This window comes from Pseudomonas shirazensis (assembly GCF_014268785.2).
In the GTDB taxonomy this organism is placed as follows: Bacteria; Pseudomonadota; Gammaproteobacteria; order Pseudomonadales; family Pseudomonadaceae; genus Aquipseudomonas; species Aquipseudomonas shirazensis.
The window spans coordinates 168,178-225,848 of record NZ_JABWRD020000002.1 but is presented as its reverse complement, the minus strand read 5'-3'; the positions used below and the strand labels follow the sequence as shown (position 1 = coordinate 225,848).

46 protein-coding genes and 1 pseudogene (1 of these 47 running past the window's edge) are annotated in these 57,671 nt (G+C 62.7%); 32 read left to right on the top strand and 15 right to left on the bottom strand.

The window, feature by feature from the left end:
- Positions 1-25 precede the first annotated feature (25 nt).
- Both HU736_RS12290 and gap read right to left on the bottom strand, forming a co-directional pair.
- Complete coding sequence (locus tag HU736_RS12290) at positions 26-538, bottom strand: RNA polymerase sigma factor (RefSeq protein ID WP_103436221.1); 513 nt, start codon at positions 536-538, stop codon at positions 26-28.
- A gap of 143 nt (positions 539-681) precedes the next feature.
- On the bottom strand, positions 682-1,683 hold the full coding sequence (gap, locus tag HU736_RS12285; protein WP_101316958.1) for a type I glyceraldehyde-3-phosphate dehydrogenase: 1,002 nt from the start codon (positions 1,681-1,683) through the stop codon (positions 682-684).
- Positions 1,684-1,964: 281 nt separating this feature from the next.
- Here gap and edd point away from each other — a divergent pair, with 281 nt between their 5' ends.
- The 11 genes from edd (at position 1,965) to HU736_RS12230 (ending at position 15,114) form a co-directional block, all read left to right on the top strand.
- Positions 1,965-3,791: a phosphogluconate dehydratase gene (gene edd, locus HU736_RS12280; RefSeq protein ID WP_103436222.1), complete on the top strand. Its 1,827-nt coding sequence runs from the start codon at positions 1,965-1,967 to the stop codon at positions 3,789-3,791.
- Positions 3,788-4,756, top strand: a complete 969-nt coding sequence (locus HU736_RS12275; protein ID WP_186697545.1) for a glucokinase — start codon at positions 3,788-3,790, stop codon at positions 4,754-4,756. Before edd ends, HU736_RS12275 begins: the two co-directional genes overlap by 4 nt.
- Before the next feature lie 73 nt (positions 4,757-4,829).
- Positions 4,830-5,555 (top strand): response regulator, encoded by a 726-nt coding sequence (locus HU736_RS12270; RefSeq protein ID WP_103436224.1) that lies wholly within the window; start codon positions 4,830-4,832, stop codon positions 5,553-5,555.
- A complete protein-coding gene (locus HU736_RS12265) occupies positions 5,536-6,990 on the top strand; it encodes an ATP-binding protein (protein ID WP_186697547.1) in 1,455 nt (484 codons plus the stop codon). The genes HU736_RS12270 and HU736_RS12265 overlap by 20 nt, the downstream gene beginning before the upstream one ends.
- 127 nt (positions 6,991-7,117) lie before the next feature.
- On the top strand, positions 7,118-8,347 hold the full coding sequence (locus HU736_RS12260) for a D-mannose isomerase (RefSeq protein ID WP_186697549.1): 1,230 nt from the start codon (positions 7,118-7,120) through the stop codon (positions 8,345-8,347).
- Positions 8,348-8,463: 116 nt separating this feature from the next.
- Positions 8,464-9,750 carry an ABC transporter substrate-binding protein gene (locus HU736_RS12255; RefSeq protein ID WP_186697551.1) on the top strand — a complete coding sequence of 429 codons (1,287 nt, stop codon included), beginning with the start codon at positions 8,464-8,466 and terminating at the stop codon, positions 9,748-9,750.
- Positions 9,751-9,830: 80 nt separating this feature from the next.
- On the top strand, positions 9,831-10,739 hold the full coding sequence (locus HU736_RS12250; RefSeq protein ID WP_101316973.1) for a carbohydrate ABC transporter permease: 909 nt from the start codon (positions 9,831-9,833) through the stop codon (positions 10,737-10,739).
- Positions 10,732-11,577: a carbohydrate ABC transporter permease gene (locus HU736_RS12245; RefSeq protein WP_186697553.1), complete on the top strand. Its 846-nt coding sequence runs from the start codon at positions 10,732-10,734 to the stop codon at positions 11,575-11,577. Before HU736_RS12250 ends, HU736_RS12245 begins: the two co-directional genes overlap by 8 nt.
- 3 nt (positions 11,578-11,580) lie before the next feature.
- Positions 11,581-12,735: an ABC transporter ATP-binding protein gene (locus HU736_RS12240; protein ID WP_103436229.1), complete on the top strand. Its 1,155-nt coding sequence runs from the start codon at positions 11,581-11,583 to the stop codon at positions 12,733-12,735.
- Positions 12,736-12,772: 37 nt separating this feature from the next.
- On the top strand, positions 12,773-14,113 hold the full coding sequence (locus tag HU736_RS12235; RefSeq protein ID WP_186697555.1) for a carbohydrate porin: 1,341 nt from the start codon (positions 12,773-12,775) through the stop codon (positions 14,111-14,113).
- A 146-nt stretch (positions 14,114-14,259) separates the two neighbouring features.
- Positions 14,260-15,114, top strand: coding sequence for a D-hexose-6-phosphate mutarotase (locus tag HU736_RS12230; RefSeq protein WP_186697557.1), 855 nt, complete (start codon positions 14,260-14,262; stop codon positions 15,112-15,114).
- On the opposite strand, the gene hexR is transcribed toward HU736_RS12230, so the two are convergent.
- Positions 15,107-15,970 (bottom strand): DNA-binding transcriptional regulator HexR, encoded by an 864-nt coding sequence (gene hexR, locus HU736_RS12225; RefSeq protein ID WP_178080816.1) that lies wholly within the window; start codon positions 15,968-15,970, stop codon positions 15,107-15,109. The genes HU736_RS12230 and hexR overlap by 8 nt on opposite strands.
- Before the next feature lie 211 nt (positions 15,971-16,181).
- Between hexR and zwf the strand changes: the two genes are divergently transcribed.
- Genes zwf through HU736_RS12210 form a run of 3 tightly spaced genes read left to right on the top strand, consistent with a single transcriptional unit; the run spans position 16,182 to position 19,043 of the window.
- Positions 16,182-17,651, top strand: coding sequence for a glucose-6-phosphate dehydrogenase (gene zwf, locus HU736_RS12220; RefSeq protein WP_101316985.1), 1,470 nt, complete (start codon positions 16,182-16,184; stop codon positions 17,649-17,651).
- Complete coding sequence (gene pgl / locus HU736_RS12215) at positions 17,638-18,351, top strand: 6-phosphogluconolactonase (RefSeq protein WP_186697559.1); 714 nt, start codon at positions 17,638-17,640, stop codon at positions 18,349-18,351. The genes zwf and pgl overlap by 14 nt, the downstream gene beginning before the upstream one ends.
- Positions 18,352-18,368: 17 nt before the next feature.
- Positions 18,369-19,043, top strand: a complete 675-nt coding sequence (locus tag HU736_RS12210; RefSeq protein ID WP_181088623.1) for a bifunctional 4-hydroxy-2-oxoglutarate aldolase/2-dehydro-3-deoxy-phosphogluconate aldolase — start codon at positions 18,369-18,371, stop codon at positions 19,041-19,043.
- 80 nt (positions 19,044-19,123) lie between these two features.
- On the opposite strand, the gene HU736_RS22210 is transcribed toward HU736_RS12210, so the two are convergent.
- The 5 genes and pseudogenes from HU736_RS22210 to xseA all read right to left on the bottom strand — a co-directional run bounded on the left by HU736_RS22210 (position 19,124) and on the right by xseA (position 25,914).
- On the bottom strand, positions 19,124-19,990 hold the full coding sequence (locus tag HU736_RS22210) for a methyl-accepting chemotaxis protein (protein ID WP_371411602.1): 867 nt from the start codon (positions 19,988-19,990) through the stop codon (positions 19,124-19,126).
- Positions 19,985-20,965: pseudogene (locus HU736_RS22205) on the bottom strand (nitrate- and nitrite sensing domain-containing protein); the annotation flags it as partial. The gene HU736_RS22210 and the pseudogene HU736_RS22205, both read right to left, overlap by 6 nt.
- A 570-nt stretch (positions 20,966-21,535) precedes the next feature.
- Positions 21,536-23,209: a 2-isopropylmalate synthase gene (gene leuA, locus HU736_RS12200; RefSeq protein WP_103436234.1), complete on the bottom strand. Its 1,674-nt coding sequence runs from the start codon at positions 23,207-23,209 to the stop codon at positions 21,536-21,538.
- A gap of 494 nt (positions 23,210-23,703) precedes the next feature.
- Entirely contained in the window at positions 23,704-24,531 is an 828-nt protein-coding gene (locus tag HU736_RS12195; RefSeq protein ID WP_186697564.1) for a M23 family metallopeptidase, read from the bottom strand.
- Positions 24,532-24,534: 3 nt separating this feature from the next.
- Positions 24,535-25,914, bottom strand: coding sequence for an exodeoxyribonuclease VII large subunit (gene xseA, locus HU736_RS12190; RefSeq protein WP_103438706.1), 1,380 nt, complete (start codon positions 25,912-25,914; stop codon positions 24,535-24,537).
- A gap of 99 nt (positions 25,915-26,013) precedes the next feature.
- Here xseA and HU736_RS12185 point away from each other — a divergent pair, with 99 nt between their 5' ends.
- The 6 genes from HU736_RS12185 (at position 26,014) to HU736_RS12160 (ending at position 31,499) form a co-directional block, all read left to right on the top strand.
- Positions 26,014-26,769 (top strand): sulfite exporter TauE/SafE family protein, encoded by a 756-nt coding sequence (locus HU736_RS12185; RefSeq protein ID WP_103436236.1) that lies wholly within the window; start codon positions 26,014-26,016, stop codon positions 26,767-26,769.
- A gap of 49 nt (positions 26,770-26,818) precedes the next feature.
- A complete protein-coding gene (locus HU736_RS12180) occupies positions 26,819-27,376 on the top strand; it encodes a sugar ABC transporter ATPase (RefSeq protein WP_186697566.1) in 558 nt (185 codons plus the stop codon).
- A gap of 86 nt (positions 27,377-27,462) precedes the next feature.
- Entirely contained in the window at positions 27,463-28,932 is a 1,470-nt protein-coding gene (gene guaB, locus HU736_RS12175; protein WP_186697569.1) for an IMP dehydrogenase, read from the top strand.
- Positions 28,933-29,010: 78 nt separating this feature from the next.
- Positions 29,011-30,588 (top strand): glutamine-hydrolyzing GMP synthase, encoded by a 1,578-nt coding sequence (gene guaA / locus HU736_RS12170; protein WP_103436237.1) that lies wholly within the window; start codon positions 29,011-29,013, stop codon positions 30,586-30,588.
- A 143-nt stretch (positions 30,589-30,731) separates the two neighbouring features.
- On the top strand, positions 30,732-30,899 hold the full coding sequence (locus HU736_RS12165; RefSeq protein ID WP_186697571.1) for a YhfG family protein: 168 nt from the start codon (positions 30,732-30,734) through the stop codon (positions 30,897-30,899).
- A gap of 3 nt (positions 30,900-30,902) precedes the next feature.
- Positions 30,903-31,499: a Fic/DOC family protein gene (locus tag HU736_RS12160; RefSeq protein ID WP_186697573.1), complete on the top strand. Its 597-nt coding sequence runs from the start codon at positions 30,903-30,905 to the stop codon at positions 31,497-31,499.
- 120 nt (positions 31,500-31,619) lie between these two features.
- Here the strand turns inward: HU736_RS12160 and HU736_RS12155 are convergent, their stop codons facing one another.
- Entirely contained in the window at positions 31,620-33,923 is a 2,304-nt protein-coding gene (locus HU736_RS12155) for an autotransporter family protein (protein WP_186697575.1), read from the bottom strand.
- A gap of 211 nt (positions 33,924-34,134) precedes the next feature.
- Entirely contained in the window at positions 34,135-35,043 is a 909-nt protein-coding gene (locus HU736_RS12150) for an alpha/beta hydrolase (RefSeq protein ID WP_225913061.1), read from the bottom strand.
- Between the two features lie 292 nt (positions 35,044-35,335).
- Here HU736_RS12150 and HU736_RS12145 point away from each other — a divergent pair, with 292 nt between their 5' ends.
- From HU736_RS12145 to tadA, 5 genes are all read left to right on the top strand, one after another.
- On the top strand, positions 35,336-36,976 hold the full coding sequence (locus tag HU736_RS12145) for a methyl-accepting chemotaxis protein (protein WP_186697577.1): 1,641 nt from the start codon (positions 35,336-35,338) through the stop codon (positions 36,974-36,976).
- Positions 36,977-37,101: 125 nt separating this feature from the next.
- Positions 37,102-37,581 carry a GNAT family N-acetyltransferase gene (locus HU736_RS12140; protein WP_103436242.1) on the top strand — a complete coding sequence of 160 codons (480 nt, stop codon included), beginning with the start codon at positions 37,102-37,104 and terminating at the stop codon, positions 37,579-37,581.
- Positions 37,582-37,714: 133 nt separating this feature from the next.
- Positions 37,715-39,766 carry a TonB-dependent receptor gene (locus HU736_RS12135; protein ID WP_186697578.1) on the top strand — a complete coding sequence of 684 codons (2,052 nt, stop codon included), beginning with the start codon at positions 37,715-37,717 and terminating at the stop codon, positions 39,764-39,766.
- A 139-nt stretch (positions 39,767-39,905) separates the two neighbouring features.
- Positions 39,906-41,288 (top strand): multicopper oxidase family protein, encoded by a 1,383-nt coding sequence (locus tag HU736_RS12130; protein WP_101317023.1) that lies wholly within the window; start codon positions 39,906-39,908, stop codon positions 41,286-41,288.
- A complete protein-coding gene (tadA, locus tag HU736_RS12125) occupies positions 41,288-41,773 on the top strand; it encodes a tRNA adenosine(34) deaminase TadA (RefSeq protein ID WP_101317025.1) in 486 nt (161 codons plus the stop codon). The genes HU736_RS12130 and tadA overlap by 1 nt, the downstream gene beginning before the upstream one ends.
- A gap of 5 nt (positions 41,774-41,778) precedes the next feature.
- On the opposite strand, the gene mltF is transcribed toward tadA, so the two are convergent.
- The gene (gene mltF / locus HU736_RS12120) at positions 41,779-43,236 is read right to left on the bottom strand and encodes a membrane-bound lytic murein transglycosylase MltF (protein WP_186697580.1); all 1,458 of its coding nucleotides are present in this window, start codon (positions 43,234-43,236) and stop codon (positions 41,779-41,781) included.
- Between the two features lie 242 nt (positions 43,237-43,478).
- Here mltF and purL point away from each other — a divergent pair, with 242 nt between their 5' ends.
- A complete protein-coding gene (purL, locus tag HU736_RS12115) occupies positions 43,479-47,378 on the top strand; it encodes a phosphoribosylformylglycinamidine synthase (RefSeq protein ID WP_103436247.1) in 3,900 nt (1,299 codons plus the stop codon).
- 3 nt (positions 47,379-47,381) lie between these two features.
- A complete protein-coding gene (cutA, locus tag HU736_RS12110) occupies positions 47,382-47,693 on the top strand; it encodes a divalent cation tolerance protein CutA (RefSeq protein ID WP_103436248.1) in 312 nt (103 codons plus the stop codon).
- Positions 47,694-47,890: 197 nt separating this feature from the next.
- Here the strand turns inward: cutA and tatC are convergent, their stop codons facing one another.
- The 3 genes from tatC to tatA are packed head-to-tail and all read right to left on the bottom strand — an operon-like array spanning position 47,891 to position 49,154.
- Positions 47,891-48,634 carry a twin-arginine translocase subunit TatC gene (gene tatC / locus HU736_RS12105; RefSeq protein ID WP_186697582.1) on the bottom strand — a complete coding sequence of 248 codons (744 nt, stop codon included), beginning with the start codon at positions 48,632-48,634 and terminating at the stop codon, positions 47,891-47,893.
- Positions 48,631-48,921, bottom strand: coding sequence for a Sec-independent protein translocase protein TatB (tatB, locus tag HU736_RS12100; protein WP_101317037.1), 291 nt, complete (start codon positions 48,919-48,921; stop codon positions 48,631-48,633). The genes tatC and tatB overlap by 4 nt, the downstream gene beginning before the upstream one ends.
- A complete protein-coding gene (gene tatA, locus HU736_RS22050; RefSeq protein ID WP_347402101.1) occupies positions 48,921-49,154 on the bottom strand; it encodes a twin-arginine translocase TatA/TatE family subunit in 234 nt (77 codons plus the stop codon). Before tatA ends, tatB begins: the two co-directional genes overlap by 1 nt.
- Positions 49,155-49,299: 145 nt before the next feature.
- On the opposite strand from tatA, the gene gspK reads away from it, so the two are divergent.
- Positions 49,300-50,262, top strand: coding sequence for a type II secretion system minor pseudopilin GspK (gspK, locus tag HU736_RS12090; protein WP_186697584.1), 963 nt, complete (start codon positions 49,300-49,302; stop codon positions 50,260-50,262).
- Positions 50,263-50,332: 70 nt separating this feature from the next.
- Here gspK and HU736_RS12085 read toward each other — a convergent pair whose 3' ends face one another.
- Entirely contained in the window at positions 50,333-52,378 is a 2,046-nt protein-coding gene (locus HU736_RS12085) for a PhoX family protein (RefSeq protein WP_186697586.1), read from the bottom strand.
- 224 nt (positions 52,379-52,602) lie between these two features.
- Here HU736_RS12085 and HU736_RS12080 point away from each other — a divergent pair, with 224 nt between their 5' ends.
- The 4 genes in view from HU736_RS12080 to HU736_RS12065 are tightly spaced (at most 4 nt apart) and all read left to right on the top strand, a layout consistent with a single transcriptional unit that may run on beyond the window.
- Entirely contained in the window at positions 52,603-54,243 is a 1,641-nt protein-coding gene (locus HU736_RS12080; RefSeq protein ID WP_186697588.1) for a bifunctional UDP-sugar hydrolase/5'-nucleotidase, read from the top strand.
- Positions 54,240-54,665: a pilus assembly protein PilZ gene (locus tag HU736_RS12075; RefSeq protein WP_101317047.1), complete on the top strand. Its 426-nt coding sequence runs from the start codon at positions 54,240-54,242 to the stop codon at positions 54,663-54,665. Before HU736_RS12080 ends, HU736_RS12075 begins: the two co-directional genes overlap by 4 nt.
- A gap of 4 nt (positions 54,666-54,669) precedes the next feature.
- Complete coding sequence (gspD, locus tag HU736_RS12070) at positions 54,670-56,628, top strand: type II secretion system secretin GspD (protein WP_186697590.1); 1,959 nt, start codon at positions 54,670-54,672, stop codon at positions 56,626-56,628.
- On the top strand, positions 56,628-57,671 hold the 5' portion of the coding sequence (locus HU736_RS12065) for a GspE/PulE family protein (protein WP_186697875.1). 405 nt of this gene lie beyond the right edge of the window; the window shows 1,044 of its 1,449 coding nt (coding positions 1-1,044); it begins with the start codon at positions 56,628-56,630; its stop codon lies beyond the right edge, outside the window. The genes gspD and HU736_RS12065 overlap by 1 nt, the downstream gene beginning before the upstream one ends.

Sequence of the window (57,671 nt, the reverse complement as noted above, 5' to 3'; positions counted from 1 at the left end):
CGATCCTGGCGGGCCAGCGGTCGGCTTACTTGAGCCGCTCGGCCACACCCATGCAGATGGCCATGATCAGTTTCAGTTCCTTTTGCACGGTGCTCGCCGAAACCTGCAACTGCTCGGCAATCTCCAGGTAGCTGGCGCCGTGCAGGCGGCTGAGGATGAAGATGCGCTGCTGGCGCGTGCTCAGTTGGCCAAGGCTGACACTTAGGTGCTTGAGCAACTGCTCGGCGTGGGCGGCGTCCTCGCTGCTGCTGGTGGGGGCGGCGACGTTGTGCAGGATCTGCTCGGGCACATCCTCGACCAGCGTGCGCGCTTGTACGCGGCGGGCGCGCAGGTGATCCAGGGCCAGGTTGCGGGCAGTCTGGAACACGAACGGCTCGAGGTGTTCGACCGGCCGTTCGCCCAGGGCGCGGGTTACCCGCAGGTAGGTTTCCTGGAGCAGGTCTTCAGCGGTACTGGGGTTGCCCACCATGCCTTGCAGCGTGCGCAGCAGGCTGAGGCGTTGGGTTAGGAAGACGATATTGAAGCGTGACTGACTCACGGGGCGACCTGGCCGATACGGAGGTTAATGATAATGCTTATCATCACCCATATTGGTCAAGCGTTAAAACTGATCCCTTGCGAGGCTTATGTCCGGCCCCAGCAGGCAGCGCAATGTCTGCGCTGCCTGCTGGGCGAGCCACCTTACTGCGCGTTGTGCAGCGCCAGGCAGTTGTCGAGCATGCGGTTGGAGAAGCCCCACTCGTTGTCATACCAGGCCAGCACCTTGAGCATGCGACCGTTACTGCGGGTGTGATTGGCATCGAAGATCGACGACAACGGGTTGTGGTTGAAGTCGCACGACACCAGCGGCAGGGCGTTGTAACCCAGTACCCGCGAGTGGCGGCTGGCTTCGAGGAACAGCTGGTTGACCTGCTCGGCGCTGGCTTCGCGCTTGAGATTGACGGTCAGATCCACCAGCGACACATTGATCACCGGCACGCGCACGGCCATGCCGGTCAGCTTGCCCGCCAGTTCTGGCAGCACCAGGCCGACCGCTTCGGCGGCGCCGGTCTTGCTCGGGATCATCGACTGGGTGGCTGAACGCGCCCGGTATGGGTCGCTGTGGTACACGTCGGTCAGGACCTGGTCGTTGGTGTAGGCGTGAATGGTAGTCATCAAACCCTGCTCGATGCCGAACTCGCGGTGCAGCACCTGGGCAATCGGCGCCAGGCAGTTGGTGGTGCAGGAGGCGCTGGAGATGATCTGGTGCGAGGCACGCAGCACATCATGGTTGACCCCGTAGACGATGGTGGCGTCAACGCCCTTGCCTGGCGCCGAAATGATTACCTTGCCGGCGCCGGCGCTCAAATGTGCTGCAGCCTTGGCGCGGTCGGTGAACAGCCCGGTGCATTCGAATACGACGTCGATGGCTTCGGCCTTCCACGGCAGCTCGGCCGGATTACGGATGGCGCTGACCGCGATGCGGTCGCCGTTGACGGTCAGGCTTTCATGATCGGCCTCGACCTGTGCATCGAAAATGCCGTGGACGCTGTCGTACTTGAGCAGGTGGGCGTTCATCGCGCTGTCGCCCAGATCGTTGATGGCGACGACCTGCAGGTCTTGCCGGTAGCCTTGGGTATACAGTGCGCGCAGGACGTTGCGCCCGATACGGCCGAATCCGTTGATGGCGATGCGTAGGGTCATGGTAATACCTCTGGCAGTCGGGTGAAGGCTGTGGCACAAGGTCTGTTGCCGTGGAGCACGCATTCACTGAAACGATTTTGTTATTGGAATTACAAGATTATGCGTTATGGGATAGAAAACAAGCCCTTTTGATGGCAGTATTTTGTGTAAACATACAACGAGTGGTCGGGCGAGCTGCTTCCACGGTGCACCAGGCAGGTTTCACTTGAGCCTAGGTCGCAATCGGGGGGAGGGGAAATCCCGCTTCAGATCACCCTTACCGTCAGCCTGGAGTTCAGTACATGCACCCGCGCATCCTAGAGGTCACCCAACGGCTGATCGAACGTAGCCGTCCTACCCGTGAACGTTATCTGCAACTGATTCGCGGTGCGGCCAGTGACGGCCCGATGCGCGCCAGCCTGCAGTGCGCCAACTTCGCCCACGGCGTGGCCGGCTGCGGTAGCGAAGACAAACACAGTCTGCGCATGATGAATGCCGCCAACGTGGCAATTGTTTCGGCTTATAACGACATGCTTTCGGCGCATCAGCCTTACCAGCATTTCCCCGAGCAGATCAAACAGGCGCTGCGCGAGATCGGCTCGGTCGGCCAGTTTGCCGGCGGTGTGCCGGCCATGTGCGATGGCGTCACCCAGGGTGAGCCGGGCATGGAGCTGGCCATCGCCAGCCGCGAAGTGATCGCGATGTCCACCGCCATTGCCCTGTCGCACAACATGTTCGACGCCGCCTTGATGCTCGGCATCTGCGACAAGATCGTCCCTGGCCTGATGATGGGCGCGTTGCGCTTCGGCCATCTGCCGACCATCTTCGTCCCTGGCGGACCAATGCCGTCGGGCATTTCCAACAAGCAAAAGGCCGATGTGCGCCAGCGCTATGCCGAAGGCAAGGCCAGCCGCGAAGAGCTGCTCGAGTCGGAAATGAACTCCTACCATAGCCCCGGCACCTGCACCTTCTACGGCACCGCCAACACCAACCAGCTGGTGATGGAAGTGATGGGCCTGCACCTGCCCGGCGCCTCGTTCGTCAATCCTTACACGCCGTTGCGTGATGCCCTCACCGCCGAAGCTGCGCAGCAGGTCACGCGCATGACCAAAGCCAGCGGCAGCTTCATGCCGCTGGGCGAAATCGTCGATGAAAAGGCCCTGGTCAACTCGATCGTCGCCCTGCATGCCACCGGCGGCTCGACCAACCACACCCTGCACATCCCGGCGATTGCCCAGGCTGCCGGCATCCAGTTGACCTGGCAGGACATGGCTGACCTGTCCGAGGTCGTGCCAACCCTGTCCAACGTCTACCCCAATGGCAAAGCCGACATCAACCACTTCCAGGCCGCCGGCGGCATGTCGTTCCTGATTCGCGAGCTGCTCGATGCCGGCCTGCTGCACGACGACGTCAACACCGTGGCCGGGCATGGCCTGCGCCGTTACACCCAGGAGCCGTTCCTGGAAGATGGCCGGCTGGTCTGGCGCGAAGGCCCGTTGCAAAGCCTGGACGAGAACATCCTGCGCCCGGCTTCGCGGCCATTCTCCAGCGAGGGCGGCCTACGGGTGATGGAAGGCAACCTCGGCCGCGGCGTGATGAAAGTCTCCGCCGTGGCGCCCGAGCACCGCGTGGTCGAAGCGCCGGCGCGAGTGTTCGAAGATCAGCAGGCATTGGCCGATGCGTTCAAGGCCGGTGAGCTGGAGTGCGATTTCGTCGCGGTGATGCGCTTCCAGGGCCCGCGCTGCAACGGCATGCCCGAGCTGCACAAGATGACGCCGTTTCTCGGCGTGCTGCAGGACCGCGGCTTCAAGGTCGCGCTGGTCACCGATGGGCGTATGTCTGGCGCCTCGGGCAAGATCCCGGCGGCGATCCACGTCTGCCCGGAAGCGTTCGACGGCGGCCCGCTGGCACGTGTGCGCGATGGTGATATGGTGCGCGTTGATGGTGTCGAAGGCACCTTGCGGGTGATGGTCTCGGCCGAAGAGCTGGCCAGCCGCGATCTGCCGCCTGCACCCCAGGGCAATGACCTGGGCTGCGGACGCGAACTGTTTGGTTTCATGCGCATGGCGTTCAGTTCAGCGGAACAGGGCGCCAGCGCCTTTACCTCTGGCCTGGAGAATCTCAAGTGAATGAGTTGCTGGTTGGCGACATCGGTGGCACCAACGCACGTTTTGCCCTTTGGCGCGACAACCAGCTGCACGCCGTGCGGGTGTTGCCGACGGCTGACTACACCAGCCTGGAGCAGGCGATCCAGGCGTACCTGCAGGAGCAGGGCATCGCACGCGGTGAGCTCGCGGCGATATGCCTGGCGGTTGCCGGGCCGGTGGATGGCGATGAGTTCCAGTTCACCAACAACCACTGGCGGCTGAGCCGCCGGGCGTTCTGCGACATGCTTCAGGTCAAGCAGCTGCTGTTGCTCAACGACTTCTCGGCGATGGCGCTGGGCATGACCCGTTTGCTGCCAGGTGAATTCCAGGCGGTATGCGCCGGTGACGCCGACCCAGCCCGTCCGGCGCTGGTGATCGGCCCTGGCACCGGGCTGGGCGTCGGCAGCTTGTTGCACCTCAACCAGCAACAGTGGATGGCGGTGCCGGGCGAGGGCGGCCATGTCGACCTGCCCGTCGGTAACGCGCGTGAAGCGGCGATCCATCAGCAGATGCAGAGCCAGATTGGCCATGTCAGTGCCGAAACCGTGCTCAGCGGCGGCGGCCTGGTGCGCTTGTATCAGGCGATGTGCGCGCTGGATGGTGTTCAGCCAGTTCACCTGAGCCCAGCTGAAGTCACCGAGGCTGCGCTGGCTGGTGAGCCGCAGGCATTGGCCGTGATCGAACAGTTTTGCTGCTTCCTTGGCCGGGTTGCCGGCAACAACGTACTCACCCTCGGCGCGCGCGGCGGGGTGTATATCGTCGGTGGCGTGATCCCGCGGTTTGCCGAGCTGTTCCTGCGCAGCGGTTTTGCTGCCAGCTTTGCCGACAAGGGCTGCATGAGCGGCTATTTTGCCGGGATCCCGGTATGGTTGGTCACCGCTGAGTTTTCCGGCTTGCTGGGTGCCGGTGTGGCGCTGCAGCAGACGATGAGTTTGCCCCGCAACTGACCACCGCCCCAGGCAAGACGACCTCAATAACAGCGGGCAGCTAGACCCGCGTGCACCAGAGGAAGGTATTTTAGTGAGCACTGCCGCCCGATCGATCCTGATGGTCGATGACGACCATGACATCCGCGAACTCCTGCAGACCTACCTGAGCCGTTCGGGGTTTCAGGTGCGCGCCGAGGCCGATGGCCAGGGTTTTCGCCAGGCGCTGGACAGCACGACGTGTGACCTGGTGATTCTCGACGTGATGCTGCCCGACGAAGACGGCTTCAGCTTATGCCGTTGGGTGCGCCAGCACCCGCGCCAGTCGCGGGTGCCGATCATCATGCTCACCGCCAGTTCCGACGAGGCCGATCGGGTCATCGGCCTGGAGCTGGGCGCCGATGACTACCTCGGCAAACCGTTCAGCCCACGGGAGTTGCAAGCACGGATCAAGGCCTTGCTGCGCCGTGCTGAGTTTGGCCAGGTAGCGCCCGCCAGTGCCGTGCTGGCGTTTGACGAATGGCAGCTGGACACCGTCAGCCATCGACTGTTCCACCGCGACGGTGAAGAGGTGATTCTATCGGGCGCCGACTTCGCTTTGCTCAAACTGTTTCTCGACCACCCGCAGCAGATCCTCGACCGCGACACCATTGGCAATGCTACCCGTGGCCGCGAGCCGATGCCGCTCGACCGTATCGTCGACATGGCCGTCAGCCGCCTGCGTTCACGCCTGCGCGATACCGACAAACCGCCACGGCTGATCCGCACCGTGCGCGGCAGTGGCTACCTGCTGGCGGCACATGTCAACCGCAGCCACTGAGCGTCGCTGGCGCCTGCTGCCGCGCTCTCTGCTGGGGCGCATGCTGCTGTTGACCCTGCTGGTGGTATTGCTGGCGCAGGGCCTGTCGAGCTTGATCTGGGTGGCGCAGTTGCGCGCCAGCCAGTTGCAGGGCCTGCGCGCCAGCGCGCAGAGCCTGGCCCACTCGATGAGCGCCAGTGTCAGTTACTTCCGCTCGTTGCCGGTGGCCTATCGGCCAATGGTCCTCGACCAATTGCGCAGCATGGGCGGCACGCGCTTTTTCGTATCGCTCAACGACAAGCCGCTGGACATGGCCACGCTGCCGATCACTCCGCGCAAGCAGGCAGTCATCGACGTGTTCCAGCAAGTGCTGCACGAGCGCCTCGGCCAGCAGGTGGAAGTCTCGGTCGAGTTCGTCAGCCCCGATCAGCTGCGCATCTTCAACAGCGGCCTCAAGCTCGATGAGCTGCCGCGCTCGTGGGCGCATTATTCGCTGACCCTGGAACCGCTCAACCCGCCGGTGCTGGTCAACCAGATCCGCCTGGCCGAAGGTGAGTGGCTGTACATCGCCTCGCTGCTGCCGGAGCCCTACACCAGCCTTGAGGCCGAGCGCCTGCCGCGTCAGCAGATCGGCTTCATTGCCCTGACCACGGCCATGTTGCTGCTGTTCATCGGCCTGTTGGTGCACTGGCAAAGTCGACCGTTGAAGCGTCTGGCCCGCGCGGCCCGCGATCTGTCGCTGGGCGCCGAGGTGGTGCCGGTGACCGAGGGTGGCGGCAGCGAAGTGGTCGAGGTAGGTCGCGCCTTCAACAGTATGCGCGAGCGCATCAGCCGTTACCTGACCGAGCGCAGCCAGCTATTCAGCGCGATCTCGCACGACTTGCGCACGCCGATCACGCGCCTGCGCCTGCGCGTCGAGCTGCTTGAAGACGAACGCCTGCAAGCGCAGTTCAGCCGTGATTTGGACGAGTTGGAGCTGTTGGTCAAAGGCGCACTGCAGTGCGTCAAAGACACGGATATCCACGAGAACATCGAGCCGATCGATCTCAACCAGCTGCTGGAAATTCTCGCTGAACCGTACCTGCGTGACGGCCGTATCACTGTCGAGGGGCGGGCGTTGGCGCCGTATCCGGGCAAGGCCTTGGCCCTGCGCCGCTGCATCGGCAACCTGGTCGACAACGCGATCAAGTACGGCGAGCGCGCGCACCTGCGCATCATCGATGGCCCGGAGGGCTTTGTGCTGCAGGTCGATGACCACGGTCCGGGTGTGCCGCAGCAGCAAATGGAGCAGGTGTTCGAGCCGCATTTTCGTTTGGCCGGGCAGCAGCAAGGCTATGGCCTGGGCCTGGGCATCGCGCGCAATATTGCCCACAGTCATGGCGGTGAAGTCAGTTTGCTCAACCTGCGCGAGGGCGGCCTGCGGGTTACCCTGTGCCTGCCGCGCAGCGCCGAGTGAGCAACGCTTGGTCACCGGCCAGTGACACCAATGGCGGCCTTTGTGACCTATTGGCCGTAGCACTCTGGCTAGACTTGACCGCCACGACAGGCGCCGTGCCTGTTCTCGACAAGGATGCAGCAGGCCGATGAATGATGCTCAATCGCCGTTGATCGACGGGCCGCACAGTGCCTGGCTGGATGCCGAAGGGCAGCGTTTGCTGGTCTTCGCCAGAGCCTCACAGCTGGAACTCGGCTTCGGCAATCTCGACAGCTACGGCCACCTCGCCGCCGACGCAATTGCCGACACCATTACCACCGCGCGGATGACCCACAGCTTCGCCTTGGCTCATCTACAAGGCAGGCCCGGTTGTCTGGAGCTGGTTGAGCTCGGCGTCGCCGCCTTGGCCGGCACGCTGCGCGATGTCGAGCATGGCGGCTGGCACGCCAGCGCCGCTCCCGCTGGCGACAGCATCAAAGCCGCTTACCTGCACGCCTTCGTTGCCCTCGCTGCGAGTTCTGCGCAGGTGGCCGGCAGCGCTGCTGCGCCGGCCTTGCTGGCGCAAGCCATCGAGATCATCGAGGCGCATTTCTGGAGTGAAAGCGAGGGTGCCCTGCGCGAAAGCTTCAGTCGCGACTGGCAGCAGCAGGAGGCCTATCGCGGGGCCAACAGCAACATGCATGGCACCGAAGCGTTTTTGGCCCTTGCCGACGTGACTGGCGAGCCGATCTGGTTGCAGCGTGCGCTGCGCATCGTCGAGCGGGTGATCCACGGCCATGCGCGTGCCAATGGCTTCAGTGTGATCGAGCACTTCGACCTGCACTGGCAGCCGCTCACCGATTACAACAGCGACAACCGCGCCGATGGCTACCGACCCTACGGCGTTACTCCCGGCCACGGCTTCGAGTGGGCGCGGCTGCTGCTGCACCTTGAAGCTGCGCTGCAATTGGCCGATCTACCGACACCCGACTGGCTACTGGCCGACGCACGCGGCCTGTTTGCCAGCGCCTGTGAGCACGCCTGGCACACCGACGGCGCCCCCGGAATCGTCTACACCCTCGACTGGCAACAACGCCCGGTAGTACGCCAGCGCCTGCACTGGGTGCATGCCGAGGCCAGCGCCGCTGCCGCTGCGTTGTGGCAGCGCACGGGGGAGGCGCAATACCAGTGCTGGTACGGGCGTTTCTGGGCGTTCATCCAGGCCCATCTGATCGATAACGACGCCGGCAGCTGGCACCACGAACTGAGCCCGGACAACCTCCCCAGTGCGACGATATGGGCGGGCAAACCGGACCTCTATCACGCTTATCAGGCTGTGCTGTTGCCCACCCTGGCACTGGCGCCAAGCCTTGCCACGGGCCTCGCCCGGCGAATGTAACCAACTGATGACAATCGCGCAGCGCTTCGTTACCTGAGGGGCCTTGCCGGGTTATTACACTCCTGTGCAATGCAAGCGACAGTCTTGCCCTGCATAACAACAAGAAAGGTATTGCGATGAACTCCACTCTGCGTCTCGCCGCCGCGATTTCCCTCGCCTCCCTGCTGCCCCTGAGCGCGTCTGCCGCCGATGCCAAAGGCTCGGTCGAAGTGGTGCACTGGTGGACCTCTGGTGGTGAAAAGGCTGCTGTCGATGTACTCAAGGCTCAAATCGAAAAAGACGGCTTCATCTGGAAAGATGGCGCTGTTGCCGGGGGCGGCGGTGCCACCGCAATGACCGTACTGAAGAGCCGAGCCGTGGCCGGCAATCCGCCAGGCGTGGCCCAGATCAAGGGCCCGGACATCCAGGAGTGGGCCTCCACCGGCCTGCTCGACAGTGACGTGCTCAAGGACGTGGCCAAAGAGCAGAACTGGGACGGCCTGCTGGAGAAGAAAGTCGCCGACACCGTCAAGTACGAGGGCGACTATGTCGCTGTGCCGGTCAACATCCACCGCGTCAACTGGCTGTGGATCAACCCCGAAGTATTCAAGAAGGCCGGCATCGATAAGGCGCCGACCACCCTCGACGAGTTCTACGCCGCAGCCGAAAAACTCAAGGCAGCCGGCTTCATCCCGCTCGCCCACGGCGGCCAGCCATGGCAGGACAGCACCGTATTCGAAGCGGTGGTGCTGTCGGTAATGGGCGCCGACGGTTACAAGCAGGCGCTGGTTGATCTTGACCAAAAGGTGCTGACCGGACCGGGCATGGTCAAGGCGCTGACCGAACTCAAGCGCGTCGCTACCTACATGGACGCTGACGGCAAAGGCCAGGACTGGAACCTGGAAGCCGCCAAGGTCATCAACGGCAAGGCCGGCATGCAGGTCATGGGCGACTGGGTCAAGAGCGAGTGGACCCTGGCCAACAAGGTCGCCGGCAAGGATTACCAGTGCGTGCCGTTCCCGGGTACCGACAAGGCCTTCACCTACAACATCGACTCGCTGGTGGTGTTCAAGCAGAAGGACGTCGGCACTTCGGCTGGCCAGCAGGACATCGCCAAAGTGGTGATGAGCGAGGACTTCCAGAAGCTGTTCAGCACCAACAAGGGCTCGATCCCGGTCCGTAAGGACATGCTCGTCGAGATGGCCAAGCATGGCTTCGATGCCTGCGCGCAGACCTCGGCCAAGGACTTCCTTGCCGACGCCCAGACCGGCGGCCTGCAACCAAGCATGGCGCACAACATGGCGACCAACCTGGCAGTGCAGGGCGCGTTCTTCGATGTGGTCACCAACTACATCAACGACCCCAAGGCCGACCCGACCGATGCCGCGAAAAAGCTCGGCGCGGCGATCAAGTCCGCCCAGTAACGGCTGGTCCGGCGCAGCCGTCCTCGCGGCGGCTGCACGCCACCCTCAGTTAACGTTCTGTACTGACAGGTATCGCTGCCATGACTACTGCGACCGCGCAACTGCGGGCCTCACCCCTGGACGCCGTGCAGCGCTGGTTACCTAAACTGGTACTGGCGCCGACCATGGTCATCATCCTGGTGGGCTTCTACGGTTATATCCTGTGGACCTTTGTCCTCTCGTTCACCACCTCGACCTTTTTGCCCAATTACAAATGGGCAGGGCTGGCGCAATACGCACGCCTGCTCGACAACGACCGCTGGTGGGTGGCGAGCAAGAACCTGCTGGTGTTCGGCAGCCTGTTCATCGGCATCAGCCTGGTCATCGGAGTACTGCTGGCGATCCTGCTGGACCAGCGTATCCGCCGCGAAGGGTTTATCCGCACCATCTACCTGTACCCGATGGCGCTGTCGATGATCGTCACCGGCACGGCCTGGAAGTGGCTGCTCAACCCCGGTATGGGCCTGGACAAGCTGATGCGCGACTGGGGCTGGGAGGGCTTTCGCCTGGACTGGCTGATCGATCCCGACCGGGTCGTGTACTGCCTGGTGATCGCTGCCGTTTGGCAAGCTTCCGGCTTCATCATGGCGATGTTTCTGGCCGGCCTGCGCGGGGTCGATCAGTCGATCATCCGCGCTGCGCAGATCGACGGTGCGAGCTTGCCGCGGATCTATTGGCAGGTGGTTCTGCCCAGCCTGCGCCCGGTATTTTTCAGTGCGGTGATGATCCTCTCGCACATCGCCATCAAGAGCTTTGACCTGGTGGCGGCGATGACCGCTGGCGGCCCGGGTTACTCGTCCGACCTGCCGGCCATGTTCATGTATTCGTTCACCTTCAGCCGTGGCCAGATGGGCATGGGTTCGGCCAGCGCGATCCTCATGCTGGGCGCGATCCTGGCGATTCTGGTGCCTTACTTGTACTCGGAGCTGAGGAACAAACGCCATGACTAGCCGCCTCGACAAACCGGCCATCAGCCTCAGTCGGCTGGCCATTCATGCGGTATTACTGTTTGCCGTGCTGCTGTACCTGGTGCCGCTGGTGGTGATGCTGCTGACCAGCGTCAAGACCCCGGAAGACATCGGCAGCGGCAACCTGCTCAGCTGGCCGGCGGTGGTCACCAGCATCGGCTGGGCCAAGGCCTGGGCCACGGTCAGTGGCTATTTCTGGAACTCGATCATGATCACCGTACCGGCGGTGCTGATCTCTACCGCGCTCGGCGCACTCAATGGCTACGTCCTGGCGATGTGGCGTTTCCGTGGCTCGCAGGTGTTCTTCGGCCTGCTGCTGTTTGGCTGCTTCCTGCCGTTCCAGACCGTGCTGCTGCCAGCCTCGTTCACCCTCGGCAAGCTCGGCCTGGCCAACACCACGGCTGGCCTGGTGCTGGTGCATGTGGTGTATGGCCTGGCGTTCACCACGCTGTTTTTCCGCAACTACTACGTGACCATCCCCGATGCGTTGGTGAAGGCAGCGCGGCTGGATGGTGCCGGGTTTTTCACCATCTTCGGGCGGATCATTCTGCCGATGTCGACGCCGATCATCATGGTCTGCCTGATCTGGCAGTTCACCCAGATCTGGAACGATTTTCTGTTCGGCGTGGTGTTCTCCAGCGGCGACTCGCAACCGATCACCGTGGCCCTCAACAACCTGGTCAACACCAGCACCGGGGCCAAGGAATACAACGTCGACATGGCCGCGGCAATGATCGCCGGCCTGCCAACCCTGCTGGTCTATGTGGTCGCAGGCAAGTATTTCGTGCGTGGCCTGAGCGCCGGCGCAGTCAAGGGGTAAGTCATGGCCACACTCGAACTTCGCAACGTCAACAAGACCTACGGCACTGGTGTGCCAGACACACTCAAAGACATCCAGCTGGCGATCAAGGACGGTGAGTTTCTGATCCTGGTCGGCCCTTCCGGCTGCGGCAAGTCGACCTTGATGAACTGCATCGCTGGCCTGGAGAGCATCAGCGGCGGGGCGATCCTGATCGATGGCGACGACGTCAGCGGCATGAGCCCGAAGGATCGCGACATCGCCATGGTGTTCCAGTCGTATGCGCTGTACCCGACCATGAGCGTGCGCGACAACATCGCCTTCGGCCTGAAGATCCGCAAGCTGCCCCAGGCAGCCATCGACGAAGAAGTGGCGCGGGTAGCCAAGCTGCTGCAGATCGAACACCTGCTCACGCGCAAGCCGGGCCAGCTCTCCGGCGGCCAGCAGCAGCGCGTGGCGATGGGCCGGGCGCTGGCACGGCGGCCGAAGATCTACCTGTTCGACGAGCCGCTGTCCAACCTCGACGCCAAGCTGCGGGTCGAGATGCGCACCGAAATCAAGCTGATGCATCAACGGCTGAAAACCACCACGGTGTACGTCACCCATGACCAGATCGAGGCGATGACCCTGGGCGACAAAGTGGCGGTGATGAAGGACGGCATCATCCAGCAGTTCGGCACCCCGCAGCAGATCTACAACGACCCGGCCAACCAGTTTGTCGCCAGCTTCATCGGCTCGCCGCCGATGAACTTCGTGCCGGTGCGCCTGCGCGAGCAGGGCGGCCGTGTGCTGGCGCTGCTCGACAGTGGCCAGGCGCGCTGCGAGCTGGCGCTGGGCGCGGCCAGCCAAGGCTTCGATGGCCGTGAAGTGATTCTCGGCATTCGTCCCGAGCAGATCAGCCTCGGTGCAGGGGGGGGCGACGGCCTGTCGCTGTTGCGCGCCGAAGTCCAGATCACCGAGCCGACCGGGCCGGACCTGCTGGTCTTCGTCACCGTCAACCAGACCAAGCTGTGCTGCCGGCTGGCGCCGGATATCAGCTGCCAGGTCGGCGACACCCTCAACCTGCAGCTGGACCCGGCACGGGTGCTGCTGTTCGACGCGCAAACCGGTGAGCGCCTGCACCTGGCTCGCCACGCCGCACCCTTGCAAGATAACGTTGCCCACATCGCGGGCCGTTGATTGGACCCTTCATAACAAGAAAAGAGGACGCACAGGGATGGAACATCGCAATCGCATCAGCACGTTGGGTTCGCTGGCCTTGCTGGCCGTGGTCGGCAGCAGCGTACAGGCCGCCGAGGCCTTCTCCAGCGAATCGAAATGGATGAGTGGCGACTGGGGCGGCACCCGCACCGAGCTGCTCGACAAGGGCTACGACTTCACCCTCGACTACGTAGGTGAGGTCGCCGGCAACCTCAATGGCGGTTACAACGACGACAAGACTGCGCGCTACAGCGACCAGTTCGCCCTCGGCATGCACCTGGATCTGGAGAAGATCCTCGGCTGGCACGACACCGAGTTCAAGCTGGCGGTCACCGAGCGCAGCGGCCGCAACCTGTCCAACGACCGCATCAGCGACCCGCGCGCCGGTCAGTTCAGTTCGGTGCAGGAAGTCTGGGGCCGCGGCCAGACCTGGCGGCTGACCCAGATGTGGATCAAGCAGAAGTATTTCGATGGCGCGCTGGACGTCAAATTCGGCCGCTACGGCCCGGGCGAGGACTTCAACAGCTTCCCTTGCGACTTCCAGAACCTGGCGTTCTGCGGCTCGCAGGTGGGTAACTGGGTCGGCGGCATCTGGTACAACTGGCCCGTCAGCCAGTGGGCATTGCGGGTCAAGTACAACATCACCCCGGAAGTCTTCGTGCAGGTCGGTGCGTTCGAGCAGAACCCGTCCAACCTCGAAACCGGCAACGGCTTCAAGCTCAGCGGCAGTGGCACCAAAGGCGCGATCATTCCGGTCGAGGCGGTCTGGCAGCCCAAGGTCAATGGCCTGCCGGGTGAATACCGCCTGGGTTATTACTACAGCACGGCCTCGGCCGATGACGTCTACAAGGATGTCAACGGCAATGCCCAGGGCATCAGCGGCGCCGGCTTCAAGTCGCACTCGAGCAAGCACGGCTGGTGGGTGGTGGCCCAGCAGCAAGTCACCGCACATGCCGGTGACGTCAATCGTGGCCTGAGCCTGTTCGCCAACTTCACCGTGCACGACAAGGCCACCAACGTGGTCGACAACTACCAGCAAGTCGGCATGGTCTACAAAGGTGCTTTCGATTCACGGCCCAAGGATGACATCGGCTTCGGCATCGCCCGGATCCACGTCAACGATGACGTGAAAAAGCGCGCCGAGCAGCTCAACGCACAGAGCGGTATCAGTGATTACAACGACATGGGCTTTGTGCCGCTGCAGCGCACCGAGTACAACGCCGAGCTGTACTACGGCTTCCACGTCACCAACTGGCTGACCGTGCGGCCCAACCTGCAGTACATCAAAAGCCCAGGTGGGGTTGATGAAGTCGACAACGCGCTGGTCGCAGGGCTGAAGATTCAGTCGTCATTCTGAGGCTAAATGTTGTAAATTTACGCCATCGTAGCGACCGCACTGCGGTCGCTTGTCGCCCAGCCGTTGTCACGCAGGCTGTTTCAGCAGTGCGTGGCGACGCGTTTGGCCGGCAACCGCGGCCCTAATGACAACAAGAGTTACCAGCCATGCCCGAACATCCGCTCCACTGCTTGTTCACCCCGCAGCGGCCCAGGCCCGTCTTCGAGTGGGAGCGTCATCAACAGCGCGATGTCCTTATCATCGATCACCCGCACTGCCAGGCGGTGTTCAGCCGTCAGGGTGCGCAACTGCTGCACTTTCAGCCGAGCGGCGAACGGCCGTGGTTGTGGTGTGCCGGGCAATGGCCGCAAGTTGGCGCGATCCGCGGGGGAGTGCCGGTGTGCTGGCCCTGGTACGGGCGCCACCCCAGCGAAGACCTGTGGCCTACCCATGGCTGGGCCCGGCTACTGGACTGGAAGCTGCTGAGCAGCACATCCGACGATGACGGTGTGACCCTGGTGTGGCAGTTGCAGCTGTGTGAGTGGCAGGTCGACCTGCACGCGCGGCTCGGCAAGAACATGGAGCTCAAGCTCAGCACCGTGCATCAGGACAGCGAAACCTGCCAATTGAGTCATGCTCTGCTGGCTTACTGGCGTATTAGTGACGTTGCCAAGATAGCGCTGTCTGGGCTCGAAAACATTGAAGGTTATGACCAGCTGAGCCGGCAGAGCTGCCGGCAGAAGGGCGCCTTGAAGGTCGGTGGCGGCTGCCAGCGAGTGTATCCAGGCACCTCATCGGTGCAGTTGCACGACCCGACCTGGGACCGCGAGCTGTGTATCGATACCGGCGACAGCGACGACACCGTGGTCTGGCACCCCGGCAGCCGCCCGCTGATGGGCGTCAGTGGCCGCGAGAGTCAGCGCTTCGTCTGTGTCGAAGCCGCCAGCGGCAGCACCGCTGGCCTGAGCCTGGCGCCGGGCGAGCAGGCGCACCTGAGCCTGCAGGCGCACCGGCTCAATTGAGCTCGTCGTCCTCGATCGGGTAGCGGCTGGCGTTGAGGCTCTCCTTGATCTTGCGCAGGTGCGGCTGGAAGTCGACGCCGCGGCGCAGGGTCATGCCGGTGGCCAGGACGTCGAGCACGGTCAGTTGGATGATCCGGGAAGTCATCGGCATGTAGATGTCGGTGTCTTCCGGCAGCGGGATATGCAGGCTCATGCTGCAGGCATTGGCCAGCGGCGAGCCGGCGGCGGTCAGGCCGAGCACCGAGGCGCCGTTTTCGCGAGCTACGCGGGCAACCTCGACCAGCTCACGGGTGCGCCCGGTGTAGGAGATGATCACGAACAGGTCGCCGGTGTGTGCTACCGAGGCGAGCATGCGCTGCATCAGCACGTCGGCGTGGGCCGACACGGCCAGGTTGAAGCGGAAGAACTTGTGCTGGGCGTCCAGTGCCACCGGGGCCGATGCGCCGAGGCCGAAGAAGTGGATCTGGCGGGCCTGGATCATCATGTCGACGGCGCGGCTGACCTGCTGCGGGTCGAGCTGCTGGCAGGCGCTGTCGAGCGAGGCGATGGCGCTGCCGAAGATCTTCTGGGTGTAGGCGGCCGGATCATCATCAGCCTCGACCGCACGGCTGACGTAGGCGGCGCCGCTGGCCAGGCTCTGCGCCAGCTGCAGCTTGAGTTCCGGGTAGCCGCTGACGCCGAACGAGCGGCAGAAGCGGTTGACGGTCGGCTCGCTGACCTTGGCCGCCTGGGCCAGTGCGGCGATGCTGAAACGGGTGGCCTGTTGCGGGTTGAGCAGGATGACTTCGGCGACTTTGCGTTCGGCCTTGTTCAGCTCATCGAGGCGTCCCTGGATCTGTTCCAGGAGGTTGCGCACGCGGTCCATGGTATGTCCTTGGGTCGAGAAGACAGCCGGCTGGCGTTACAGCAGGCTTTTTGCAGGGTTGTCTATCGTACTGTCGGTAGGGGTTGATCTACCACTTGTCTGTAACACTTGTCGGCAATGTTGTGGTTTTTACTACATTACCTCTTGAAAAGTGCGGTTGAAAACGATATTCCTAGGTCAACTTTAGGAAAGAACCAACATCATGGCTGCGATCAGTGTTGAACCTTGCACCTTTGCCTTGTTTGGCGCCTTGGGCGACCTGGCACTGCGCAAGCTGTTCCCCGCGCTTTATCAGCTCGACCGTGCCGGCCTCCTGCACGCCGATTCGCGCTTGCTGGCGCTGGCCCGCGAGGCCGGTGACAGCCAGCAGCACCTGGCCAACATCGAAGCGCACTTGCGCCGGTTTGTGCCCGATGCCGATATCGAAGCGGCTACGCTTGGGCGCTTTCTGGCCCGGCTGAGCTACCTGCATCTGGATTTCCTCCAACCCGAGGGCTATCAGACCCTGGCTGAACAGGCCGCCCCTGGCGTGCCTCTGATCGCCTACTTTGCCACCCCGGCGGCGGTATACGGCGCGATTTGCGAGAACCTCGACAAGGCCGGCCTGGTCGAGCGCACCCGGGTGGTGCTGGAAAAGCCCATCGGGCACGATCTTGAGTCATCGCGGCGGGTCAACGACGCGGTGGCGCGGTTCTTCCCCGAGAGCCGGGTCTATCGCATCGACCACTACCTGGGCAAGGAGACGGTGCAGAACCTGATCGCCCTGCGCTTCGCCAACAGCCTGTTCGAGACTCAGTGGAACCAGAATTCGATCTCCCATGTGGAGATCACCGTGGCCGAAAAGGTCGGTATCGAAGGCCGTTGGGGCTACTTCGACAAGGCCGGCCAGCTGCGCGACATGATCCAGAACCACTTGCTGCAGCTGCTCTGCCTGATTGCCATGGACCCGCCCAGCGACCTCTCGGCCGACAGTATCCGCGACGAGAAGGTCAAGGTGCTCAAGGCTCTGGCGCCGATCACCGGCGAGGCCCTCAGCACCGCCGTGGTCCGCGGTCAGTACATCGCCGGTTACAGCGATGGCAAGCCAGTGCCGGGCTACCTCGAAGAAGACAATGCCAACGCCCAGAGCGACACCGAAACCTTCGTCGCCCTGCGTGCCGATATCCGCAACTGGCGCTGGTCGGGGGTGCCGTTCTACCTGCGCACCGGCAAGCGCATGCCCGGCAAGCTGTCGCAGATCGTCATCCACTTCAAGGAAACCCCGCATTATATCTTCGCTCCGGAACAGCGCTTGCAGATCGGCAACAAGCTGATCATCCGCCTGCAGCCGGATGAAGGTATTTCGCTGCGGGTGATGACCAAGGAGCAGGGCCTGGACAAGGGCATGCAACTGCGCAGCGGCCCGCTGCAACTGAATTTTTCCGATACCTGGCGCAGTGCGCGGATTCCGGATGCCTACGAGCGCTTGCTGCTGGAAGTGATGCGCGGCAACCAGAACCTGTTCGTGCGCAAGGACGAAATCGAATATGCCTGGAAGTGGTGTGATCAGCTGATCGCTGGCTGGAAAAACGCCGGCGACGCGCCCAAGCCTTATGCGGCCGGTTCATGGGGGCCGATGAGCTCGATTGCACTGATCACACGTGATGGGAGGTCATGGTATGGCGATATCTGAACTGCAACTGCCAAGCGTCGTCACGACGCACCAACTGGCTGATGCCAAGGCGTTGGCTGCACGCCTGGCGGCGGATGTCGCCGAGCGTCTGCGCCAAGCCATTGCCAACAAAGGCCGGGCTTGCCTGGTGTTGTCTGGCGGGCGTAGCCCGGTGCCGTTTCTCGAACAGCTGGCCAGCGCCGAGCTGGACTGGACCAAGGTCACCGTCAGCCTCGCCGACGAGCGCTGGGTGCCGGTCGAGCATGCCGACAGCAATGCTGGCCTGTTGGCCAGGCACCTGTTCAAAGGCCCGGCGGCCAAGGCCCGTTTCATCGGCCTGTATCAAAACGCCGGCAACCTTGAGGCCGCCGCCGAGCAGGCCGATCAAACCCTCGCCGAGTTGCCGCCGATCGACGTACTGGTGCTGGGCATGGGTGACGATGGCCATACCGCCTCGCTGTTCCCGGCCAGCCCGTTGTTGCGCCAGGGCCTGGCCAAGGTCGGCGAGCAGCGGGTGTTGCCGATGCTTGCGCCAAGCGTGCCGCATCAGCGCCTGAGCATGACCCGCGCCTTGCTGGCCAGCGCTGCCTTTACTGCTTTGTCTGTGCAGGGGGCCGGCAAGCTGGCGACCCTGCGCGCCGCGCTGGCGGGCGATGACCCCAGCGAAATGCCGATTCGCGCCTTTCTTCACGACCCCCTGAGCATCTACTGGTGCCCATGAGCCAAGGATCCACTGTCATGACCACCCTTGAACGCCCCCAGCCTTTGCTGTCGATGGCCGAAAAAACCGCGCGGATCGATGCGATCTGCGCCGCTGCACGGATCCTGCCGGTGATTACCATCGCCCGTGAGCAGGACATCCTGCCGCTGGCCGATGCTCTGGCCGCTGGCGGCATTCGCACGCTGGAAGTAACCCTGCGCTCGCAGCATGGCTTGAAGGCCATTGAAGTGCTGCGCGAGCAGCGCCCGGAACTGTGCATCGGCGCCGGCACTGTGCTCGATCGCGGCATGTTCAATGCTGTCCAGGCCGCAGGCGCACAGTTTGTGGTGACCCCGGGGATCACTGCCGACATTCTCGCTGCTGGTGTAGAGAGTGACATTCCGCTGTTGCCAGGCATCAGCACACCGTCGGAGATCATGCAGGGCTACGCCCTCGGTTACCGCCGCTTCAAACTGTTCCCGGCCGAAATCAGCGGTGGCGTGGCAGCGATCAAGGCCTTTGGCGGGCCGTTTGGCGATATCCGCTTCTGCCCAACCGGCGGCGTCAATCCAGGCAATGTGCGCAACTACATGGCGCTGAACAACGTGATGTGCGTGGGTGGCACCTGGATGCTCGATAGCAGCTGGATCAAGAACGGCGACTGGAACCGCATTACCGAATGCAGCGCCGAGGCGCTGGCATTGTTCGACTGATTGAATTCGTTGTGTGCTGCACGGCTTATGGGGCGCTTGGTCAGCGCCCCTTTTTTTGCCTTGGATAAAGCTGCTGGCAGTCAGGCCAGGCGGAAGCGGCTGACCAGTTGCTGCTGATGCTCGGCCAGGCGCGCCAGTTCCTGGCTGGTGACGGCGGTCTGCTGGGCGCCGGCGCTGACCTGGATAACCAGGTCGTTGATCTCGTTGACGTTGCGGCTGATGTCTTCCGAGACCGCACTCTGCTCTTCAGCGGCCGAGGCGATCTGGATAGTGCGGTCGTTGATGGTGGCTACGCCTTCGGCAATATTGCCGAGCAATTCGCCGGCCCGACCGATACGTTCGGCGCCTGACTGCGCCTTGCCCAGGGTCTCCAGCATCGAGGCGTTGGCGCGGTCCGAGCCTGCCTGCAGATTGCTGATCATCTGCTGGATATTGCCGGTCGACTCCTGAGTGCGCTGAGCCAGCGTGCGCACTTCCGAGGCGACGACAGCAAAGCCACGGCCATGGTCGCCGGCGCGGGCGGCCTCGATAGCGGCGTTGAGGGCGAGCAGGTTGGTTTGCTCGGCGATACCGCGAATCACGTCCAGCACCGAGGTGATGGCATCGCTCTCGTCCTTAAGCTCATCGATGATGGTGGCGGTCTGCTGGGCCTGGCTGGACAACTCGCGGATCAGCATGATGGTGGTTTCGATCTCCTCGCGGCCCACCACGGTGCTGCCATGGATCTGCTGGGAGAGGTTGGCTGCATCGCTGGTGCTCTGGGCCACGTCGCGTACGGTGGCGCTCATTTCATTGATCGCGGTGGCGACCAGTTCGGTGCTCTGGCGTTGCTGTTCGACGCTGCGGCTGGTTTGCAGGGTGACGGTCGACGACTCTTCGGCAGCCGTGGCCACCTGAGCAGTCGCGCTGCCGATCTCCTGGACGATCTCGGTGATCTCCTGGGCCATGCGGTTGAGGTTGGCGGCGATCTGGCCAAATTCGTCCTGGCTGCGATAGTGGGTGCGTGCGGTCAGATCGCGACCGGCCAGGGCATTCAGGGTAGCGTTGATGTCATGCACCGCCCGGCCCATGCTGCGGATGATCAGCGATGCCAGCAGAGCCACGCAGAGCAGCGCCAGCGCTGCACCGATAGCGGTCAGCCAGAGCGCGCGGGCGGCGCCGCTGCGGGCCTGCTCGGCAAGTTGGCCGACGGTCTGCGCCAGGCTGGTTTCGACGTCGCTCATTTGGTCGATGCGTTGGGTCGCCAGCTCGAACCAGGCTTCAGGCTTGGTATTCAGGGGCTGACCCAATGGCACGTCGAAACCGAGCTTGTGCAGTTTTGCCACTTCCAGCGCCGCTGGACTCTGAAGAACGTTCTGGTATTGGCTCAGTACACTGGCGGGTGCCTTGCGCATAAAGCCTTCGCTATAAGCGGTGAATTCACCCAGGTTACGACTAAAGCGCGATAACAGTGCCGCATCGAAGTGATCCTGATTGAATGCCAGGCCGAGGATAACGCGCTCACGGCCCGCGCGCTCCTTGAGTTCGATAAATTGATTGAGCGCGCTGAGTGCTTGCACCACTAATGTATCGGTGACGCGGTTTTCCAATGAATGGGTATAGCCGATCAGCTTTTGAATAAGTTCGGTATAACGCAGGCTCGATTGCGTGCTGTCGATGCTCAAACCGTCGACCTGGCCACGCAGCGCTGAAAGTTGCTCGAGGCTGCTTAGTGTCTGGCTCAACTCAGCGGATTTTTCCGGCAGGTTGCGCAGTGTTTCCAGTGCAGCGCTGCTGTCCTGGCGAAACTGACCAAGGCGATCGCCCATGTTCTTGCCCTGGCTACCGATGAACACACCGCTGGCGCCACGCTCGCGTTGCAGGCGGGTAACCAGCTGGCTGATCGACTGGGCGGTGCCGCTCGCGCTGACGGTGGCCTGCATGTCCCGCAGGGTGCGCAGGTTGTCGTTCAGAAACAGGCCGGCGAGTACTAGAAAGCCGAGCAGGGGGAACAGCAATATCAGCAGCAGTTTCTGGCGTAGCGGTGCGTTGGTCAACATTGGCTTTGGCCTCGATATCCTTGTGAGCAGAATTAACTATGGCGAGTGCCGAAGCTGTTGTTGTCATTGGTGGCACGCAGCCACTATGTTAAATGTTTAATCAAATAAAACGAAGGTAATAAGCGACGTATTTCGTCGGAGAATTTGCTGCCCAACGTTAGTGCAATAAACAAAGTGTTGAGCCATGTCAGTGCATGATCAATTAATTGCTACATAAAAAATAATTGGTTCGATCATCAAACTTTGCTTTCGCCATACGCGCATCCCTGTAGGAGCGGCCTTGTGTCGCGAAAGGCCCGCAAAGCGGGCCCGGCGATGTCCGGGGCGAAGCTGAAATGTTGGGGCGCTTCGCACCCCTTTCGCGACACAAGGCCGCTCCTACGGACGGCGCTGAACTGCTGGCCAAAAAAAACCGCATCCTAGGATGCGGTTTCTCTGTAACCCGACGGTGTTTTATGCCGCCTTGGCCTCTTCCTGACTCAGCGAACGGTTCAGGGCACTGAACAGCGCCTTGAAGCTTGCAGTAGTGATGTTTTCATCGATACCTACACCATGCACCGGGCGGCCACCGGCAACGCGCAGCTCGATGTAGGCGGCCGCCTTGGCATTGGTGCCGGCACCGATGGCGTGCTCGTTGTAGTCCATGATTTCCACCGCGACCGGGATGCAGGCAGCCAGCGCTTCCAGCGCGCCGTTGCCCTTGCCGTGCCAGTGCAGGTTGGTTTCGCCTTCACCGGCTACCTCCACTTCGACCTTGCTGCTGCCGTTCTCTTCCTGCAGGCGGTGGCTGACCAGCGCGTACGGGGCGTTGGCCTGGAGGTATTCCTTGTGCAGCAGCTTGTAGATCTGCTGGGCGGTCATTTCCAGGCCCAGGCGGTCGGTTTCACCCTGTACGACCTGGCTGAACTCGATCTGCATGCGGCGCGGCAGGCTGATGCCGTATTCCTGTTCAAGCAAGTAGGTGATGCCGCCTTTGCCCGACTGGCTGTTGACGCGGATCACCGCTTCGTAGCTGCGGCCGATGTCGGCCGGGTCGATCGGCAAGTACGGCACTTCCCACAGCTCGCCTTCCTGCTGCTTGCTGAAGCCTTTGCGAATAGCGTCCTGGTGCGAGCCGGAGAACGCAGTGTGAACCAGGTCGCCGACGTACGGGTGCCGCGGATGCACTGGCAGCTGGTTGCATTCCTCGACGACCTTGCGCACGCCGTCGATGTCGGAGAAGTCCAGCTGTGGGTCGATGCCCTGGGTGTAGAGGTTCAGCGCCAGGGTCACCAGGTCGACGTTGCCGGTGCGCTCGCCGTTGCCGAACAGGCAGCCTTCGGCGCGGTCGGCACCGGCCATCAGGCCCAGTTCGGTGGCAGCAATGCCAGTGCCACGGTCGTTGTGGCAGTGCAGGCTGATGATCACGCTGTCGCGGCGATTGACGTTGCGGCAGAACCACTCGATCTGGTCGGCGTAGATATTCGGCGTGGCCACTTCAACGGTAGCTGGCAGGTTGAAGATGATCTTGTGCTCAGGCGTCGGGTTCCACACCTCGGTCACGGCGTCGCAGACTTCCTTGGCGAACTCAAGCTCGGTGGCGCTGAAGGTCTCTGGCGAGTACTCGAATGTCCAGTGCGTCTCAGGCTGCTGCGCTGCGTATTTGACGAACAACTTGGCGGCATTCACGGCGATGTCCTTGACGCCTTGCTTGTCCTGGTTGAAGACAATGCGGCGGAACGACGGGCTGGTCGCGTTGTACAGATGGACAATGGCCTTTTTCGCCCCACGCAGCGACTCGAAGGTGCGTGCGATCAGGTCTTCGCGCGCCTGAGTCAGTACCTGGATGGTGGTGTCATCCGGGATGTGGCCGCCTTCGATCAAGGTGCGCACGAAGTCGAAATCGGTCTGCGAGGCAGACGGGAACGACGCTTCGATTTCTTTCACGCCAACCTGCACCAGCGTCTTCCAGAAACGCAGCTTCTTCTCCGCGTCCATCGGCTCGATCAGCGACTGGTTGCCATCACGCAGGTCCGAGCTGCACCAGATCGGCGCTTCGGTGATGGTCTTGGACGGCCAGGTGCGGTCGGGCAAATCGATGGTGGGGAAGGCGCGATATTTCTTCGACGGGTCTTTGAGCATGGTCATGCGAATAATCCTTTTGGGTGCGGCCGAGATCGGGCCTGCCGGACGATAACGAGATGAATAGGCGAGGCGACGCGATTCACCCTGGTAGTCGGGCACTGACCAGGCAGAGGCTGCGGTGTTGGCGAAGCAAAATGAGGGTGCTAGAGGTTTTCATGGCTTCAACCCTAACCACAGCTGTGAGGGTTGGCAAGCCTTGAAAAAAAATTGAGATAAATGCTTAAAAAGTGCTTGCTAGCGAGATTTTATGGCTGTTACTGCTTGAGTGCTTCATATTTGTTGCGCAGTATTTTTCCATTACGCAACTCGCTCAAACTGGTCGCCCGTTTGAAACGCATCCTCTGAGCGGCCTTGCCGGAGCGCCGGACCGGTCGGAAAGGGCCGCGAAGCGACCCCAGGACTTATGCAGCACAGCAAGATTGCTGGGCCCGCTTTGCGGGCCTTTCGCGTGACACAAGGCCGCTCCTACGCCCACGCACAGCACCGCGTTGAACCTCTCAGGGTTGGAATGCCCCGATGAAAATCGCCGGATCGACCCGCGCATCGTTCAGGCTGACGTTCCAGTGCATGTGCGGGCCGGTGGCGCGACCGGTCGCGCCGACCCGGCCAACCACGGCACCACGGCGCAGCTGCTGGCCATTTTTCACATCGATTTTCGACATGTGGCAGAACATGCTGATAAAGCCCTGGCCGTGGTCGACGAACACGGTCTGGCCATTGAAGAAGTAATTACCGATCAGGATCACCGTACCGTTGGCCGGGGTCTTGATCGGCGTCCCGGCGGGAACGGCGAAGTCCAGCCCGGCGTGCGGGTTGCGCTCTTCGCCGTTGAAGAAGCGGCGCACGCCAAACTTGCTCGACAGCGGCCCGTTGACCGGTTTGTCGAGGATCAGGTTGCTCGGCAGGGCCGGGCTGAAGCTGCGGTAGGCCTTGATCTGCTCGGCCAGCTCGCGGTCGATGCGCTTGAGGTCGGCCGGGTCTGGGTTGACCTGACGCTTGTTTTTCAGGGTGATGTGCTGCTCGGGGTACTTCTTGCTGCCGACGGTGAACGGCAGGCTGCGGTTGCCCTGGCTGAGGGAGGCAGTGCCGGGTTTCTGTGTCAGCGGGATGCCGACGATCGCCAGCCAGTTGTCCTGCTCCTTGACCACCAGCACCGGCTTGCCGTCAAAGCGCGCCTGTGGGGCACTGGCAGCAGGGCCCAGGTCAACCACGGCGACGCCGCCCGGCACTGGCTTGTTGAGGGTGCGGGTGATGTAGCTGGCCTGGGCCGCAGTGGTCAGCAGCAGCAAGGACAGAGCAAGCAGCGGGGCGAGCAAACGGGGCATGTGTCAATCCAATAGCGAAAGGGTGACCGGAGTCTGGTGGTTGTCTTCGACCCGCACCTGCAGCTCGCCTTCGTTGAGGCGAGCGGTCAGGCGTTGACCGTTACGCGTCTGCGCCGCGCTGCGAATGGCCTGGCCGCGCTCATCCAGGAGGATGCTGTAGCCACGCGCCAGGGTCGCCAGCGGGCTGACCACCTGCAAGGTCTGCAACTGGGCCTGGAAGCGTTGCCGGCGATCCTTGAGGGTTTCGCGCATGGCCCGCGGCAGGCGCTCGGCGAGGCTGTCCAGGCGCTGGCCGAGTAACTTCAGCATGCGCCCCGGATGCTGCGCGGCCAGGCGCGTGTCGAGGCGGCCGACGCGCTCCTGGCGTGCGCGCATGTTCAGCGCAAAGGCGCGGCGCAGGCGCATGTCCAGATCGTCCAGACGCTGCGCCTGTTGGCGCAGGCGTTCGCCGGGATGACGCAGGCGGCGGGCCAGGCCTTCGACGCGCAGGCGGTCATGGCTCAGGCGATTCTGCATCCGTAGCAACAGCCGCCGTTGCAGGCTCTCAAGGCGCAGTTGCAAACCGCTGCTGTCCGGGGCCAGCAGCTCGGCGGCAGCAGATGGCGTGGGTGCACGCACGTCGGCGACGAAGTCACTGATCGAAACGTCGGTTTCATGGCCTACAGCACTGACGATGGGCGTCACGCAGGCGGCAATGGCTCGTGCTACCGCTTCTTCGTTGAAGCACCAGAGGTCTTCCAGAGAACCGCCGCCACGGGCCAGGATCAGGGCGTCGAAGCCGCGACTGTCGGCCAGGCGCAGGGCGCGCACGATCTGGTTGATCGCTTCGCGGCCCTGCACGGCAGTCGGGATCAGGTTCAGCTCGACCTGCGGCGCGCGCCGGCCAAACACGCTGATGATGTCGCGGATCACCGCGCCGGTCGGCGAGGTGATGATACCGATGCGTTGTGGGTGCGCCGGTAGTGGCTGCTTGCGCTCGGTGCTGAACAGGCCTTCGGCGCTGAGTTTCTCTTTCAGCGCTTCGAAGGCCAGACGCAGGGCGCCGTCACCAGCCGGTTCGACCGTGTCGAGGATCAGCTGATAGTCGCCACGCCCCTCGAACAGCGAGACCTTGCCGCGCACCCGCACTGCCAGGCCATCGCGCAGTGCCTGACGCACGCGCGTGGCGTTCTGCCGGAACAGCGCACAGCGCACCTGCGCGCCGCTGTCCTTGAGGGTGAAGTAGATGTGGCCAGAGGCGGGCCGGGCCAGGTTGGAAATCTCGCCTTCAACCCAGACGTTGCGGAACACGTCCTCGAGCAGCACGCGAGCGCGGCCGTTGAGTTGGCTGACGGTGAGGACCTCGCGGTCGAGGCCGAGTCGTTCGAAAGGGTCTTTGATCATGTTCGGCATCATAAAGGACAAGGCCGGCTTGTGCATCGCCCTCTGCACCGAGCATGCGCTGGAGTGCTACCTTTGCGCATTGCCCAGGGAGGGACTTGCATGCTCGCTCAATTGCCGTTTACCGGCCTTGACTGGATTCCTGTGTTACTCGCGGTCAGCGCGGCTTACATCGTGTTCGGCATTGCCGGCTTTGGTACGGCGTTGATTGCAGCGCCGGTGTTGATTCATTTCATGCCGCTGTCCAAGGTGGTGCCGCTGCTGGTGCTGCTCGATTTCATCGCGGCGTTTGGCAACCTGCTGCCTTCGCGCAAGGACGTCGCCCGCGCCGAGTTGCTGCGGCTGCTGCCGTTCATGGCCATCGGTTGCATTTTGGGCGTGGTGTTTTTATTGCAGCTGAAATCAGACCTGCTGTTGCTGCTGATGGGCGTGTTTGTTACCGCCTATGCCATTTATGGCCTGGCGATCAAAACCCGGCCGACACGTCTGAACCCGCTCTGGGCGGTGCCCATGGGAACCGTCGGCGGGCTGTTCGGCGCCATGTTCGGCAGTGGTGGTTTCCTTTATGCGATCTACCTGAATGCACGGCTGGATTCCAAGGATGAGGCCCGCGCGACGCAGTGCGCGCTGATCAGCTGCAGCACCATCGTGCGCCTGTCGTTGTTCGTTATCGCCGGGGTGTATGCCGACATAAGCCTGCTGTTGCTGGCGGCGTGCTTGCTGCCAGTGATGTTTCTGGGCACCTGGATTGGCCGTCGGTTGAGCTTCAAACTCTCCCGCGAAGCCTTCGTGCGGCTGGTGACCTGGCTGGTACTGGCCAGCGGTGTGGCCTTGATTGTTCGCTACCTGACGAGCTGAACAGGGGGTAGAATTGGCCGATTATTGAAGTCCCGGGCCTGCCTTGTTCATGAACACCCAGAGCATCATCGTCCCCAAACTGTCCACCGTCCCGGTGCACGAGGCCCGCGCGAGGGCGATCCTGCGCTGGCTGGTCAGGGAGAAAATAGTCGAGGAGCAGTTGAGCACCTGTGGGCGCAGCGGCAACCGCATGGCCTACGCGCTGGCGCCAGGCGCGCGCAAGATCGCCCTGCGGCCTGAGCTGCTGCCGTTCGATCAGCCGGTCAATGGCCTGGAAGTGATGCTCAAACGCTGCATCTACACGCCGACCGAAGGCTTTCTTGAAGAAGCCGGCTGCCCGGAGTGCCGGCGCGAAGTCGGCGAACCGCTGTTCGACCGCCTGGAAGAGTGGATGCCTGGGGTGAGCGACAACTTCACCTGCCCGCTGTGCGCCTTCGAAGACGACATCAATGGCTTTCTGTTCCTGCAGCCATGTGCCTTTTCCAACCTGGGGTTCATCTTCAACAACTGGGGCGAGGCCGGTTTTACCTCGACCTTCCTCGCCGCGTTTGCCGACTGGCTCGACCATCCGGTAGCCGTGGTGCAGGTAAAACTGCCACAGGCCTGACCGAAGGCCCTTATTTTGCATTGAGCGGCGCGCCGTGGATGAGTATAATGGCGCGCTTCCAATTTTCCCGCCCGGGAGCCCCCGCGATGCTGCGTATCAGCCAAGAAGCACTGACCTTCGACGACATTCTCCTTGTACCTGGTTATTCCGAGGTACTGCCCAATGAAGTCAGTCTCAAGACCCGTTTGACCCGTGGCATCGAGCTGAACATTCCGCTGGTATCCGCTGCCATGGACACCGTTACCGAAGCCCGCCTGGCCATCGCCATGGCGCAGGAAGGCGGTATCGGCATCATCCACAAGAACATGACCATCGAACAACAGGCCAGCGAAGTGCGCAAGGTCAAGAAGTTCGAGGCTGGCGTGGTCAAGGACCCGATCACCATCGAGGCCGACGCCACCGTGCGTGACCTGTTCGACCTGACCCGCCTGAACAACATCTCTGGTGTTCCGGTGCTGGCCAACGGCGACCTGGTCGGTATCGTCACTTCCCGTGACGTGCGCTTCGAGACCCGTCTGGACGCCAAGGTGCGTGATGTGATGACGCCAAAAGAGCGTCTGGTCACCGTCCGCGAAGGCGCCGACAAGAACGAAGTCCGCGAGCTGCTGCACAAGCACCGCCTGGAAAAAGTTCTGATCGTTGACGGCAACTTCAGCCTTAAGGGCATGATGACCGTCAAGGACATCGAAAAGGCCAAGGCCTACCCGCTGGCGAGCAAGGACGACCAGGGTCGTCTGCGCGTCGGCGCTGCGGTCGGCACCGGCAAGGACACCGGCGAGCGCGTTGCTGCGCTGGTTGCTGCCGGCGTTGACGTGGTGGTGGTCGACACCGCCCACGGTCACTCCAAAGGCGTGATCGACCGCGTTCGCTGGGTCAAGGAAACCTATCCACACGTGCAGGTGATCGGCGGCAACATCGCCACCGGCGCTGCCGCCAAGGCCCTGGCTGACGCCGGCGCTGACGCAGTCAAGGTCGGTATCGGCCCAGGCTCGATCTGCACCACGCGTATCGTCGCTGGTGTCGGCGTGCCGCAGATCAGCGCCATCGCCAACGTTGCCGCTGCCCTTGAAGGCACCGGCGTACCACTGATCGCCGACGGCGGCATCCGCTTCTCCGGTGACCTGTCCAAGGCCATCGTCGCTGGCGCCTCGTGCGTGATGATGGGTTCGATGTTTGCCGGTACTGAAGAAGCACCAGGCGAAGTCGAGCTGTTCCAGGGGCGTTCCTACAAGGCTTACCGCGGCATGGGTTCGCTGGGTGCAATGGCTCAGGCGCAAGGTTCGTCCGACCGTTACTTCCAGGATTCCTCGGCCGGCGCCGAGAAGCTGGTCCCGGAAGGCATCGAAGGCCGCGTACCGTACAAGGGCGCACTGGCTGCAATCATTCACCAGCTGATGGGCGGCCTGCGTTCGTCCATGGGCTACACCGGCAGTGCCTCCATCGAAGAGATGCGCACCAAGCCTGAGTTTGTACGCATCACCGGTGCCGGCATGGCCGAGTCCCACGTGCATGACGTGCAGATCACCAAGGAAGCGCCAAACTACCGCGTAGGCTGAGGCTTCCAGCATCATTAGCAAGCGGGGCTGTTACGACAGCCCCGTGTTGTTTCCGATTTCCACTGACGAGATTGAGTCATGGCCCTCGACATTCACGCTCACCGCATCCTGATCCTCGACTTCGGTTCCCAGTACACCCAGCTGATCGCCCGCCGCGTGCGCGAGATCGGTGTCTACTGCGAGCTGCACCCGTTCGACATGGACGATGAAGCGATCCGCGAATTCAACCCGCGCGGCATCATCCTCGCTGGCGGCCCAGAGTCGGTCCACGAAGCCAACAGCCCACGTGCGCCGCAAGCGGTGTTCGACCTCAACGTACCGGTGCTGGGCATCTGCTACGGCATGCAGACCATGGCCGAGCAGATGGGCGGCAAGGTTGAAGGCTCCGAGCTGCGCGAATTCGGCTACGCCCGCGTTGACGTGGTCGGCAAGAGCCGCCTGCTCGACGGCATCGAAGACCATGTAGACGCCGACGGCGTATTCGGTCTCGATGTCTGGATGAGCCACGGTGACAAGGTCACCCGCATGCCAGAGAACTTCCACGTTCTGGCCAGCACCCCAAGCTGCCCGATCGCCGGCATGTTCGACGACAGCCGCGGCTACTACGGCGTGCAGTTCCACCCTGAAGTGACCCACACCAAGCAGGGCGGACGCATCCTGTCGCGCTTCATCCTCGACATCTGCGGCTGCGAAGCGCTGTGGACCTCGTCCAACATCGTTGAAGATGCCATCGCTCAGGTTCGCGCCCAGGTCGGCACTGCCAACGTTCTGCTCGGCCTGTCCGGCGGCGTCGACTCGTCGGTGGTTGCTGCGCTGCTGCACCGCGCCATTGGCGACCAGTTGACCTGTGTATTCGTCGACAACGGTCTGCTGCGCCTGCACGAAGGTGAGCAAGTGATGGCCATGTTCGCCGAGAACATGGGCGTCAAGGTGATCCGCGCCAACGCCGAAGCTCAGTTCCTGGGCAACCTGGAAGGCGAAGCCGACCCGGAGAAAAAGCGCAAAATTATCGGCCGCACCTTCATCGACGTATTCGATGCCGAAGCCAGCAAACTGGAAAACATCCAGTTCCTCGCCCAAGGCACCATCTACCCCGACGTGATTGAATCGGCTGGCGCCAAGAGCGGCAAGGCCCACGTGATCAAGTCGCACCACAACGTCGGCGGCCTGCCAGAGGAAATGAACCTCAAGCTGGTCGAGCCACTGCGTGAGCTGTTCAAGGACGAAGTGCGCAAACTCGGCCTGGAACTCGGCCTGCCGTACGACATGGTCTACCGCCACCCGTTCCCAGGCCCGGGCCTGGGCGTACGCATCCTTGGTGAAGTGAAAAAGGAATACGCCGACATCCTCCGTCGTGCTGACCACATCTTCATCGAAGAACTGCGCAAAGCCGACTGGTATCACAAGACCAGCCAGGCCTTCGTAGTGTTCCAGCCGGTCAAGTCGGTTGGTGTGGTCGGTGACGGCCGTCGCTACGCCTGGGTCGTCGCCCTGCGCGCCGTCGAGACCGTGGACTTCATGACCGCACGTTGGGCGCACCTGCCTTACGAGCTGCTGGAAACGGTCAGCGGCCGGATCATCAACGAGATCGAGGGCATCTCGCGCGTTACTTATGACGTGTCGAGCAAGCCGCCGGCGACGATTGAGTGGGAATGATCTGCTAGCGCAGCGATTGAGAAACCGGCTTAGGCCGGTTTTTCTCTACCTACAGCATGGTGCACCAACCGCACGGAGGCCGCGCAGCAGGCGCTTGATTTCGCTATAATCGCCTCTCATTCCCCGGCCAGAGGCTCTGAACTGTGAAAGACATCAGCTTGGAAACCAAGAAAGCAGTGTGGAAAAAGAATCGCCGCTCAAATTACGCAGCCAGTTTGCGGCTTGAAGGGTTCGATGTCTCGCCGGACCACGCCGAGCGTAAGCTTCTTTCCCGGGAAGAGTTGCTGCGCCAGTACTCCAAGCAGGCCTGAACCTTGGATAAGTATGGCGTCGGACAGGACGTTTACTGCTATCCAGGTACGGCGGTTCTGCGCAATTTGTTGAATCTTCGCAACGATGTAGAGCTTGCAAAGGCCGAGCGAGACTTCTCTGAACTTGCGGCCAGTCAGATTTCTTTCGAACTCCCTCCGTATGATCTCCCTTACCTCCAAGCGCTTCATCGCTCGCTTTTCCGGGAGCTGTATGCGTGGGCAGGGGAAATCCGTACGCTGGATGTCTCCAAAGGCGATACCCGGTTCTGCAATGTGAGCCGTATTGAGCCCGAAGCTATAAAGATATTTGCCAGTATGGCGGAGCAGGGCTGGTACGAGAGTTATTTGCGTGCACCATTGATAGAGGCGGTGGCGGAGAGCTTTGGCGACTTGAACATGATTCATCCGTTCCGCGAGGGGAATGGGCGGGCTCAGCGGATTCTTTACGAGCATGTGATTCTGAATGCTGGTTTTGAAGTCAACTGGTGGTCGGTCGGGCCTGACGAGTGGGTGGCAGCGAACATCGCTGCAGTCAATTGTGACTATTCGCCTTTGCAGGTCGTTTTCGACAGATGCATCGGCCAGACCGCTATCGGCTAAGCACGATCACCGGGCGGTAAGCGAGGGCTACGAAGCAGCCCTGGCGTCCTCAAGTCAACCACAGCCTGAAACGACAAAGCCCGCATTCGCGGGCTTTGTCGTTTCAGGCGCAGGCCTCTATCAGAAGTCGTAACGCACGTTTGCGGTAAAGGTATCCGCGTCGAACCCACTGCTGGTCAGGTAGCTGTAGTTACCGCCCACGCTCCACGCGCCGACGCGGTAGTTGGCGCCCAGGCCCAGCTCGTAGCTATCACGCGCAGGTGTCGCACCGGTGGTGGTGAACGGCGTACCGCCGAGGACGAAGGTGGACGTGGTGGCGGTCTTGTCGCCGATAAAGTCGTGCCAGGCCATCAGCTTGGCTTCTGGTTCCAGCGTACCCACACCTACATCGAAGGCTGCTGCCAGGCGAGCGCCGAGGCCCATTTCGCCGATTTCGTAGCGTTGGCTGCCGACGTTGAGGGCGGCCGAGCTGCCTTTTTCACGGTACGAATCAATCGACACGTTTGCATAGCGTGCACCGACCTGAGGTTCCAGCAGCCATTGTTTGTCGAGCTGGAAGGTGTAGCCGGCCAGGGCGTTTACGCCGAAGATCTCACTGTCGAAGCTGGCCTTGGCGCGGGTGCCGGCAATGTATCGTTTGGACTCGTTGTCGTTCCAGCCATACATCAGCGAGGTGTCGACGAAGAAGTTGTCGTGGGTCCAGTTGCCGTACAAGGTCAGTGCATGGCCTTCGACATCGGTTTTGCTGCCCAGGTCGGATTTGACGTCGCTGGTCAGGTAGCTGTAGGCCAGGCCCACGGTGGTGTCGGCGTTGAGCTTGCCGTCGGCACCCACGGCGATGCCGTTGGTGTTGGCGTCGTAGCCGTCGATACCGTGGCGGCGGTCCTGGTTGGCATCGCTGGTCAGCGCTTGCAGCCATACGCCTTGCTCGGTCAGCACGTCACCGGAGGACAGACCGCTACGCGCCTTGCTGGCACGGCGGTTGATGGCACCGGCGACCAGGTTCTGGCTGTTGGTGGCGGCGTGGATTGCGCCACCGCTGACGTCTGGGGTCAGGGTTTCGGCCAGTTTGGCCAGCTCTTCACTGGTGGCGGCGTTGGCGAAACGCTGGAACACCGGGTCGCTTTCGTCCAGTTGGCCCATGACGGTGTTCTTGAACGGCTTGATGGCGTTCACTGCGTTGCGCGAACCACGCGCTTCGAGCAGGTTTTCCGTGATCACCTCATCGCTGCGGGTGGCAACCAGGGCTTTCACATCCTGGCCTTCGATGCCGAAGTTCTTCACTTCAAGCAGCGCCGAGGAGGAGACCACCGAGAGGTTCTCTGGGTCTTCCCAGGTACCGGAGTTGAGCAGGGTGTAGCGGGTGCCCTGGGCTGAGGTGCGGAAGTCGTCGGAGCGCGCCTGCAGTTCGATCTGGCTGCCGGCGGAGAAGAAGGTATTGCCGGTGACAGTCAGGATCGGCCTGTTCGGCAGTGTGTCGTTGTCCAGCAGCAGGCGCAGGCGGGCGGTGTCGCTGTCCATGTCGAGGTCGCCGTCAATCGTCGTCTGCGGGCGCAGCAGGGTCAGGCGGCCGCCGTCGATATCGACGAAGCCGGCGCGGATGGTCGAGCCATCGAACATCGCCTCGCCTTGTACCAGCACGCCACTCAAGCCCAGTACATCACCCTTTACCTGGCCGCCTTGCCAGTAAAAATACGATGGAGCTGCATCGTCATTGGCCTTGATTGCAGCCTCGCCGCCTTCGATCAGGCCAGCTGTCTGGGTGATGGCGAAGGTGTCGAAACCGGCAGCGGGATCCAGGCCGACGAAGTGAATGCCGAAGCCTTCGCCGGAGATGGTTCCGCTGTTGTTGAGGTCGGTCTGAAACCTGTCGGTGATCTGACCGGTGAACTGAGCGTGGTCGATCTCGATACCGGCGGAGTCGAGGCCGCGCGCGGTAATGATGCCGGTGTTGTTGATGCGTGCCTGGGTCGAGGTGATCATCATGCCGTTGGCGTTTTCACCCGTGACGCTGATGTTGCCGCTGTTGTTCACTTCACCGGCGATGACCGCTCCGTACAGATCCAAGCCCATCGCGCCGGGACCGTCCACCGTGATGTTGCCCTGGTTTACCACGTCACCAGCGACGGTGGAACTCAGGGTCATGGAGATACCGCCCGCGTAGTCGGTCAGGCTCTTGGTTGTCAGGTTGATATTGCCCTGATTGACCAGATTGCCACCCAGGGTCACGTCTTGCAGGTAGACACCCGCGCCCGTCGACGTTCCGGTGAAAGTGGCGTTGCCAAAGGTCTCATCGATGCTGATGAACTGGCCGGTGCTCAGGTCGTAATTGACGTCGGCCATGGGAGCGGCATTGGCTGCGGTAGTAGTGGTAGCCGCAATGGCGAGCGCGAGCAATGAGCGACGCATAGGAGAAATGTTCAAGGCAGTATCCTTACAGGGCGGAAACTGACATGGGAGGACCTACGCGTCAGCGTCTGTTTCAGGCATCCCTGCCAGCTTGTCAGTGAAGTGCTGAGTCAAGCGCGAGCGAATTTACACCAAACCATTAGAATGATTCATCCTTGATCGGATTTTTTAAGGGGAAAAATCCAATAAATGCGACCAGATAGCTATTTTCTAGAGAAATAAAGGATTAGTTAGCAATAAGCGGAACTTTGCCGTTCGTGCGATGGTCAACAGTGGTCTTTTTTTGCCAAGCCTCATTTGTCAGCGGAGTTTCAAGCCACTCAGACCATGCCGCTTCCCAGCCCTGGTCATGGCTGGCGCCGTCAATGCGGACCGTGTGGGAGAGGTAGGAATCAAGCGCTTGTTGGTATTTGTCAGCCAGAGTCGCTGGAATGATCTGGTCTGCTGTTCCAACCAGATGCCGCTGTGGAACAGAGGCGAGCTGAGACCGGTAGTCCAGTGGCTCCAGCGAACCGTCGAGTGGCGACAGGTTTTTCATTGCGGCCCACAAGCGCGGGCTGAGATTGCCAGCCAGTGTCTGCACCTGGGTCACATCAGTCCGCTGAGCTGCCAACAGCAAGGCAAGCGCGGCGCCACCTGAATACCCCACCAGTTCGAATTCCTGGTTGCCATAGCGCTGTTTCAATTGGTCCAGCGCCTGGCTGAGGCGAGTGACCACGACCTGAGAAAACCGTCTGTTGGTCCACAGTTCTGGGCGGCACGCCGCGCTCATGACGAACTGGCAAGGGCGTGCCAGGTAGGCGTTTGGTGCCGGGTCGGCCAGCGCCAGCCGGGCCACCAACAGATTGTGCGGGCTCGGATCCAGGCTGGGTTGGCTGGCCGTGGCCCAGGCATGGCCGTCGCCTTCGAGGTAGACGCGCAGGCGAGTCTGGTTGCCTGCAGCGTGCGGTGTCAGTATCAGCAGCGGGAAGGCGCGTCCCGGCAGCACCTCAACCTGGCGACCCTGTGCGTCAGCTAGGTGCTGCAACGCCTCGCGCGGCGATTGGCAGGCCACAAGCAGCGCGCTTATGACCACCAGCCAGGCTTTACCGATGTGGACCAGTGCCTGAGAGTAGGGGGCGTATCTATTGCTCATCGGTTGTGGATTACCATGGCTGATATTGGATAAAGGATTGAAGGGAAGCATGGCCAAGTTCGACAAGGTACTTCTATGGTTGCTTGGAGTGGCAGTCTGGTTCGGTTGGTGCAAGTTGCGCGACGTCTTCCGATACTACAGAGCCAGATGATCCCTGGCACGCCAACACGCCCCGCTCAGGATTGAAATAAACAGCCCGCCACGGGCTTCAGGCTTGCTGGGAACGGTCGATAGCCTGACGATGCGCCCGCCGCGGCGATCGCAGCTCGTTCTCCCCCGTGCAGGTCCGTATATGAACTGGTTCCACGACGCCAAGATTTCAACCAAGTTGTATGTTGCATTCGCGCTATGCGCTTCCATCACGTTGATCGTTGGGATTATCGGTAGCCAGGGAATTGGCTCGTTGTCTACAAACTTGCAATCGGTCTTCAACAACAACCTGGTTTCTGTGTCCAAGACCGCAGAGGCGCGGTCCGATGCCATTGCCCAAAACCGCGATTTGTATCGTCTGCTGGCAGCTTCCATCGCAGGCAGCGACGCCGCTGAACGCAGCGCCATTGTTGCTTCCATGAATGAAAACCGCCAAACCAGCGAGCGTGCCTTCGCCGTTTACCGCGCCACAACGCTGGCGGATGACGAGCGTGCCGCGGGCGATCGCATGGAAAAGGACTGGCCAGCGTATCAGGCCATCATTGATCGTGTGGTGGCGACCATCGAGCGTGGTGATCTGGCCGCAGCCAAGCAGCTGATGGCTGGAGAATTGCACCAGGCGTATCGCACCGTGATGGACGAGATGGGGATCATCGTCAAGTCCAACAACCGCCAGATCGGCGAAGGTGCCCAGGATGCTCGCGACAGTGAAGCTGCTGCCAAGCTCAACCTTTACCTTGGCGTCGGCGCCGCCTTTGTCGCTGCGCTGCTGCTGGGTATTTTCATCAGCCGGGTGATCAGTGCGCCGATCGCATTGGCGGTCGGCAACGCACAGCGAATCGCCGGTGGCGATCTGAGCAAAACCATTGAAAGCGGCCATCGCGACGAAGGCGGCCAGTTGCTCGCGGCGTTAGGGGCGATGCAAAGCGGGCTCAAGGGCACTATCCAGCAGATTGCCAGCGCGGCAGATCAACTGGCTTCGGCAGCCGAAGAACTCAACGCGGTAACCGAAGAGAGCAGCCGCGGCCTGGTCCGTCAAAATGACGAAATCCAGCTGGCGGCTACCGCCGTCACCGAAATGAGCGCTGCAGTCGACGAAGTGGCGCGCAACGCCACCTCGACCTCCGAGGCTTCCCGCCACACCAGCAATGAAGCAGCCAGCGGCCGCGATCAGGCGCGAGAGGCGGTCAAGGCGATCACCAGTGTGAATGCCGAGATCGGCCAGTCGACTGTGATTGTCGATGAGTTGGCAGGCAGCGTGCGCGATATCGCCAAAGTCCTCGACGTCATTCGTGGTATCGCCGAGCAGACCAACCTGCTCGCGCTCAATGCGGCGATCGAGGCGGCGAGAGCAGGTGAGCAGGGCCGCGGTTTTGCTGTGGTGGCGGACGAAGTCAGAGCCCTGGCCGCGCGCACCCAAGCCTCCACCGGCGAGATCGAAGCGATGATCGTCAGTGTGCAATCGCGCGCCGACGACGCGGTCAAGGCCATGGGCAACAGCCGTGCCCTGGCCAGCAATACTCAGGAACTGGCCAAGGCCACTGGCGAATCGCTTGAGCGTATCGCTCAGAACATCGCTGGCATCAACGACCGCAACATGCTGATCGCTACCGCGTCCGAAGAGCAGGCCAACGTCGCGCGGGAAGTGGATCGTAACCTGGTCAACATTCAGGATCTTTCCACCCAGACCGCAGCAGGCGCCAACCAGACCAGCGCATCCAGCCAGGAGCTGTCGCGACTGGCGGTATCGTTCAATCAGCTGGTCAGCACCTTCAAGCTGTAAGCCGTGAACACTAGGGCTTGAACTTTGCCAGTCACTTGCATGGAGGTATGCAGGTGACTGGCAAGCGCTTGTCGGCAGCGTTTTCAATTAAGCTTGAGCCGTCACTCCCTACCGGAACCCTTGCAATGACGCTGACTATCCGCCCTGCCGCGCGCGCTGACGCTGCGCTGATCCTGCGTTTTATCACTGAACTGGCGATCTATGAAAAGGCCGAACACGAGGTCAAGACCGACGTCGCCGGGATCGAGAGCAGCCTGTTCGGCGAGCACAGTACGACCCATGGCCTGATCTGCGAGCTGGACGGCGAGCCGATTGGTTTTGCCGTGTATTTCTTCAATTACTCGACCTGGCTGGGCAAGCACGGCTTGTATCTGGAGGACCTGTACGTGTCGCCGCAACAGCGTGGTGCAGGCGCGGGCAAAGCATTGCTGCGCCATCTGGCGAAGATGGCAGTGGCACGCGGGTGCGGACGCTTTGAGTGGTCGGTGCTGGATTGGAATACCCCTGCGATCGAGTTCTACGAGTCGATTGGCGCCAAGGCGCAGGATGAGTGGATTGGCTATCGCCTGAGCGGGGCGGCGTTGATCGCGTTTGCCAACGGCTGATCAGGCGCCACGCGGCCGCTCCTACGCAGGGCGCGGTATCCCTGAGTGAAAAGTTCTTGTGGATTGTTATGTTATAACAACCGTAGAATCGCTCCTCGTCTTTGGCCACGCTCGCCCTCGATCAGGAGTAGTAATGAGAACCGCCCCGCTATCACTCGCCGCGCTGACCGCGCTGGTCATGACCGACCTTCATGCCAATCAAACCGGTAGCTCGGTTATTACCCTGGGCGAGATCAAGGTCTCGCAGGCAGCCGGCACGGCGCTGCGCACCGAGAACGTGCTGACCTCGGTCGATGTGCTGGGCGGCGATCAGGTCGAAGACAAGAACGTAATGAACAGCTGGCAGTTGCTCGGGCAGATGCCGGGCATCCAGTTGACTGAGACAGGGCAGGGCGCCGAGTCGGGCAAAGCGACCTTCCGCGCCTTCAACGGTGAGGGTTACATCAACGGCATCAAGATGCTCATCGATGGCATCCCGAGCAACGTCAACAGCGGCAACCAGCGTTTTGTCGACATGGTGTTCCCGCTCGACATCAGCTACATCGAAGTGGTCCGCGGCACCAACGACCCGCGCTACGGCCTGCACAACATCGGCGGCAACATCAACTACGTCACCCGCCAGGGTGGCAACTACATTGACAGCCGAGTCACTTACGGCAGTTTCGATACCCGTGAAGTACAGCTGGCGATCGGCCGTGAAGAAGGCAACTTCGCCCAGAACTACATTCTCGCCAAGCAGGACTCGGACGGCTTTCGCGACAACAGCAACTCCAATAAATACGCCCTCGGCGGCAAGTGGTTCGTCACCGATGACGAGCAGACCCTGCGCGTTGGCCTGATCGCCCGGTTGTATCACCACCAGGCCGAGGAAAGCGGCTTTCTCACCCGTGATGAACTGCGCGCCAGCCGTACCCAATCTCCGGCCAAGAACGCCAACGACGGTGATGACCGCGACATGAAGCAGCTGAGCCTGCACATGGACTGGCAACTCAACGATCAGCTGAGCATGAGCAACAAGCTCTACTACAACAGTTACAACGATGACCGCACCATTACCTTCACCGATTACCCGTTGGGCAATGCCCCGCGCCAGCGGCGGATGTGGGACGAGCAGCAGACTGGCCTGCTGAGCACGCTGACCTGGCGCGCCAACGACCTGTTGACCCTGGACGGCGGTATTAACGTAGAAGAGCAGGACAACACTTATCGCCGGCAACGCTACAGCTTTGGCGTGCCGACCGATTTCGATGCCGCCCCCGCGCGCATTCAGGACGACGACCACTACACCTTGCGCAACCTCGGTGGCTATGTGCAGGCGATCATCCAGCCGACCGAGTCACTGAAGATCATTCCGGCCATGCGTGTCGACAAGTTCGACGGCAATACCACCACCCTCGGCGGCCAGAAGGCCTCGTTGCAGGATTACGGCTGGATCCAGCAGCCGAAGCTGAGCGTGGTCTACAGCGTCAGCGAAAGCGTCGACGTCTACGCCAACTGGGGCCGCACGTTCCAGATTCTTACCGGTAGCAGTTTCCCGGCCTACTTGAGCGCGGGCCAGGCCAGCTATGATCCGTCGATCAATACCGGCAAAGAACTGGGGGTCAAGTTCCGCCCGTTCGACGGCGCTGAGGCGCGCGTTTCCGTGTGGCAGCAGGATGCTACCGATGAAGTGGCCAATATGCCGGCCACCGGCACCTCGGTGGGGCTTGGCGAAACCCGTCGGCGCGGCATCGACCTGCAGCTCAACGCGCAATTGAACGAACAGTGGACGCTGTGGGGCTCGCACTCGATTCAGGAGGCCAAGGTGGTCAAGGCCTTCGCCGCCACTGGCGAGTCGCTGGCGGGCAAGGAGGTATTTTCGACGCCGCGTTACATCAGCAACCTCGGCGCCGACTACCAGTACAACGATGACTGGCGCTTTGGCCTGCAGGCCCGGGCCCAGGGCGACTACTACATCGATGCGCAGAATCAGCAAGGCAAGTACGGTGGCTTTGCCGTGCTGGATGCCAGCGTGCGCTACCGTATCTCCAGCGCGACCAGTGTCGACCTGCAACTGAAGAACCTAACTGATCGCGAGTACGAATACGTCTGGTACGACAACTTCTTCTGGGGCGGCGACGATCAGCCGATGTTTTCGCCAGCACCGGGCCGCTCGGCGTTTGTCTCGCTCAACATGAAGTTGTAAAGCCTGACCAGCTGGGGTTCGAAGGTGAAGACCAGCAACACTTCACTTAATCTTTCGCATTTGCAGGTGTATCGTATTCGCCCTTCATTGCCCGCCCCGTGCTGGCAGACTGATCGCGTATAACGAGGTACCTCCACCGATGTCCTTTACCCGTCGACAAATGCTCAAGGGCCTGACTGGCCTGGTCGTGGTTGGCCTGGGCGCTGGAGGCGCAGCGCGCTACTGGCTGGGCAAGGTCGAGGACGACAACGCCGGACATGACTACGAGCTGATCGCCGCGCCGCTTGAAGTCGAGCTGGTAGCGGGATTCAAGACCGAGGCCTGGGCCTTTGGCCCATCGGCGCCGGGCACCGAGCTGCGGGTCCGCCAGGGCACCTGGCTGCGGGTGCGCTTCATCAACCACCTGCCGGTCGAAACCACAATCCATTGGCACGGTATCCGCCTGCCGCTGGAAATGGACGGCGTGCCCTATGTCTCGCAACTGCCGGTCAAGCCCGGCGAGTACTTCGACTACAAGTTCCGCGTGCCGGACGCCGGCAGCTACTGGTATCACCCGCACGTGAGCAGCTCCGAGGAGCTTGGTCGAGGCCTGGTCGGCCCACTGATCGTCGAAGAGCGCGAGCCCACCGGCTTCAAGCATGAGCGCACGCTGAGCCTGAAAAACTGGCACGTCGACGAGCAGGGCGGGTGGCTGCCGTTCAGCATCCCCCGTGAAGCTGCGCGCAATGGCACCGCTGGGCGCTTGATCACCATCAACGGCCAGGCCGACTCGGTCACCGAGCTGCCGGCCGGGCAGGTCGTGCGCGTGCGCCTGCTCAACCTCGACAATACCTGGACCTACCGCATCAACCTGCGTGGCAACTGCGAGGCGATGATCTACGCCCTCGATGGCAACCCGGTCACGCCGCGGCCACTGGACGATGACTATTGGCTGGGCCCTGGCATGCGCATCTGCCTGGCGATCCGCATCCCTGAAGCCGGTGAGGAGATCTCCCTGCGCGACGGCTTTGTGCGCCTCGGCACCCTGCGCTCGGTTGCCAGCAGCGACGCCCCCGGCGAATGGCCGCCGGCATTACCGGCCAACCCGATCGCCGAACCAGACCTGGCCAACGCCGAGAAGATCAACTTCAATTTCGAGTGGGTCGGCAAGGTCTCGGTCGATACCGACAGCGGCCGCCCGCCTAGCCTTTGGCAGATCAACGGCAAGGCCTGGGACATCACCGACAAGACCTGCGCCGACCGCCCGATCGCCACATTGGAAAAGGGCAAGAGCTACATCTTCGAGCTGAAGAACATGACCCAGTACCAGCACCCGATTCACTTGCATGGGATGAGCTTCAAGGTGCTCAGCTCCAACCGGCACAAAATCACCGAGCCGTGGTTCACCGATACCTACCTGCTGGGCAAGAACGAGCGCGCCCAGGTGGCCCTGGTGGCTGATAACCCGGGTACCTGGATGTTCCATTGCCACGTCATCGACCACATGGAAACCGGCCTGATGGCCGCGATTGCGGTGGTCTGATGCGCGCGCAGATTATCGATCGCAGCCGTGATCAGGCCTTTATGCAGATGGCCCTGGAGCTGGCTGCACAAGGTGCGGCGTTGGGCGAAGTGCCGGTTGGCGCGGTGCTGGTGCAGGGTGGCGAAGTGATCGGCAGCGGCTTCAACCGACCGATCACCGACAGCGACCCCAGCGCCCACGCCGAGATGGTCGCCATTCGCGCCGCAGCGCAGGCGGCCAGCAACTACCGGCTGCCCGGCAGCACGCTGTACGTGACCCTGGAGCCGTGCAGTATGTGCGCAGGTTTGATCGTTCATTCGCGGGTGGCGCGGGTGGTGTATGGGGCGCTGGAACCGAAAGCGGGGATCGTGCAGAGCCAGGGGCAGTTCTTTACCCAGGGCTTTCTCAACCATCGGGTGCTGTTCGAAGGTGGGGTGCTGGCGCAGGAATGCGGGCAGATACTCAGCGATTTCTTCAAGGCGCGGCGGGCAAAAGCTTCGAGCTGAGCCGGTTACATCGGCGGTGACTGTTCCGCCGGCTTGTCCTTGTTGACCCCTGGCACATGCAGGTTGCCCTCGGCGACCTGGCCTTCGAGTTGCGGCTGGGTCACCCAGGTCAGGATGTCGTAGTAACGGCGGATGTTGGCGACAAAATGCACCGGCTCGCCGCCGCGGGCGTAGCCATAGCGGGTCTTGCTGTACCACTGCTTCTGCGACAGGCGCGGCAGCATCTTCTTCACGTCCAGCCATTTGTTCGGGTTCAGCCCTTCGCGCTTGGCCAGGGTGCGGGCGTCTTCCAGGTGGCCGCTGCCGACGTTGTAGCCGGCCAGGGCGAACCAGGTACGGTCCGGCTCCTTGATGCTGTCGTCGAGCTGTTCCTTGACCAGCATGAAGTACTTGGCGCCGCCGGTGATGCTCTGCTTGGGATCCAGCCGGTTGGACACGCCCATCGCCTGCGCGGTGCGCTGGGTCAGCATCATCAGCCCGCGCACGCCGGTCTTGGAGGTCACCTCAGGCTGCCACATCGACTCCTGATAGCCGATTGCCGCAAGCAGGCGCCAATCGACCTGCTCGACCTTGGCCGAGGCCTTGAAGTGCTTTTCATACTTGGGCAGGCGCTGTTGCAAATGCTGGGCGAAGGTGTAGGCGCCGACGTAACCGAGGACGTCGACGTGGCCGTAGTAACGATCCTTGAGGCGCTGCAGGGTGCCGTTTTTTTGTGCTTTGTCGAGGAACTCGTTGACCTCGTTGAGCAGGCTGTTGTCTTCGCCCGCGGCGACTGCCCAGCGCTGATCACGACTGTCGCCCAGGTCAAAGGCAACCCGTACATTGGGGAAGTACACCTGGTTCATCGCCAGCTCGTTGGAGTCGACCAGAGTCAGGTCGATCTGGCCTTCATCGACCATGCGCAGCAGGTCGACTACTTCAACGGCGTCGGATTCTTCGTATTCCAGGGTCGGGAACTGTTTTTTCAGCGCTGCCAGTTGCTCGGCGTGGCTGCTGCCCTTGAGCACCATGATCTTCTTGCCGATGAGGCCCTTGGCCTGGGTTGGCCGCGAGCGGCCATTGCGGTAGATGACCTGCGGGGTGACTTCGAGGTACGGATGCGAAAATTTTGCCTGGATGTTGCGCTTTTCGCTGCTGACCAGGCCCGCCGCTGCCAGTACCGGGCCGGACGGTTTGCCAAGTTGATCGAACATTTCGTCGATATTGTCGGCGGTTTCGATCTCCAGCTTCACCCCTAGGTCATCGGCAAAACGCTTGACCAGCTCGTATTCGAAGCCGGTTTCTCCGTTGCGGTCCTGGAAGTAAGTGGCCGGGCTGTTGCGGGTAATCACGCGCAGCACGCCGTCTTCCTTGACGCGCTCGAGAGTGCTGGGTTTTTCAACACAGGCACCGAGCATCAGGAAGAGGCCGGTTGCGAAGAGCCATTGGGCGCAACGCTTGCGCAAAGCAGTGGGGGCGAACATAGCTTGCAGTATACGCAAAGGGCCGCAACTGCCATATCTCGACAACGTTGGGCAGGTCTGCTAGCAGATTGGCCAGGGATTTATTGATGGCCGAGCAAAACCGGCAAAAAGCCCCGACTTTTCTGACCCCGGAGTCCGGTTCAGCCGCCCGGCAGCATTGCCTTGCAGCGGGTGCCCAATCGCGCGAATTACGCTAGAATGCACGGCCTCTAAGCACACCCCTTCCTGAGGCTGTCCCGACGATGTTGATCCTGCGCGGCGCTCCTGCCCTTTCTGCCTTTCGCCACGGTAAGCTACTCGAGCAACTGAGCCAGAAAGTCCCCGCTGTTACCGGCTTGTATGCCGAATTTGCCCACTTCGCCGACGTCGATGGTGAGTTGACCGCCGACCAGCAGCAAGTGTTGGCCCGTCTGCTCAAGTACGGGCCGAGCGTGCCGGTACAAGAGCCGACTGGTCGCCTGTTCCTGGTAGTGCCGCGCCTGGGCACGATTTCGCCCTGGGCCAGCAAGGCCAGTGACATCGCCCATAACTGCGGCCTGCAGAGCATTCAGCGCCTGGAGCGCGGCATTGCCTTCTACGTGGCCGGCGACCTCAGCGAGGCCGACGCGCAAGAAGTTGCCGCCGCGCTGCATGACCGCATGACCCAGCGCGTGCTGACCCAGCTGGAGCAGGCAGGCGATCTGTTCAGCCATGCCCAGCCCAAGCCGATGACCTCGGTCGACGTGCTCGGCGGTGGCCGTGCAGCTCTGGCACAGGCCAACATCGACCTCGGTCTGGCCCTGGCCGAAGACGAGATCGATTACCTGGTCAACGCCTTCCAGGGGCTCAAGCGCAACCCGAACGACATCGAACTGATGATGTTCGCCCAGGCCAACTCCGAGCATTGCCGACACAAGATCTTCAATGCCACCTGGGACATTGACGGCCAGGCGCAGGACAAGAGCCTGTTCGGCATGATCAAGAACACCTACCAGATGCACAGCGAAGGCGTGTTGTCGGCTTACAAGGACAACGCCTCGGTGATCGTCGGCAGCGTGGCCGGGCGCTTCTTCCCGAACCCTGAAACCCGCCAGTACGGCGCGGTGCAGGAGCCGGTGCACATCCTCATGAAGGTCGAGACGCACAACCACCCGACCGCCATTTCGCCATTCTCCGGCGCGTCCACCGGTTCTGGTGGCGAGATCCGTGACGAAGGTGCGACCGGTCGCGGCGCCAAGCCCAAGGCTGGCCTGACCGGCTTTACCGTGTCCAACCTGCGTATCCCAGGCTTCGAACAGCCGTGGGAGAAGCCATACGGCAAGCCAGAGCGCATCGTCAACGCCCTCGACATCATGGTCGAAGGCCCGCTCGGCGGCGCCGCGTTCAACAATGAATTCGGCCGTCCGGCCCTGACCGGCTATTTCCGTACTTTCGAGCAGTCGATCCAGACCCCTCACGGCGAAGAAGTGCGCGGCTACCACAAGCCGATCATGCTGGCCGGCGGCCTGGGCAACATTCGTGAAGATCACGTGCAAAAGGCCGAGATCACCGTGGGCGCCAAGCTGATCGTGCTCGGCGGCCCAGCCATGCTGATCGGCCTCGGTGGCGGCGCGGCGTCGTCGGTTGCCACCGGCGCCAGCTCGGCTGACCTCGACTTCGCTTCCGTTCAACGGGAAAACCCGGAAATGGAGCGCCGCTGCCAGGAAGTCATCGACCGCTGCTGGCAGCTGGGCGACGACAACCCGATCGCCTTCATCCATGACGTCGGCGCGGGCGGCATTTCCAACGCCTTCCCGGAACTGGTCAACGACGGTGGTCGTGGTGGCCGCTTCGAACTGCGCAACGTGCCCAACGACGAGCCGGGCATGGCCCCGCACGAAATCTGGAGCAACGAATCGCAAGAGCGTTACGTGATGGCGGTCGATGCGGCCAACTTCGAGCGTTTCAAGGCCATCTGCGAACGTGAGCGCTGCCCGTTTGCGGTGGTCGGCGAAGCCACTGCCGAACCGCACCTGACTGTTACCGACAGCCACTTTGGCAACACCCCGGTCGACATGCCGCTCGACGTCCTGCTCGGCAAGCCGCCGCGCATGCACCGTTCGGTCACTCGCGAAGAAGAGCTTGGCGATGAGTTCGACCCAAGCACGCTGGACCTGGCCGACTCGGTTGAGCGCGTGCTGCACCACCCGGCGGTGGCCAGCAAGAGCTTCCTGATCACCATCGGCGACCGCACCATCACCGGCCTGGTTGCACGCGACCAGATGGTCGGCCCATGGCAGGTTCCGGTAGCGGATTGCGCCGTAACCGCGACCAGCTTCGACGTCTACACCGGCGAAGCCATGGCGATGGGCGAGCGTACCCCGCTGGCCCTGCTGGATGCCCCGGCCTCCGGCCGCATGGCGGTCGGTGAGGCGCTGACCAACCTGGCTGCTGCACGCATCGACAAGCTGTCCGACATCAAACTGTCGGCCAACTGGATGTCGGCTGCCGGCCACCCGGGTGAAGATGCCCGCCTGTTCGACGCCGTCCGTGCCGTCGGCATGGAACTGTGCCCTGAGCTGGGTCTGACCATTCCAGTGGGCAAGGACTCCATGTCGATGAAGACCCAGTGGAGCGAGCAGGGCGCGCAAAAAAGCGTGACCTCGCCGATGTCGCTGATCATCAGCGGCTTCGCCCCGGTGGTCGACGTACGCCAGACCCTGACCCCGCAATTGCGCATGGACAAGGGCGAAACCGACCTGATCCTGATCGACCTGGGCCGCGGCAAAAACCGCATGGGCGCGTCGATCCTGGCGCAGACCCACGGCAAGCTGGCTGCGCAAGCACCGGACGTCGACGACGCTGAAGACCTCAAGGCCTTCTTCGCCGTGATCCAGGGCCTCAACGCCGATGGTCACCTGCTGGCCTACCACGACCGTTCCGACGGCGGCCTGCTGACCACCGTGCTGGAAATGGCCTTCGCCGGCCATTGCGGTCTGGACCTTGAACTCGACACCCTGACCAGCAAGCGCGAAAAAGTCGCGGCGATTCTCTTCAACGAAGAGCTCGGCGCGGTCATCCAGGTTCGCCAGGATGCCACCCCGGACGTGCTGGCGCAGTTCAGCGCTGCTGGCCTGGGCGAGGATTGCGTGGCCGTGATCGGTCAGCCGATCAACAACAGCGAAGTGCTGATCAAGCTCGCCGGCGAAGCGGTATTCACCGGTGATCGCGGCCAGCTGCAGCGCGAGTGGGCCAAGACCAGCTATCAGATCCAGCGCCTGCGTGACAACGTCGACTGCGCTGATCAGGAATACGCCGGCCTGCTGGTTGAAGACAACCCAGGCCTGAACGTCAAGCTTGGTTTCGACGTCAACCATGACATCGCGGCGCCGTACATCAAAAAAGGCATCCGCCCGCAAGTGGCAGTCCTGCGTGAGCAGGGCGTCAATGGCCAGGTTGAGATGGCTGCGGCGTTCGACCGTGCCGGCTTCAACGCCGTCGACGTGCACATGAGCGATATTCTCGCCGGTCGTGTTGACCTGGAAGCGTTCAAAGGCCTGGTTGCCTGCGGCGGTTTCTCTTACGGCGACGTGCTCGGTGCCGGTGAGGGCTGGGCCAAGTCGGCGCTGTTCAACAGCCGCGCGCGGGATGCCTTCCAGGCATTCTTCGAGCGTGACGACAGCTTCACCCTGGGGGTGTGCAACGGTTGCCAGATGATGTCCAACCTGCACGAGCTGATCCCGGGCAGCGAGCTGTGGCCGCACTTCGTGCGTAACCGCTCCGAGCAGTTCGAAGCCCGTGTGGCGATGGTCGAGGTGCAGAAGTCCAACTCGATCTTCCTGCAGGGCATGGCCGGTTCGCATATGCCGATAGCCATCGCCCACGGTGAAGGCCACGCCGAGTTCGCCGACCCGGCCGCGCTGCTTGCAGCCGACCAGTCTGGCTGCGTGGCGCTGCGCTTTGTCGACAACCACGGCAAGGTCACCGAAGCCTACCCGGCCAACCCGAACGGCTCACCGCGTGGCATCACCGGTCTCACCAGCCGCGATGGCCGCGTGACGATCATGATGCCGCACCCTGAGCGGGTATTCCGCGCAGTGCAGAACTCGTGGCGTCCAGACGACTGGCAGGAAGATGCGGCGTGGATGCGCATGTTCCGCAACGCGCGGGTTTGGGTGAACTAAGCGGTGTACAAGCTCGCCTTCTTCGTCCCGGCCAGCCATGTCGAAGTGGTCAAGGCCGCCGTGTTTGCCGCCGGTGGCGGCCGTATCGGTGGCTATGAGCACTGCGCCTGGCAGACCCTTGGCCAAGGCCAGTTCCGGCCGATGGCCGGCAGCCAGCCGTTTCTCGGGCAGGCTGGCGAGGTCGAGCAGGTCGAGGAGTGGAAGGTCGAGCTGGTGGTGGCCGACGAGCTGATTCAGCAGGTTGTCACTGCCTTGAAGCACAGCCACCCGTACGAAACGCCTGCTTATGAGGTTTGGCCATTGGCTGACTTCTGAGCTGTCGTTGTCGTACCAATGAAAAGCCCTGGCGGGCAACTGCCAGGGCTTTTCACGTTCAGGCACATTCATTCACCGTAGCCGGGTTTGCCGCGATCCCGCTTTGCAGGCCAGGAAAGTGGCGCAGCGCTAGCATGTGAGCCCTCGCCGGGTACTGGGAGCAGGCAACCTGTCCTGCCGTAAGCGCCTCAGTCCCCTCAGTCGCGGCTGCGTGACTTGGGTAGAGAAGTGCAGGCCAACAGCCCGACTTCAAACAGGATCCACATCGGCACCGCCAGCATCGTCTGTGAGAACACATCCGGCGGCGTCAGGATCATCCCCACCACAAAGCAGCCGACGATCACGTAGGGCCGACTCTTGCGTAGCGTCGCCACATCGGTCAAACCGGCCCAGACCACGATGAAGGTCGCCACCGGGATCTCGAACGCCAGGCCAAACGCCAGGAACAGCGCCATGATGAAATCCAGATACAGGCTGATGTCGGTCATCATCGCCACGCCATCAGGCGTCACGCTGGCGAAAAAGCCGAACATCATCGGAAATACCAGAAAGAACGCGAAGGCCATGCCGCTGTAGAACAGGACGATGCTCGACAGCAGCAGTGGCAGGGCGATGCGCCGCTCGCGCTGGTACAGGCCGGGCGCTATGAAGCCCCAGGCCTGATGCAGCAGCAATGGCATGGCCACGAACAGCGCGCACATCGCGGTCAGCTTGAACGGCGTCAGAAACGGCGAGGTGACGCTGGTGGCAATCATGCTGGTGCCTTCCGGCAGGTACCTGCGCAGCGGTTCGGAAATCAGCGTGTACAGCGTCTGCGCGAACGGGAACAGCGCGGCGAACAGCAGGCCGATCATCAGCAGGGCGCGCAGCAGGCGTTTGCGCAGTTCGCGCAGATGCTCGGTGATCGGCATGCGAGGCTGCTCAGGCACAGCAATGCTCATGATGCATTCTCCTTGGCGATGACCGGCGCAGCGGCATCATTGGCCGGCTGCGTGTCGAGGCGGATACCCTGGCGCAGATCCTGTTCCAGGCGTTGCAGCGGCGCGCTGTCCAGTGCCGGCAGGTCGATCTCGCGTTCGACCTGGGTGCGCAGCGTGTGCATCGCGCGACGGGCCTGGCCCAGCACGCGGCCGACCGCGCGCGCCGCCACCGGCAGGCGCTCGGGGCCGAGCACCAGCAGGGCGACGATGCCGACCAGCATCAGCTCGGTGAAGCCGATCTCGAACATCAGGCCTGACGGTCCGTGTGCGCCTGCGGCACGCTCTGCCCGTTCAGCGTTGGCGCCTGCTCGGCCTGAACATTGGCAGCGTTGTTGGCATTGGTATCGCCGCCCATGGATTTGCGAAAGCCCTGAATCGCCTCGCCGACATCGCTGCCCAGGCCCTTGAGGCGCTTGGTGCCAAACAGCAGAAACACGATCAACAGCACGATCACCAGTTGCCAGATTCCAATACCACCCATGTCAGCGCACTCCTGTAAGGCCATGAAAAGAGAAGCAATCCTGCCTGTCCTAGATGACGCCTGGATGACGGTGGAACGGCTGCCATCTGCCTGCAACACGCACGGTGTTGACTGGCGGCTTTCGGTGATGAAAAGGCAGGCGGCAATGGGCGGTAAGCAACAGCAGGGTGCGGCACTGTTGATGGTCATGGTGGCGCTGGCGATGCTGGCTGCGGGCTTGACCTGGCTGGTCGAAGGTGGCCGTCGTCAGGTCGATGAAGTGCGCCTGCTGCAGCAGCGGGTGCAGGCGCGGGCGATGCAACAGGCCGGTCTGGCCTATGCCAAACAAGCCCTGCGCGATCCCGCTTGGCGGCTCAGCCCGCTGTTCTGGCAGGCCCTGCGCGGGCAGCCACTGAATTACGATTTTGCCGGCGGCACGGCGCAGTTGCGGGTACGCGATCAGCACACCTGTTTCAACGTCAATGCCCTGCTTGGCAACGACGCCGCGCGCGCCGAGCGCCAGCTGCGCTACTTGCTGGGCGACAACATGGCGGCCGAACGGCTGGTGCACGGCCTGGCGGACTGGCTCGACAGTGACAGCGATGCCCTCCTGCAAGGCGCCGAAAGTGCCCAGTATCTGCGCCAGCAGCCACCGCGGCTGGCGGCCAATCAGCCGATGCTCGACAGCAGCGAACTGAACCTGCTGCTGGAGCCGGACGCGACCCGCCAGCGCCGCTATCCGATGTTGTGTGCGATCGCGCAGACCAGCGGCTGGCGCTTGAACGCCAACGCCTTGGGCCTGGAACACCTGGAGCTGCTCGATGCGTTGTACGAAGGCAAGTATCCGCGTTCACTGCTCAGCCGCATTGTCAGTGGCCGGCCTGCGACCGGTTATGCCGATGCAGCGGATCTGCGCCAGGGGCTGGGTGCGGTCGATGATGAAACGTTCGAGCGCTTGAGTGAGGGCTTGCTGCTCAACAGCGGCCATTACCTGTTGCAGCTGTCGTTCGAGGAAGAGGGGTTGAGCTTGCGCAGTCAGTTGCAGATCGAGGCTCTGGGTGTGGTGCAGTGGCATGCGCGGGTGCCGGCGCAGCAGGTGCGCGTCAAGGCGCGCGAACCGTTGTTGTGAGCCCACAATCGAGAACGCCCCGGTCGCAGTGCCAGGGCGGCGCTGCAACCGGGGCGTTGCTCAGGTTCGATCAGGCAGTGCCGATCTCGCCGCCATCATTACGCTGAATGACTACCGTCGAAGCTCGCGGGCGCACCGTGGCACCTGCCGGAGTGGCGTCGGTAGCGACATCGTTGTACGGCCAGTTGCCCGGATGCTGGATGTTGACGAACATCGACTTGTTGTCTGGGGCAAAGGCAATCCCGGTCACTTCACAGCCGTTCGGGCCAACGAAGAAACGGCGCAGGGCTGACTGGTTCTGCGCGTTCACCGGGATCTGCTTGCCAGCAGCATCGACCAGATCGGTCGGGATCACCGCCAGCAACTGGTCGTTGGTGTAGTCGGTGAGGGTCGACTCGCCGTTGTCGGTTTCGATCCAGAGTACGCCGCGGCTGTCGAAGCTCATGCCATCGGGGCTGGCGAACTGGTTCAGTTCGGTCAAGCCGGAGCGGTTGATATCGGCAGTGCCGGCAGCGTTGGCGCCAAACACGAAGATGTCCCAGTTGAAGCTCAACTGGTCGTCGCTGTCGTGCCAGCGGATCACGTGGCCATGACGGTTCGGCCCGCGTGGGTTGGCGGCATCGACCTTGTCCGCAGTGCGCGCGCTATTGTTGGTGAGGGTCAGGTAGACGTCACCGTTGACCGGGTGTACCGCGGTCCACTCAGGGCGGTCCATCGGCGTTGCACCAACAGCATCGGCGGCGCCGCGGGTATTGATGATGATCCCCGGCAGGTCCCCGAACAGCGCACCCAGGGTGCTGCCGCCGGTGGTGGCGGTGGCGACGTCGAGCAGCAGCCAGTTGCCGCTGCCGTCGGCATTGAAGCGGGCCACGTACAGCTTGCCTTGGTCCATGTACTTGGCACCGGTAGCCAGGCGATCGGCCGGGGTGGCGTCCGCCGGGTCCCAGACCGCGTCGGAGACGAACTTGTACAGGTATTCGTTGTTGGAGTCGTCGCCGGTGTACCAGACCAGCGGCTTGCCCGCGACCGGCAGGCCCGGGCAGCAGCCCTCGTGGCGGAAGCGGCCCAATGCGGTGCGCTTCACTGCCAGGGTGCTGGCGTTGTATGGGTCGATCTCGACGATGTAGCCGTAGGTGCTGGCTTCGTTGCGGTAGTCGTCAGTGGCGCTGGCGCCGCTTGGGGTGATGTTGAAACGGCCGAATTCATCGTCCACTTCGCTGGCATCACCGGCACAGGTTTCCCAGCGGTACTGGCCACGGGTGGCGCTGACGCCGATGCGCACCTGATCCGCCGGGCGGGTCGCAGTGTTGACGAAGATGCCTGGCCAGTTTTCTTCGCAGGTCAGGTAGGTGCCCCACGGCGTGTAGCCATTGCCGCAGTTGTTGTTGGTGCCGCGGCACTGGGTACCGGCTGGGGAGAATTTGGTCTTGACGTGGTCGCTGCCGCGCAGTGGTCCGGCGATATCCATCAGCGACACCGTGGTGAAGCGGCGGTTGAGCGGGTCGTTGTCGACCACCTGCCAGCGCCCGCTGACCTTGCTCAGGCGGACCACGCCGGCGCCGTGGGCGTTGATTTCCTTGCGTGCTTCTTCCACCGGGCGCTTGCCGCTGCCGTCGGTGGTGGGGCCGGCCGGGTGCAGTGCGGCGGCATCGATGTACTCGAAGTTGATCGCCAGCAGGCCGTCATCCGAGCTGCCGTTGATAGGGAAGAAGTGCATGCCGTCGTGGTGCATGCCCATCGCGTTGGCCTGGTCGGTAGAGGTGTTGCTGCCATCGGACTTCCACGGATTGGCGTTGCTGTTCAGCGGAGTGCCCCAGGGCGCCAGCACGTATGCGCTGTAACCGGCAGCGACGACGCAGGCATCGGTGCGCGAGCCGGCGATGGAGTCGAAACCGAGCTTGAGCTTGACCGGCTCCGGGGTCGACGGCGAGTCGTTGTCGGAACCGCCACCACTGTCGAAACAGCCTGTCAGACCGGTGCCGGCGATCATTGCGATGGCTGCGCCAAGGCTGCCGCGCATCACGGTGCGACGGCTCAGGTAAGTGTCCATGACGCTGGCCATCGGCAGGTTGCCGCTTTGGTTGCGGTCCAGGTTGTCGCCGGTGTCTCGACTCATCAGGGTGTCCTTATAGTGGCTGAGTTGGAGGAAACCGCGACTGTAGTGCTCAAGTGTGATGATTCCTTGGCAGAAATATTAAGGTCTGCTTAAAACTAGCAGTTCTTACCAGTACGTCTTTACAGATCAATCGGCGATTACTGTCGGATATCTGCCATGAAACTGTCATCTGGGCGCCGCAATATCCGAACCCCAACGTGAACTCGGAAAAGGATGCGGGCTTGATGGTTAGCAGTGTGGGCAGACGCGAGGTAATCAGCTGGATGGGTGTCGCGGCGTTGACGCCGTTGCTTGGCGCCTGCTCGGCGCTGCCCGGCCAGCGTGGCGGCGGCGCGCCGCTGGACCTGCTGTATCTCGCCGACACCCTGGATGCCCGTCAACCCGGCCAGGCGGTGGTGCCGGCGACGCGCCTGGGGCCGGTCAGCCACCTCGGCCGCGCGCCGTGGATGACCGGCGCCAGCGCCAGTGCCGCATCCCCGGAACTTGCGCCTTTGCTGGATGCCAGCCAGAGCAGCCGTGCACAGCTGGGTGGGTACCCGGTGCTGGCCGCGTTGCTCGAGCAACTGCGCAACGAAGCCGGCGCAGACAACTGCCTGACCCTGGAGAACGGCCAGGGCTGGAATGGCAGCGGCCTGGCTTATCTAAGCCAGGGCGAAAGCGGCGTGCAGGGCAGCCAGCTACTGGGCAGCGATGTCCGCGTCAGCAGCGATGAACGTGTGCTCTGGCCACAGCGCTGTGCGGCGCTGTATCAGCAGTCTGCCGCGGCGACACTGGGCGCAGGCCTGTCTGTGGAGCAGAGCAAGGCGCTGGGCATCGACAGCCTGCGGGTGTTCCAGCGCGCAGGTGTGCGGATTGCGGTGGTCGGCGTGACCGACCCTTATGCGCAGGATCAAAAAGCCTCTCTGAAGCAGTGGTATCAGTCACTGCAGGCGGTCTTTCAGCAGGCGCGGCGCGAGGCTGATCTGGTCGTCGCGCTGGCCGATGTCGGCACCGGCCCGGGCCTGTGGCTGGCCGAGCGCGTGCCTGAAATCGACGTGCTGCTGTGCGCCCGTGGCCTGGACTTGTGGCCGGCGCCAGTGCTGGCCAGCCAGGCCAGCGGCCGGCAGGTGCCGGTGCTGTTCGCCGGTTGCCGTGGCAGCGGCGCGTTCCGTTTGCGTTGCCAGCAGGTGGCGGGTCAATGGCAGTTTCAGGCGCGTTTCTTTCCCGCCTTCGAGCAGCAGTTGACGCTCGCTGCTCAGGCGCGCGCCGCACAACTGCGCAGTGTGGTGCGGGCGCAGCGTGCCGGCCATGCCGCTTGGCTCGATCTACCGTTGGCGCGAGCGCCGCAAGCCCTGTGGCGGCGCGATACGCGCGGCGGCAGTTGGGATGCCTTGCTCCAGCAAGCGTTGTCTGACAGCAGCGCCATGCCGGTGTTGTTGCCGGGGCTGCGCTACGACTATCCGTTGGCAGGCGGTGAAATGATTACCCGCGAGCACCTGATAAGCCTTACCGGTGGCTACCCGGCGCCCGTGGTCGAGGCGCCGGCACGGCAGGTTGAACAGGTGCTGGAAAACGCCGCCGAGCAGTTGTTCGGCGACCCGCTGCTGCTCGACAACAGCCAGGATCTACCACGTTGGCAAGGCCAGGCCTGGCGCGTCAGTTACAGCCCGCAAGGCAAACGTATCGTTGACTTTGCGACCGTGCAGGGCCAGTGCCGCACCTTCGGCCTGCAGTTCGCCGCCGATGCCGGTGAGCCGCTGTGGCAAACCCTCGAAGCCTGGTTGCGTCGTCAGCCCAGCGACTGGCGCCTGGCGCCGCTGCAGTTGCCTGAGGTGCGCTATGTACAGGGGCATCCCGGCTGGCATCCACGGCAGGCCATGACGTGAGCTGGAGCAGTCGCCTCGGCGCGTTTTTGCTGTTGACCCTCGCCGGCTGGCTGGCGGCGCAATGTGTGCTGCAGCTTAGCCGTCAGCCGCTGCCGGCCACGACGGCGCAGCCTGAACACGCGGCCATTCCAGGACTGATGGCGGGGCACTGGCAAGCCCCGCTCGACACAGGCGAGATCCCTCTGACCCGGCTGCCGTTGCAGTACCTCGGCGGGCTGCGTGCCCAGCCGCTGTCGGCGACGGTGGTGGTGCTGCGCTTCGGCGAGCAGATTCGCACCTTGGGCCGCGGTCAGCGGCTCGCGCCGGGGATCGTGCTGCAGGACATCGATGGCGCAGGCCTGATTATCGACAACCAGGGGCGGCGCGAACGCCTGCCCTGGCCGCCACGGCCCGCCGTGACCGGCTTCAAGCGGCAAGGATGAGTTGATGTTTGCTAGATACTGCGCAGCGGCTGCATTGAGCCTGAGCCTGAGCTTGTCATTGGCCTGGGCCGAAGAGCCCGAGGTGCTCGACGAAGGCGGCACGCCGATGTACGAAGTGAATTTCGTCGACACTGACCTGGTCGAGTTCATCGACAGCGTGTCGCGGATCACCGGCACCACGTTCATCGTCGACCCGCGGGTCAAAGGCAAGGTCACCGTGCGCACGGTCGACCGGCATGACGCTGACGCCATCTACGATATCTTCCTCGCCCAGTTGCGCGCGCAGGGTTACGCCGCAGTCGACCTGCCCAATGGCAGCGTCAAGATCGTCCCCGATCAAGCCGCGCGGCTCGAGCCGGTGCCGGTCGAGAACGCCGCCAGCAAGAATACCGGCAGCGATGGTGTCGCCACCCGCGTGTTCAATGTGCGCAATGCGGGCAGCGAGCAGATACTAGGCATCATCAAGCCGCTGATCGATCCCCGGGTGGGCGTGATCACGCCGTACCCTGCGGCCAATCTGCTGGTGGTGACCGACTGGCGCAGCAACCTCGAACGCATCGACAGCCTGCTGCGCGAACTCGACCAGGTCAGCGAAGAGCCACTGCAGGTGATGAAACTGCAGCACGCCAGCGCTGCCGATACCGCCCAGTTGGTCACGCGGCTGCTGGCCAGTGAACAGGCCACCGACCGTGCCCAGGTGGTGGCCGACCCGCGCAGCAATGCCTTGCTGGTGCGCGGCAGCGCCGACAGCCGTGAGCGCGTGCGCGCCTTGTTGGCGCAGCTGGATCGGCCCGGTGACAACCTGCACAGCAGCAATACCCAGGTGATCTACCTGCGCCACGCCAATGCCAGCGAAGTGGTCAAGGTCTTGCGCGGCCTGAGCCAGACCGGCGCGGTGCCGGCCGAAGGGCAGGGCGAGGGCAAGGATCAGCCTGTGGCGATGGCCAGTGACTCTGGTATTCGCCTGGAATACGAGGAGGGCACCAACGCTGTGGTGATGGTCGGCCCGGACAGCGAGCTGGCGGCCTATCGCAACATCGTCGAGCAGCTGGACATCCGCCGTGCGCAGGTGGTGGTCGAGGCGATCATTGCCGAGGTCTCGGACATTCAGGCCCAAGAGCTGGGCGTGCAGTGGCTATTCGCCGACGAGAAGTTTGGCGCTGGCGTGGTCAACTTTGGCAGCAACGGAGTGAACATCGCTGGTATTGCCGGCGCGGCCGCCGAGGGCGATACCAGTGCGCTGGGCAAGCTGCTGTCGGCCACCACCGGGGTGACTGCCGGCATCGGCAACTTCGGCGGCGGCTTCAACTTCGCCATGTTGGTCAACGCACTCAAGGGCAAGAGCGGCTTCAATCTGCTGTCGACGCCAACCCTGTTGACCCTGGACAACGCCGAGGCGTCGATCCTGGTCGGTCAGGAGGTGCCGTTCGTGACCGGCTCGGTAACCCAGAACAACGCCAACCCGTACCAGACCATCGAGCGCAAGGAGGTCGGGGTCAAGCTGCGGATCAAACCGCAGGTCAACGTTGACAACAGCGTGCGCCTGGATATCGTCCAGGAAGTTTCGTCGATTGCCGACAGCAGCAGCGCCAGTGACGTCATTACCAACAAGCGCGAGATCAAGACCAAGGTCATGGTCGAGGACAACGGCCTGGTGATTCTCGGTGGCCTGATCAGCGATGAATTGAGCACCAGCAACCAGCGTGTGCCGCTGCTTGGGGATGTCCCGGTGCTGGGCCGCTTGTTCCGCTCCGATGCCAGCCGCAATACCAAGCAGAACCTGATGGTGTTCATCCGCCCGCGCATCCTGCGTGACGGCCCAAGCCTCGCCGGTCTGAGCCAGGACAAGTACCGCAGCCTGCAGCAGAGCACGCCGCTGCAATTGCCAGCGTTGGCCGAAGGCTCGCAGTTGTTGCAGGTGTTTCCGGCCAGCCGCGCGCGGCTCGAAGGCGGTAACTGGTGATGCTGCCCTATCGCCTGGCGCGCCAGTCCGGCCTGGCCCTGGCGCCACTCGCCGAAGGTTGGCAGCTGTGGCTGCGGGCCGACGCCGACAGCGCGCAGTTGCAGGAACTGCTGCGCGTGCACGGCCAGCCGGTAGCGGTCGAGTACCTGCCGGCGGCAGACTTCGATCAACGCCTCGGCCAGCTTTATCAAGCTGGCAGCGCGGCCAACCAGGCGTTGATCGAAGGCATCGGCGAGCAGGTCGATCTCGACAGCCTGATGAGCGAAATGCCACGCATCGAAGACCTGCTCGAAAGCGATGACGAAGCGCCGGTGATCCGCCTGATCAACGGCCTGTTCGGCCAGGCCATGCGCCTGCGTGCATCGGACATCCACATCGAAACCTTCGAGCAAAGCCTGGTGGTACGCCTGCGCGTCGACGGCCACCTGCGCGAAGTGCTGCGCCCACCGCGGGCACTGTCGGCGATGCTGGTGTCGCGGATCAAGGTCATGGCCCGCCTCGATATCGCCGAAAAACGCCAGCCACAGGACGGCCGGATCACCCTGCGTGCAGCTGGTCGCGAGATCGATGTGCGGGTCTCGACCTTGCCCGGCATCCACGGTGAGCGGGTGGTGATGCGCGTGCTCGACAAGCAGGCCAGCCTGCTGGCGCTGGACAACCTGGGCATGCCCGCCGCCGTGTTGCAGGGCTTGCGCAATTGCCTGGCGCGGCCCAATGGCATTGTCCTCAGTACCGGCCCGACCGGCTCGGGCAAGACCACCACCCTGTACGCCAGCCTCAACAGCCTCAACGACGGCAGCCGCAACATCCTCACCGTGGAAGACCCGGTCGAATACGCCATCGCCGGCATTGGCCAGACCGCGATCAACCCACGCGCCGGGCTGACCTTTGCCGCCGGCCTGCGGGCGATTCTGCGTCAGGACCCGGACGTGATCATGCTCGGCGAAATCCGCGACCAGGAGACTGCACAGATTGCCGTGCAGGCCAGCCTCACCGGCCACCTGGTGCTGTCGACCCTGCATACCAACAGCGCCGTGGGCGCC

Bases quoted from the DNA above. Each gene is read 5' to 3' on its own strand.
- gap (WP_101316958.1), bottom strand. From the start codon at position 1,683: ATGACCCTACGCATCGCCATCAACGGATTCGGCCGTATCGGGCGCAAC.
- edd (WP_103436222.1), top strand. From the start codon at position 1,965: ATGCACCCGCGCATCCTAGAGGTCACCCAACGGCTGATCGAACGTAGC.
- HU736_RS12265 (WP_186697547.1), top strand. From the start codon at position 5,536: ATGTCAACCGCAGCCACTGAGCGTCGCTGGCGCCTGCTGCCGCGCTCT.
- HU736_RS12260 (WP_186697549.1), top strand. From the start codon at position 7,118: ATGAATGATGCTCAATCGCCGTTGATCGACGGGCCGCACAGTGCCTGG.
- HU736_RS12255 (WP_186697551.1), top strand. From the start codon at position 8,464: ATGAACTCCACTCTGCGTCTCGCCGCCGCGATTTCCCTCGCCTCCCTG.
- HU736_RS12250 (WP_101316973.1), top strand. From the start codon at position 9,831: ATGACTACTGCGACCGCGCAACTGCGGGCCTCACCCCTGGACGCCGTG.
- HU736_RS12245 (WP_186697553.1), top strand. From the start codon at position 10,732: ATGACTAGCCGCCTCGACAAACCGGCCATCAGCCTCAGTCGGCTGGCC.
- HU736_RS12240 (WP_103436229.1), top strand. From the start codon at position 11,581: ATGGCCACACTCGAACTTCGCAACGTCAACAAGACCTACGGCACTGGT.
- HU736_RS12235 (WP_186697555.1), top strand. From the start codon at position 12,773: ATGGAACATCGCAATCGCATCAGCACGTTGGGTTCGCTGGCCTTGCTG.
- HU736_RS12230 (WP_186697557.1), top strand. From the start codon at position 14,260: ATGCCCGAACATCCGCTCCACTGCTTGTTCACCCCGCAGCGGCCCAGG.
- zwf (WP_101316985.1), top strand. From the start codon at position 16,182: ATGGCTGCGATCAGTGTTGAACCTTGCACCTTTGCCTTGTTTGGCGCC.
- pgl (WP_186697559.1), top strand. From the start codon at position 17,638: ATGGCGATATCTGAACTGCAACTGCCAAGCGTCGTCACGACGCACCAA.
- HU736_RS12210 (WP_181088623.1), top strand. From the start codon at position 18,369: ATGACCACCCTTGAACGCCCCCAGCCTTTGCTGTCGATGGCCGAAAAA.
- HU736_RS22210 (WP_371411602.1), bottom strand. From the start codon at position 19,990: ATGGCCCAGGAGATCACCGAGATCGTCCAGGAGATCGGCAGCGCGACT.
- leuA (WP_103436234.1), bottom strand. From the start codon at position 23,209: ATGACCATGCTCAAAGACCCGTCGAAGAAATATCGCGCCTTCCCCACC.
- HU736_RS12195 (WP_186697564.1), bottom strand. From the start codon at position 24,531: ATGCCCCGTTTGCTCGCCCCGCTGCTTGCTCTGTCCTTGCTGCTGCTG.
- xseA (WP_103438706.1), bottom strand. From the start codon at position 25,914: ATGATCAAAGACCCTTTCGAACGACTCGGCCTCGACCGCGAGGTCCTC.
- HU736_RS12185 (WP_103436236.1), top strand. From the start codon at position 26,014: ATGCTCGCTCAATTGCCGTTTACCGGCCTTGACTGGATTCCTGTGTTA.
- HU736_RS12180 (WP_186697566.1), top strand. From the start codon at position 26,819: ATGAACACCCAGAGCATCATCGTCCCCAAACTGTCCACCGTCCCGGTG.
- guaB (WP_186697569.1), top strand. From the start codon at position 27,463: ATGCTGCGTATCAGCCAAGAAGCACTGACCTTCGACGACATTCTCCTT.
- guaA (WP_103436237.1), top strand. From the start codon at position 29,011: ATGGCCCTCGACATTCACGCTCACCGCATCCTGATCCTCGACTTCGGT.
- HU736_RS12150 (WP_225913061.1), bottom strand. From the start codon at position 35,043: ATGAGCAATAGATACGCCCCCTACTCTCAGGCACTGGTCCACATCGGT.
- HU736_RS12145 (WP_186697577.1), top strand. From the start codon at position 35,336: ATGAACTGGTTCCACGACGCCAAGATTTCAACCAAGTTGTATGTTGCA.
- HU736_RS12140 (WP_103436242.1), top strand. From the start codon at position 37,102: ATGACGCTGACTATCCGCCCTGCCGCGCGCGCTGACGCTGCGCTGATC.
- HU736_RS12135 (WP_186697578.1), top strand. From the start codon at position 37,715: ATGAGAACCGCCCCGCTATCACTCGCCGCGCTGACCGCGCTGGTCATG.
- HU736_RS12130 (WP_101317023.1), top strand. From the start codon at position 39,906: ATGTCCTTTACCCGTCGACAAATGCTCAAGGGCCTGACTGGCCTGGTC.
- tadA (WP_101317025.1), top strand. From the start codon at position 41,288: ATGCGCGCGCAGATTATCGATCGCAGCCGTGATCAGGCCTTTATGCAG.
- mltF (WP_186697580.1), bottom strand. From the start codon at position 43,236: ATGTTCGCCCCCACTGCTTTGCGCAAGCGTTGCGCCCAATGGCTCTTC.
- purL (WP_103436247.1), top strand. From the start codon at position 43,479: ATGTTGATCCTGCGCGGCGCTCCTGCCCTTTCTGCCTTTCGCCACGGT.
- tatC (WP_186697582.1), bottom strand. From the start codon at position 48,634: ATGAGCATTGCTGTGCCTGAGCAGCCTCGCATGCCGATCACCGAGCAT.
- tatB (WP_101317037.1), bottom strand. From the start codon at position 48,921: ATGTTCGAGATCGGCTTCACCGAGCTGATGCTGGTCGGCATCGTCGCC.
- tatA (WP_347402101.1), bottom strand. From the start codon at position 49,154: ATGGGTGGTATTGGAATCTGGCAACTGGTGATCGTGCTGTTGATCGTG.
- gspK (WP_186697584.1), top strand. From the start codon at position 49,300: ATGGGCGGTAAGCAACAGCAGGGTGCGGCACTGTTGATGGTCATGGTG.
- HU736_RS12085 (WP_186697586.1), bottom strand. From the start codon at position 52,378: ATGAGTCGAGACACCGGCGACAACCTGGACCGCAACCAAAGCGGCAAC.
- HU736_RS12080 (WP_186697588.1), top strand. From the start codon at position 52,603: ATGGTTAGCAGTGTGGGCAGACGCGAGGTAATCAGCTGGATGGGTGTC.
- gspD (WP_186697590.1), top strand. From the start codon at position 54,670: ATGTTTGCTAGATACTGCGCAGCGGCTGCATTGAGCCTGAGCCTGAGC.